This window comes from Micromonospora sp. NPDC048947, from assembly GCF_040649495.1.
GTDB lineage: Bacteria > Actinomycetota > Actinomycetes > Mycobacteriales > Micromonosporaceae > Micromonospora > Micromonospora alfalfae.
Genome location: NZ_JBEZFO010000026.1, coordinates 54,953 through 105,237 on the forward strand (window position 1 = coordinate 54,953; position 50,285 = coordinate 105,237).

General features: G+C 71.9%; 45 protein-coding genes and 1 pseudogene. 28 read left to right on the top strand and 18 right to left on the bottom strand.

Features of this window, described 5'->3' with window-relative positions:
* Positions 1-263 precede the first annotated feature (263 nt).
* From AB0B98_RS29540 to AB0B98_RS29550, 3 genes are all read left to right on the top strand, one after another.
* Positions 264-1,433, top strand: coding sequence for a helix-turn-helix transcriptional regulator (locus AB0B98_RS29540; RefSeq protein ID WP_357366817.1), 1,170 nt, complete (start codon positions 264-266; stop codon positions 1,431-1,433).
* Positions 1,434-1,567: 134 nt separating this feature from the next.
* Positions 1,568-1,735 (top strand): hypothetical protein, encoded by a 168-nt coding sequence (locus AB0B98_RS29545; protein WP_357366819.1) that lies wholly within the window; start codon positions 1,568-1,570, stop codon positions 1,733-1,735.
* A complete protein-coding gene (locus AB0B98_RS29550; RefSeq protein ID WP_357366821.1) occupies positions 1,725-2,897 on the top strand; it encodes a helix-turn-helix domain-containing protein in 1,173 nt (390 codons plus the stop codon). The genes AB0B98_RS29545 and AB0B98_RS29550 overlap by 11 nt, the downstream gene beginning before the upstream one ends.
* A 22-nt stretch (positions 2,898-2,919) precedes the next feature.
* Here the strand turns inward: AB0B98_RS29550 and AB0B98_RS29555 are convergent, their stop codons facing one another.
* From AB0B98_RS29555 to AB0B98_RS29575, 5 genes are all read right to left on the bottom strand, one after another.
* Positions 2,920-3,570 carry a response regulator transcription factor gene (locus AB0B98_RS29555; protein ID WP_357366822.1) on the bottom strand — a complete coding sequence of 217 codons (651 nt, stop codon included), beginning with the start codon at positions 3,568-3,570 and terminating at the stop codon, positions 2,920-2,922.
* The gene (locus AB0B98_RS29560; protein ID WP_357366824.1) at positions 3,558-4,778 is read right to left on the bottom strand and encodes a sensor domain-containing protein; all 1,221 of its coding nucleotides are present in this window, start codon (positions 4,776-4,778) and stop codon (positions 3,558-3,560) included. Before AB0B98_RS29560 ends, AB0B98_RS29555 begins: the two co-directional genes overlap by 13 nt.
* Positions 4,775-6,115 carry an FtsX-like permease family protein gene (locus AB0B98_RS29565; protein WP_357366826.1) on the bottom strand — a complete coding sequence of 447 codons (1,341 nt, stop codon included), beginning with the start codon at positions 6,113-6,115 and terminating at the stop codon, positions 4,775-4,777. The genes AB0B98_RS29560 and AB0B98_RS29565 overlap by 4 nt, the downstream gene beginning before the upstream one ends.
* The gene (locus tag AB0B98_RS29570; RefSeq protein ID WP_357366828.1) at positions 6,112-6,849 is read right to left on the bottom strand and encodes an ABC transporter ATP-binding protein; all 738 of its coding nucleotides are present in this window, start codon (positions 6,847-6,849) and stop codon (positions 6,112-6,114) included. The genes AB0B98_RS29565 and AB0B98_RS29570 overlap by 4 nt, the downstream gene beginning before the upstream one ends.
* A 142-nt stretch (positions 6,850-6,991) precedes the next feature.
* Positions 6,992-7,894: an NADP-dependent oxidoreductase gene (locus AB0B98_RS29575; RefSeq protein ID WP_357366830.1), complete on the bottom strand. Its 903-nt coding sequence runs from the start codon at positions 7,892-7,894 to the stop codon at positions 6,992-6,994.
* A gap of 106 nt (positions 7,895-8,000) precedes the next feature.
* Here AB0B98_RS29575 and AB0B98_RS29580 point away from each other — a divergent pair, with 106 nt between their 5' ends.
* Positions 8,001-8,399 carry a helix-turn-helix domain-containing protein gene (locus AB0B98_RS29580; RefSeq protein WP_357366832.1) on the top strand — a complete coding sequence of 133 codons (399 nt, stop codon included), beginning with the start codon at positions 8,001-8,003 and terminating at the stop codon, positions 8,397-8,399.
* A gap of 260 nt (positions 8,400-8,659) precedes the next feature.
* On the opposite strand, the gene AB0B98_RS29585 is transcribed toward AB0B98_RS29580, so the two are convergent.
* Positions 8,660-10,804, bottom strand: coding sequence for a prolyl oligopeptidase family serine peptidase (locus tag AB0B98_RS29585; protein ID WP_357366833.1), 2,145 nt, complete (start codon positions 10,802-10,804; stop codon positions 8,660-8,662).
* Positions 10,805-10,890: 86 nt separating this feature from the next.
* Here AB0B98_RS29585 and mshB point away from each other — a divergent pair, with 86 nt between their 5' ends.
* The 3 genes from mshB (at position 10,891) to AB0B98_RS29600 (ending at position 12,850) form a co-directional block, all read left to right on the top strand.
* Positions 10,891-11,817, top strand: a complete 927-nt coding sequence (gene mshB, locus AB0B98_RS29590; protein WP_357366835.1) for an N-acetyl-1-D-myo-inositol-2-amino-2-deoxy-alpha-D-glucopyranoside deacetylase — start codon at positions 10,891-10,893, stop codon at positions 11,815-11,817.
* A 17-nt stretch (positions 11,818-11,834) separates the two neighbouring features.
* Complete coding sequence (locus AB0B98_RS29595; protein WP_238668244.1) at positions 11,835-12,272, top strand: hypothetical protein; 438 nt, start codon at positions 11,835-11,837, stop codon at positions 12,270-12,272.
* 113 nt (positions 12,273-12,385) lie between these two features.
* Positions 12,386-12,850: a hypothetical protein gene (locus tag AB0B98_RS29600; RefSeq protein ID WP_357366837.1), complete on the top strand. Its 465-nt coding sequence runs from the start codon at positions 12,386-12,388 to the stop codon at positions 12,848-12,850.
* Positions 12,851-12,934: 84 nt separating this feature from the next.
* Here AB0B98_RS29600 and AB0B98_RS29605 read toward each other — a convergent pair whose 3' ends face one another.
* The gene (locus tag AB0B98_RS29605; RefSeq protein WP_357366839.1) at positions 12,935-13,912 is read right to left on the bottom strand and encodes a GNAT family N-acetyltransferase; all 978 of its coding nucleotides are present in this window, start codon (positions 13,910-13,912) and stop codon (positions 12,935-12,937) included.
* A gap of 79 nt (positions 13,913-13,991) precedes the next feature.
* On the opposite strand from AB0B98_RS29605, the gene fdxA reads away from it, so the two are divergent.
* From fdxA to AB0B98_RS29630, 5 genes are read left to right on the top strand one after another with little or no spacing between them, the layout of a single operon-like run.
* Positions 13,992-14,318 (top strand): ferredoxin, encoded by a 327-nt coding sequence (gene fdxA / locus AB0B98_RS29610; RefSeq protein ID WP_030490464.1) that lies wholly within the window; start codon positions 13,992-13,994, stop codon positions 14,316-14,318.
* On the top strand, positions 14,315-15,418 hold the full coding sequence (dapC, locus tag AB0B98_RS29615; protein ID WP_274525533.1) for a succinyldiaminopimelate transaminase: 1,104 nt from the start codon (positions 14,315-14,317) through the stop codon (positions 15,416-15,418). The genes fdxA and dapC overlap by 4 nt, the downstream gene beginning before the upstream one ends.
* A 22-nt stretch (positions 15,419-15,440) precedes the next feature.
* Complete coding sequence (locus AB0B98_RS29620) at positions 15,441-16,460, top strand: prephenate dehydrogenase/arogenate dehydrogenase family protein (protein ID WP_357366841.1); 1,020 nt, start codon at positions 15,441-15,443, stop codon at positions 16,458-16,460.
* A gap of 10 nt (positions 16,461-16,470) precedes the next feature.
* Positions 16,471-17,121 (top strand): SIMPL domain-containing protein, encoded by a 651-nt coding sequence (locus AB0B98_RS29625; RefSeq protein WP_357366843.1) that lies wholly within the window; start codon positions 16,471-16,473, stop codon positions 17,119-17,121.
* Entirely contained in the window at positions 17,121-17,768 is a 648-nt protein-coding gene (locus AB0B98_RS29630; RefSeq protein WP_357366844.1) for a nucleoside/nucleotide kinase family protein, read from the top strand. Before AB0B98_RS29625 ends, AB0B98_RS29630 begins: the two co-directional genes overlap by 1 nt.
* On the opposite strand, the gene AB0B98_RS29635 is transcribed toward AB0B98_RS29630, so the two are convergent.
* On the bottom strand, positions 17,765-18,322 hold the full coding sequence (locus tag AB0B98_RS29635; RefSeq protein WP_238668238.1) for a sugar O-acetyltransferase: 558 nt from the start codon (positions 18,320-18,322) through the stop codon (positions 17,765-17,767). The genes AB0B98_RS29630 and AB0B98_RS29635 overlap by 4 nt on opposite strands.
* 76 nt (positions 18,323-18,398) lie before the next feature.
* Here AB0B98_RS29635 and AB0B98_RS29640 point away from each other — a divergent pair, with 76 nt between their 5' ends.
* Positions 18,399-21,818 carry a S8 family serine peptidase gene (locus AB0B98_RS29640; protein ID WP_357366846.1) on the top strand — a complete coding sequence of 1,140 codons (3,420 nt, stop codon included), beginning with the start codon at positions 18,399-18,401 and terminating at the stop codon, positions 21,816-21,818.
* A 53-nt stretch (positions 21,819-21,871) separates the two neighbouring features.
* Here the strand turns inward: AB0B98_RS29640 and dapD are convergent, their stop codons facing one another.
* The gene (gene dapD / locus AB0B98_RS29645; protein ID WP_357288158.1) at positions 21,872-22,831 is read right to left on the bottom strand and encodes a 2,3,4,5-tetrahydropyridine-2,6-dicarboxylate N-succinyltransferase; all 960 of its coding nucleotides are present in this window, start codon (positions 22,829-22,831) and stop codon (positions 21,872-21,874) included.
* A 78-nt stretch (positions 22,832-22,909) separates the two neighbouring features.
* Between dapD and dapE the strand changes: the two genes are divergently transcribed.
* Complete coding sequence (gene dapE / locus AB0B98_RS29650) at positions 22,910-23,983, top strand: succinyl-diaminopimelate desuccinylase (protein WP_238668235.1); 1,074 nt, start codon at positions 22,910-22,912, stop codon at positions 23,981-23,983.
* Positions 23,984-24,038: 55 nt separating this feature from the next.
* Here the strand turns inward: dapE and AB0B98_RS29655 are convergent, their stop codons facing one another.
* Positions 24,039-24,206 carry a hypothetical protein gene (locus AB0B98_RS29655; RefSeq protein WP_357366849.1) on the bottom strand — a complete coding sequence of 56 codons (168 nt, stop codon included), beginning with the start codon at positions 24,204-24,206 and terminating at the stop codon, positions 24,039-24,041.
* Positions 24,207-24,360: 154 nt separating this feature from the next.
* On the opposite strand from AB0B98_RS29655, the gene AB0B98_RS29660 reads away from it, so the two are divergent.
* The 7 genes from AB0B98_RS29660 to AB0B98_RS29690 all read left to right on the top strand — a co-directional run bounded on the left by AB0B98_RS29660 (position 24,361) and on the right by AB0B98_RS29690 (position 35,415).
* Positions 24,361-25,215 carry a TIGR00730 family Rossman fold protein gene (locus AB0B98_RS29660; protein ID WP_112681448.1) on the top strand — a complete coding sequence of 285 codons (855 nt, stop codon included), beginning with the start codon at positions 24,361-24,363 and terminating at the stop codon, positions 25,213-25,215.
* Positions 25,215-25,760 (top strand): TIGR00730 family Rossman fold protein, encoded by a 546-nt coding sequence (locus AB0B98_RS29665; protein WP_357366851.1) that lies wholly within the window; start codon positions 25,215-25,217, stop codon positions 25,758-25,760. Before AB0B98_RS29660 ends, AB0B98_RS29665 begins: the two co-directional genes overlap by 1 nt.
* 158 nt (positions 25,761-25,918) lie before the next feature.
* Positions 25,919-29,482, top strand: a complete 3,564-nt coding sequence (locus AB0B98_RS29670) for an ATP-dependent DNA helicase (protein WP_357366853.1) — start codon at positions 25,919-25,921, stop codon at positions 29,480-29,482.
* Between the two features lie 79 nt (positions 29,483-29,561).
* Positions 29,562-33,002 (top strand): UvrD-helicase domain-containing protein, encoded by a 3,441-nt coding sequence (locus AB0B98_RS29675; RefSeq protein ID WP_357366855.1) that lies wholly within the window; start codon positions 29,562-29,564, stop codon positions 33,000-33,002.
* Positions 33,003-33,228: 226 nt separating this feature from the next.
* Positions 33,229-33,432, top strand: coding sequence for a cold-shock protein (locus tag AB0B98_RS29680; protein WP_007464836.1), 204 nt, complete (start codon positions 33,229-33,231; stop codon positions 33,430-33,432).
* 224 nt (positions 33,433-33,656) lie between these two features.
* Positions 33,657-34,970, top strand: a complete 1,314-nt coding sequence (locus AB0B98_RS29685; RefSeq protein ID WP_357366857.1) for a DEAD/DEAH box helicase — start codon at positions 33,657-33,659, stop codon at positions 34,968-34,970.
* A 244-nt stretch (positions 34,971-35,214) separates the two neighbouring features.
* The gene (locus AB0B98_RS29690) at positions 35,215-35,415 is read left to right on the top strand and encodes a hypothetical protein (RefSeq protein WP_238668229.1); all 201 of its coding nucleotides are present in this window, start codon (positions 35,215-35,217) and stop codon (positions 35,413-35,415) included.
* Positions 35,416-35,724: 309 nt separating this feature from the next.
* On the opposite strand, the gene AB0B98_RS29695 is transcribed toward AB0B98_RS29690, so the two are convergent.
* From AB0B98_RS29695 to AB0B98_RS29710, 4 genes are read right to left on the bottom strand one after another with little or no spacing between them, the layout of a single operon-like run.
* Positions 35,725-36,183 carry an Rrf2 family transcriptional regulator gene (locus AB0B98_RS29695; RefSeq protein WP_238668228.1) on the bottom strand — a complete coding sequence of 153 codons (459 nt, stop codon included), beginning with the start codon at positions 36,181-36,183 and terminating at the stop codon, positions 35,725-35,727.
* Position 36,184: 1 nt separating this feature from the next.
* A complete protein-coding gene (locus AB0B98_RS29700; protein ID WP_238668227.1) occupies positions 36,185-37,069 on the bottom strand; it encodes an ABC transporter permease in 885 nt (294 codons plus the stop codon).
* Positions 37,059-37,838 (bottom strand): ABC transporter ATP-binding protein, encoded by a 780-nt coding sequence (locus tag AB0B98_RS29705; RefSeq protein ID WP_238668226.1) that lies wholly within the window; start codon positions 37,836-37,838, stop codon positions 37,059-37,061. The genes AB0B98_RS29700 and AB0B98_RS29705 overlap by 11 nt, the downstream gene beginning before the upstream one ends.
* Positions 37,835-38,899: an ABC transporter substrate-binding protein gene (locus AB0B98_RS29710; protein ID WP_357366860.1), complete on the bottom strand. Its 1,065-nt coding sequence runs from the start codon at positions 38,897-38,899 to the stop codon at positions 37,835-37,837. The genes AB0B98_RS29705 and AB0B98_RS29710 overlap by 4 nt, the downstream gene beginning before the upstream one ends.
* A gap of 421 nt (positions 38,900-39,320) precedes the next feature.
* On the opposite strand from AB0B98_RS29710, the gene AB0B98_RS29715 reads away from it, so the two are divergent.
* The 3 genes from AB0B98_RS29715 (at position 39,321) to nudC (ending at position 43,007) form a co-directional block, all read left to right on the top strand.
* Entirely contained in the window at positions 39,321-40,631 is a 1,311-nt protein-coding gene (locus AB0B98_RS29715) for a pitrilysin family protein (protein WP_357366862.1), read from the top strand.
* Complete coding sequence (locus AB0B98_RS29720; RefSeq protein WP_357366864.1) at positions 40,628-41,971, top strand: pitrilysin family protein; 1,344 nt, start codon at positions 40,628-40,630, stop codon at positions 41,969-41,971. Before AB0B98_RS29715 ends, AB0B98_RS29720 begins: the two co-directional genes overlap by 4 nt.
* Positions 41,972-42,047: 76 nt before the next feature.
* The gene (gene nudC, locus AB0B98_RS29725; protein ID WP_357366865.1) at positions 42,048-43,007 is read left to right on the top strand and encodes an NAD(+) diphosphatase; all 960 of its coding nucleotides are present in this window, start codon (positions 42,048-42,050) and stop codon (positions 43,005-43,007) included.
* A 125-nt stretch (positions 43,008-43,132) separates the two neighbouring features.
* Here the strand turns inward: nudC and AB0B98_RS29730 are convergent, their stop codons facing one another.
* The 3 genes from AB0B98_RS29730 to AB0B98_RS29740 all read right to left on the bottom strand — a co-directional run bounded on the left by AB0B98_RS29730 (position 43,133) and on the right by AB0B98_RS29740 (position 44,940).
* Positions 43,133-43,408: a hypothetical protein gene (locus AB0B98_RS29730; protein ID WP_091406149.1), complete on the bottom strand. Its 276-nt coding sequence runs from the start codon at positions 43,406-43,408 to the stop codon at positions 43,133-43,135.
* A 237-nt stretch (positions 43,409-43,645) separates the two neighbouring features.
* Entirely contained in the window at positions 43,646-43,885 is a 240-nt protein-coding gene (locus AB0B98_RS29735; RefSeq protein WP_112583698.1) for a DUF397 domain-containing protein, read from the bottom strand.
* A gap of 74 nt (positions 43,886-43,959) precedes the next feature.
* On the bottom strand, positions 43,960-44,940 hold the full coding sequence (locus AB0B98_RS29740) for a helix-turn-helix transcriptional regulator (protein ID WP_238668220.1): 981 nt from the start codon (positions 44,938-44,940) through the stop codon (positions 43,960-43,962).
* A gap of 214 nt (positions 44,941-45,154) precedes the next feature.
* Between AB0B98_RS29740 and AB0B98_RS29745 the strand changes: the two are divergent.
* Positions 45,155-46,333: pseudogene (locus tag AB0B98_RS29745) on the top strand (MFS transporter); the annotation flags it as partial.
* 220 nt (positions 46,334-46,553) lie between these two features.
* Here AB0B98_RS29745 and AB0B98_RS29750 read toward each other — a convergent pair.
* Positions 46,554-46,796, bottom strand: coding sequence for a mycoredoxin (locus AB0B98_RS29750; RefSeq protein ID WP_030337579.1), 243 nt, complete (start codon positions 46,794-46,796; stop codon positions 46,554-46,556).
* Positions 46,797-46,888: 92 nt separating this feature from the next.
* Here AB0B98_RS29750 and AB0B98_RS29755 point away from each other — a divergent pair, with 92 nt between their 5' ends.
* The 3 genes from AB0B98_RS29755 to AB0B98_RS29765 all read left to right on the top strand — a co-directional run bounded on the left by AB0B98_RS29755 (position 46,889) and on the right by AB0B98_RS29765 (position 49,920).
* Complete coding sequence (locus tag AB0B98_RS29755) at positions 46,889-49,054, top strand: ATP-dependent DNA helicase UvrD2 (protein ID WP_357366867.1); 2,166 nt, start codon at positions 46,889-46,891, stop codon at positions 49,052-49,054.
* A 121-nt stretch (positions 49,055-49,175) separates the two neighbouring features.
* The gene (locus AB0B98_RS29760; protein ID WP_238668218.1) at positions 49,176-49,424 is read left to right on the top strand and encodes a hypothetical protein; all 249 of its coding nucleotides are present in this window, start codon (positions 49,176-49,178) and stop codon (positions 49,422-49,424) included.
* Between the two features lie 130 nt (positions 49,425-49,554).
* The gene (locus AB0B98_RS29765) at positions 49,555-49,920 is read left to right on the top strand and encodes a WhiB family transcriptional regulator (RefSeq protein ID WP_030490434.1); all 366 of its coding nucleotides are present in this window, start codon (positions 49,555-49,557) and stop codon (positions 49,918-49,920) included.
* Positions 49,921-50,285 lie beyond the last annotated feature (365 nt).

A 50,285-nucleotide genomic window follows, 5' to 3' on the forward strand; every position in this document is an offset into this window, starting at 1 on the left:
CTGCGGATCAGTCGGCGAAACTTCTACTCGGGCGAGGTGTTGTAGTTGTCGAGTGTCGCCTTGGCCGTGGACGCATCCCGAAATGTCAGCTCCAGAAGCTGTCACGCCGGTGCAGTGAGTGATCAGAGGCCACGCAGATGTCCTTGCGGCGACGACAACGGGAGCGTCCAATCAGCATGATGCCGTGTTTGCTCGACGCACTGTCCGTAGCAGTAGTTCGCCGATCCTCTCTGAGCTGTCCTGCCGTCGATTAGGGGCCCCTCGTGTCGCAGGTCGATCCACGCTTCGGTGCCCAACTTCGCGCACTGCGGACCAGCAAAGGACTGTCTCTGCGGGCGCTTGGTCAGCTCGCTCATCGGGGCAAGAGCCACCTGCACGATCTGGAGACCGGGGCGAAGGCCCCCACCCCTGACACGGCTCGGCACCTCGACGAAGTGTTGCGAGCCGACGGGGCGCTCGTCCGTCTGGTGGACCAGCCCGTCGACCACGACGCCGAGGCCGGTGAGCTGCTGGCTCGGGTACGGGCCAGCGATGTCAGCGCCGAGACGCTCGTGCGGATCGAGGCCGGAGTAGACGACCTGGCGAGCGCGTACGCGCTCTCGCGGCCGGTCGAGCTACTTCCGAGGGTGCGTCGGCAGTTGGCATATGTGGAACGGCTGCTCGATGGGCGTGGCACTTTGGCGCAGCGGCGGCGGCTCGTCATTGCCGGTGGCTGGCTGACGGTGCTGAGGGCGACGGTGCACATCGATCTGCTGCAACAGCCCGCCGCAGGCGCTCATCTGCGTACGGCCATGGCTCTTGCCGAGCATGCGGAGCATCCGGAGATCCAGGCGTGGTGTCTGGAGACGCAGGCGTGGGACTGGCTCACCCGGGGTGACTGCCGGCGGGCGATGAACCTCTCGCGGCAGGCGCAGCGGGTCGCGCCTCAGGGTAGTTCCGCGTACATCCAGGCGACCGCCCAGGAAGCGCGGGTGTGGGCGCGCTTGGGTGATGTGCGGCGGACGCGTGATGCGCTGGATCGTCTGGAACTGTTGACAGCGAACTTGCCGGTGCCCGAGCGGGCCGAGCACCACTACCGGTACGACCCGACGAAGGCGTTGGCGTACACGGCGACCACGCTGTCGTGGGTGGGCGACCCGGCCGCCGAGCTGATGGCCCGGACTGCCTTGGCGGAATTGGACCCGCGCGGCGATGGTGGGGAGCGGCCACGGCGCTCCGCTTCCGCCCGTCTGGATCTCGCGATGGCACTGGTGGCCGGCGACCAGCCGGATGAGGCGAGTGTCGTCGCCGCCGATGCGGTCCGCTCGGGGCGAGTGGTGTCCTCGAACTGGTGGCGGGCGCGGGAAGTGCTCCGAAAGGTCGAGGGCACCGGGACGGCGGAAGCGGCCGCGTTCCGTGAGGTCTACGAGGCGTACCGGCCCGTGGCCCGATAGCGGACGGCACGCGCGACCAGCGGACACCCGCTAGCTTTCTGTCACTCACCGTTCACCAGATGCTGAGTGAGGGCGGGATCAGTACGAACAGGTCGCCAAAGCGAGACCACCTGCCCCTGCCAGCGGAGGTGGGAATGAGCGGCAAGGACGACGCCGGCACGTCGTACACGGGCGAGCAGATCGACGCTGCCGAACGGGAAGAAGCCAAACGCCGGTTGCTCGCGCAGGCCGAGGCCGAACGGATACCGGTGCAGCAGACGACTCGGGCGGTGCCGGATCGGCGGTGGCGGGGTGAGCCGTGATCCGGTGCCGATCGGCCGGCGGGTCGCGTACCTGCGGGTGCGGCGGAGGTTGTCGCAGCAGTCGTTCGCGGATCGGTTGGGGAAGTCAAAGAGCTGGGTGGACAAGGTCGAGCGTGGGGTCCGTTCCCTGGAGCGGGTGTCGACCATCCGGGAGATCGCCGCGGTGCTGCGGGTCGATCCCGCAGCCCTGCTTGGCCGTGATGTCCAGCCCGCCGGGGTTGTCGAGCGTCGCGAGGGCGTCGCGCGGATTCGGGCGGCGCTGTCGGCGTACCCAATGGCTTTTGGTCGTCTGGCGGACCGTGACGTGATGTCGCCCGATCGGTTGGCTCGGGAGGTGCGTCATGCATGGATGACCTTCCAGCACGCCCGGTACCCGCGTCTGATCGAGCTGCTGCCCACTGTGGTGACCGAGGTGCATCGCGCCCACGCGCAGGACCCGGAGGCCGGACGGGCGGCGGTGGTCGAGGCGTATCGGGTGACGGCGGCGCTCCTGGTCAAGCTGGACGAGGGGAGCCTCGCCTGGTTGGCGGCTGATCGGGCGATGTCCGCCGCCGCTGGTGACCGGGTCTTGTTGGCCTGCGCGGCGGTGCAGCTTGGCCAGGTGTTGCGGGCATCGGCTCGTGCCGGGCCGGTGATGCTCGCCGCCGCTTCCCAGATCGCTTCGCGCACGCCGGAGGAGATGTCGCTACGGGGATCGCTGCTCGTGCAGGCCGCGCTGATCGCGGCCAGGGCCGGTGATGATCGGATGTTCGGTGAGCTGTTGGACGAGGCCGCCGAGTTGGCCGCTCAGGTGGGCGACGGTCACGACCATTACCGGACGGCGTTCGGGCCGACTGCCGTCGAACTGGTATGGGTCGCTGCCGCCGTGGAACTGGGCGACGGGCCACAGGCGGTCGCCCGCCACGAGAAGGCGATCGGGCGGGACGGGTGGCGGTGGCTGCCGGTCGAGCACCGCGCTGCGCACCTGATCGATGCGGCGCGCGCATACCTCCACACGGATGACCTCGCCAACGCGGCGCGGGTCCTGTTGCGGGCCGAGCGCATGGCGCCCGCTGAGATCCGCGACCGGCCAGCCGTGCGGGACGTGGTCGCCCAGGTCGCCCGCGACCCGGGTGCCCCACCGACGATCACGCAGCTCGCCATCGGCCTCGGGGTGCTGTGAGTCGACAAACCGCTGGAGCGCCTCAGCGCGCCGCGTTCAGGTAGCGCAGCACGGCGAGCACTCGCCGATGGTCGGTCCGCGCCTGGGGTAGGTCCAGCTTGGTGAAGATGGCTGTCACGTGCTTCTCCACGCTGCGCGGGGCGAGGTGCAGCGACTCGCAGATGGCAGCGTTGGACCGGCCCTCGGCCAGCATCCCCAGGACCTCTCGTTCCCGCTCGCTGAGGCGAGCGACGCCCGCGTCCACCGCCGGGGCCGCCAGCAACTGCCGCACCACCTCCGGGTCCAGTGCTGTCCCGCCGTCGGCCACCCTGCGCAGCGCGTCGACGAAGTCGTCGGTGCTGACGATGCGGTCCTTCAACAGGTACCCGACCCGCCCGGGGTGCTCGGCGATCAGTTGTCGCGCGTACCGGGTCTCCACCCACTGTGAGAAGACCAGCACGCTGATCTCCGGGTACGCCGCCCGGATCGCCAGTGCCGCCCGCAGGCCTTCGTCGGTGAAGGTCGGTGGCATCCGCACGTCGACCACCGCCGCGTCCGGCCGATGCTCGCCGATCGCCGCCAGCAGGTCGTCTCCGTTGTCCACGGTCGACACCACGGAGATGCCGTGATCCGTCAGCAACAATCTGATCCCGTCGCGCAGTAACGGGTTGTCCTCGGCGATCACCACTCGCACGGCAACTCCACTGTGATAGTCGTCGGCCCGCCGGGCGGGCTGTCCACCCGCAGCGCGCCGTCCAGCGACTCGGCCCGCCGGGCCAGCCCCGCCAGACCCGTACCCTTGCTCCCCGGCACTGCCCCGCCGCGCCCGTCGTCGGTGACGGTCAGGCGGAGCACGCCACCCAGCGCCCGAAGGTCCAGCCGGATCCGGCTGGATCCGGCGTGCTTCGCCACGTTGGTGAGCAGTTCGGCGGCGCTGAAATAGAGCGCGGACTCCATGTCGGGCGTTGGCCGCCGGGGCAGGTCCACGTGTACGTCGACGGGCACCGCGCTGCGCGCGGCCAGCGTCTCGATAGCGGTGCTCAGGCCGGCGTCCAGCGCGGGCGGGTGAATCCCCCGCACGATGTCCCGCAGCTCGGTAAGCGCCTCCACCACCGCGCCCTGGGCCTGCGCCACCATAGTCCGCAGCTCCGGTTCGCCGGCTCGCCGCTCGATGCGCGACAGCGCCACGCCCAGCGCGACCAGCCGGGCCTGCGTGCCGTCGTGCAGGTCCCGCTCCACCCGCCGCAGCAGCGCCGCCGCGTCCGCCCGCAACGCGGCCCGGCTGGCCTCCAGCGCCGCTATCCGGGCTCGCTCCGGGCCCGGCTCCAACAGCGCCCCCACCAACCGCCGGTCCAGCCACACGATGAGCCGGAAGTACCACGGAAACACCAGCAGCGCCGCCAACCCCTGCGCGGCCAGACCCCAGGGACCACCCCACGGCGGATCCTGCGGAAACCGGTGCATCCAGGCGGGAGAGGTGATCCCTAGCAGCCCACCGACGATGAGGACCCCGCCGAGGTAGCCGGCCGCCGCCATCAGCGGCAGCCGGGCGAAGCAGTACGCGAGGGCCTTCCAACCGCTGGCGTCGGTAAGCACCGCGGCGGCCCAACGCACCGGGCCCGACCCGCCGCGGCGTACGGGCGGCGGGTTCGGCCAACTCCAGCCGAGGAAGAGCCGGGCCGGCCCACGGAAGTACCGGACTGTCAGCCGGGCCAGCACCAGCACACCGGTCAGTAGCGGCAGCCCGATCGTCAGCAGCGACAACGCGGAGAACACCAACCCCAGCAGCGCGAGCGCGAACGTCGGCACGGCCAGTACCGCGCCGGTGACCGCGTACCCGACCTCACGCCAGGTACGGGCGGCCACCGGCGCACGCAGGACCGTGCCGACGACCGATCTCACGGGTCCACCACCAGCGACTCCACTGCCGGGCGGCGCATCGCTACCACCGCCGGCACCACGGTGCCCAACAGGACCAGACCGATCACCGCGGCCAGGCCGACGATCAGCTGCCCGCTCGGCAGGTACGGCATCCACGTGCCCAGCATGCCGTGCAGCATCGGCACCACTGTGACCATCGCGACCACCGTACCCACCGCCATCGCTGTCACCGTCACCGTCAGGGCTTCGCAGACGACCACGGCCAGCGCCCGCATCCTGCTCGCGCCGACCAGCCGGGTCACCGCAAGTTCCCGGCGCCGGGCCAACAACACGGTCACCAGCGTGTTCACAGCGGCTACCGCAGCGAAGGCCACGTAGACGGCAGTGCCGGAGTACTCCGTCCACACCTGCGCCGGTGGGTCGGGCACTGCGCGCACATGTATGGACGTGGTGTGCGTGACCACCTTCACCATGGCGAACGCGATCGCCAGAACCAGCGGCACCAGGGCGCCGGACAGCGCCTTGGATCGCACCGCGAGGTTGTCCGCGGCCAGCGCTCCGGTGCCCCCGAACAGTCGCGCCAGCGGTGCGACCAGCCGCAGCAGGACCGGGCCGAGGAAGCCGGCCCCGACGCACATCGCCAGCATCGTGAAGAAGCTCGACCCGTCGGCCTTGGCCGGGTCGCCCTTCGCGATCAGGATCGACAGCACAACGCCGCCAGCCACCAGTACCACCCCGATCGCGGTACGCACGAAGCTGACCTGACGCCGCGCGACGGCCGTCTCGGTCAGTGCGGCGGCGGGGCGTACTCGCGCCGGGCGCACCGCCGCGACCAGCGCACCAACCAGCGACGCCCCGACGGTGATGCCCAACGCGGCGGGCAACGCCGCGGCCGAACTGTGGAACGTCACGCCGGGCGGAATCACCCCGTGCCCGGTGAGCCCCGCCAACCAGGTGTGGGCGAGCAGGGCGCCGAGCGGCACCCCGAGCACTGTCGCCGGCACTGCCACCGCAGCGGCCTGGACAGCCACCGCGCGGCGCACCAGCGCGGGAGTGGCACCGATCGCCCGCACCAGCGCGATGTCCCGACCCTGCCGGGCGATCGACGACGTCATGGTCAACCCGACGATCAACGCGGTCAGGTACACCGACACCACCACGAACAGCACCGCCATCTCGGGGATCCCGCTCTCGGTCAGCGCCTGCCGCGCGGCCGGGTCCAACCGCGCGTCGGATATCGAGGAACTGGCGCCGAGCGCTCCGGACACCAGCGCGGCGGCCAGGCACTGCGTGACGAACGGTCCAGCGAAGGCCCACGGCTGCTTGCGCAACGCCTGCCTGGTCAGCCCCGCGTTCACCGGGCCACCATCGGGTCAGACACGGTGGCGGCCAGCCGCTGCGCGATGCTCGTCGGATCGGGCGTCGGGCCGTCCGCCACCACCTCGCCGTCGCGCAGCAGGATGAGCCTGTCGCTCCACGCCGCTGCCATCGGGTCGTGGGTGACCATCACCACAGTCACCCCGGCCCGGTCCACCCCGTTGCGAAACAACTGCAGAACCTGCCCACCGGTGGTCGGGTCCAACGCCCCGGTGGGCTCATCCGCGAACACCACGGCGGGACGGCCAGCCAACGCACGGGCAATGGCGACCCGCTGACGCTGGCCACCGGACAACTCACCGACCGACCGGCCAGCAAGCCCGGACAGCCCGACCTCGGCCAGCACCTCGTCGAGCGGACGCGGACGCGGGCCACCCAACCGACGGGGCAGCAGCACGTTCTGCCGCACCGTCAGCTCGGACAGCAGGTTGTACGACTGGAAGACGAAACCCACCCGGTCGCGGCGCAGCCGGGTCAGGGCGCCTTCGCGCATCCGCGTGACGTCCCGGCCAACCAGCCGCACCCGGCCTGACGTCGGCCGGTCCAGCCCGGCCGCGCACTGCAACAGCGTGCTCTTGCCCGATCCGGTAGCGCCCATCACCGCCACGAACGTGCCGGCCGCCACCGTTAGTGAGACGGTGCGAAGAGCGGCGACCGGCCGGCGGCGCGAGCCGTAGCTGCGGGTCACCCCGTCGAGTTCCACCACGTTGTCCATGCGTTCCAGCCTCGGCGCTGGCGGGGGCACGGACATCCGGGTGGCCCGCACGGTACGGGTGCGGTTATCCGTACCGTCCCGTGAGTCTGTCCACGACGCCCACCATGCGATCTCAACCGGCGTGAGATGCGAGAGGCACGGATCAGGGAACGATCACCACGCCGCCGCGCACGCCGCCCTGGGCCAGCCGCTCGTGGGCGCTCGCCGCGTCGGCGAAGGGGTACACGTCGGCGACCCGGAGCGGGATGTCGCCGCTGGTGACGAGTTTGACCAGTTCGCCCAGCCGGGTTCCGTCCGGTAGCACCTCCAGCGCGACGGACCGGATCCCGCGCACCGGCTCCGGGCGAAGCGGGGGTGACGCGGCCACGTAGCCGCCGCCGTCCCGAACGAGGTCCAGCAGCGAGGAGCCGATCACCGCCAGGTCGACGACCGCGTCGAACGTCCCCGTCGGATCGTCGTCGCGCGACAGGAACGCCGCGCCCAGCGACTCGACGAACTCGCTGTCGTCGGTCCCGGCCAGTCCGGTGGCGTGCAGGCCGGCCGCCCGGGCCAGCGCCAGAACGAACCCACCGACCTGCCCGGCGGCGCCGGTGACGAGCACCGTCGAACCTGCCGGGAGCGCGAGCAGGTCGAGTGCCTGGGCGGCGGCGAGGCCATTGGTCGGCAGGGTCGCCGCCTCGATGGCGGGGACGCCGGCGGGCGCGGAGGTCAGCCAGGCGGCGTCGAGGACCACGTACTCGGCGTGGGCGCCGACAGTGGTCTGCAGCCAGGGCGAGAAGCCGATGACCTCGTCGCCGATCGTGAACTCGTCGACCGACGTGCCGACCGCGTCGACGCTGCCGGCAACGTCCCAACCGGGCGTGTACGGCAGACCGGTCGGCAGCGGAGCCGGGAACCGACCGGAGCGGACCATCAGATCAACCGGATGGACAACCGACGCCGCGACCCGCACCCGCACCTGCCCGGGCCCCGGCTCGGGCACCGGCACCTCGGCCACGTGCAGGACCTCCGGCCCTCCGAACTCTGCGTAGCTGACTGCGCGCATCGCCGTCTCCTTCGTGGGATTTCGTGATCACCACGACCGTACGAATCACAGGCACTGTGAGAAAGTAGGTACCTTAAAGTGCCTAGGGCACCAAGGAGGCAAGAGAATGGCGACGTCGACCGCAGCGCAACGCCGCGAACAGGCCAAACGCGACTACGACGCGTTCCTGGAGCAGTGCCCGACACGTGAGCTGCTGAGCAGGCTCACCGACAAGTGGGTCGCCCTGGTGATCCCAGCGCTCGTCAACGGCCCGCAGCGGCACGGCGAACTCGCCCAGCGCATCGCCGGCGTCAGCCAGAAGATGCTCACCCAGACCCTGCGCACCCTGGAGCGCGACGGCCTGGTCACCCGCACTGTCACCGCCTCGGTGCCGGTCCGCGTCGACTACGAGCTCACCCCGCTCGGCCACGAGCTGTTCCCGGTCATGATCGCGATCAAGAACTGGGCGGAGACGCACATGGACCGCGTCTTCGAAGCCCGGACCCACTACGACGTACGCCCCTAAGAACCGGCGACGGCGGTCACCTCGGAGGCCGCGGCGACGTATTCGCCAAGATCACCATCACGTGCCGCTGTGTGCAAGAGGAGATCTTGGACAGTTTCCGTTCCGTGCTGACGGAAAGTGTCCAAGATTCACGGCCCCGGCGTCGCCGGAGGATCAGCCAAGATGCGTGCGCCGTGGAGGATGGGCGTTCGACGCCAGTCCTCGATTGACAAGCTCTGTTGGCAGGTGCTTGGGTGCCGAAAAGCACTTGTCGATGCTGCTCACAGCAGGTGGGTGCGGAGGAAGTCCAGTTCCAGGGGGAGCAGCCGCTCGGCGGTGCCGTTCGCGGCCAGATGGGTGGCCCCGGTCAGCGGCAGCACGGCGTGCGGTCGGCCGGTGCTCAGCAGGGCAGCCGAGAGCCTGAGCGTGTGCGCGGCCACCACGTTGTCGTCGGCCATGCCGTGCACCAGCAGCAACGGGCGGGCCTGGTCCGGGCTGGTGACCGGCTCGGCGGCCAACTCGACGAGCGAGTGGTGCGCGTAGATGTCCTGGCCGTCTTCCGGCAACCCCAGATAACGCTCGGTGTACGCGGTGTCGTACAGCGCCCAGTCGGTCACCGGGGCGCCCGCGATCCCGCAGCGGAACAGCTCCGGGTGGCGCAGCACCGCCAAGCCGGCCAGCCACCCGCCGAACGACCAACCGCGCACCCCGACCCGCCCCAGGTCCAGGTCCGGGTGCTTGCCGGCGAGCGCGGTGAGCGCGTCGATCTGGTCGGTCAGGATCACGTCGGCGACCCGCCGGTGGATCGCCTTCTCGAACGACGGCGCCACTCCCGGCGTACCCCGGTTGTCGATCGTGACCACCGCGAACCCGGCGTCGGCCCACCACTGCCGCTCCAACCACGCGGCCCGCGCCGCCACCACCTCCTGGTGCCCCGGGCCGCCGTAGATGTCCAGCAGCACCGGCAGCCGCCGGCCGGTCACGTGGTTGTCCGGGTAGAGCACCGCTGCCGGCAGCCGCCGATCGGTCACCCGTTCCAGCAGCGGCAGGGGGGAGTACGGCGGGGCGGCGGCGAACGAGCGCAGTTCGGCGATCTCCTGATCGCCGCGGCGGACAGTCCAGCGGACCCCGGCGTGGTCCAGCGACGCGACGCCGACGGCCAGCACGTCCCCACCCACGGCGGCCGTGTACCAGCCGGAGTCGGTGGTGAGGCGGCGGGCGTCCACCCCACCGCCGATGGTGGTGCGGACCCGGAACAGGTGCCGCTCGCTCGGCTCGCCGTCGCTCGCCTCCACCAGCAGGTCGGCCGGGCCGGCGGCGGCCGGCAGCCGACCCACCACCCGTCGTACGTACAGCGACGGCGGGGTGAGCAGGGTGCCGTCCGCGAAGAGGCACCGGGCGTCGTACCCGTCGTGGGCCAACTCCCCACCGACAAGCACCCGGCCGTCCGGCAGGTGCGTGGGGGTGCCGGCGATCGGCTCGACCCAGCGGGGATCGGCCAGCTCGGCGTGCACCTGCGTCTCACCGGTGCGCGGGTCCACCGCCAGCACCAGCCCGTGCTGCTGCGAGCGGCGCAGCACGGTGATCAACGGACTGCCCTCACCCCAGCTGACCCCGGTCAGGTACGGGTAGGTCTCCCGGTCCCAGTGCACGTCGACCCAGCCGTCGTCCAGGTCCAGCAGGTGCAGGCTGACCTCGGCGTTCGGGCCACCGGCCCGGGGGTACGCGACGGCGGTCGGGGGGCTCGCCGGCTCGGCCGGGTCGTGCAGGTGCCACCGCTCCAGGCGGGACTCGTCGACCCGGGCGGCGAGCACCGAGCGACCGTCGGGCGCCCACCAGTACCCCCGGTACCGGCCGAACTCCTCCGCCGCGATGTGCTCGGCCAACCCCCAACTCACCCCGGCGTCCTCGCCGGCCAGCAGGGTGTCGGTGCCGTCCGGGTCGATCACCCGCAGTTCACCCCGGCGCACGCCCTCGGCCGCGTCCGTCACGTACGCCAACCGCTGCCCGGTCGGGTCGGGACGTGGGTCCAGCACCGGGCCGACGGCCGCCACCTCCACCACGTCGCCGTGCACCAGATCGGCTCGGAACAACCGCCCGGCCAGCGCGAACACCGCAACCCGACCGGCCGCGTCCAACGCGTACGAGCCGATGCCGGCGGCGCTGAGCCGCAGTCGCTCGCGTAGCGCGCGTTCGCCGGGGGAGAGGGAGCGGACATCCCCGCCTTCGCCCAGCAGGGTCGCCGGATCGGCGACCAGCCGCTCCTCGCCGGTGCCCACGTCCAGCAACCAGAGCGCATCCGCCGGGTCCTCGGGGCCGGCGGAGCGCAGGAAGATCACCCGGGAACCGTCCTCAGCCACCGAGACAGCGCGTGGCGCGCCGTGGCTGAACCGGCGGGTGCGGGCGGCCAGCTCCGGAAAGTCCACAGCCCAAATCGTAGAGCGGGAGCGGGGGTGATGTGGCCGACCTGGGCGGACGCGTCAGCGTTGGCCGGGCCGAACTGCCAGTTAGAGTGACCGTCGTGACGATGCTGCCCGACCGCCGCCTGCTGCTGGTCCACGCGCACCCCGACGACGAGTCGATCGGCACCGGCTCGACGATGGCCCACTACGCCGCCGACGGCGCGCACGTCACGCTGGTGACCTGCACACTCGGCGAGGAGGGCGAGATCCACGTGCCCGCGCTGGCGCAGCTCGCCGCCGCCGAGGCCGACCAGCTCGGCGGGTACCGCGTGGCCGAGCTGGCCGCCGCGTGCGCCGCGCTCGGCGTCAGCGACCACCGCTTCCTCGGCGGCGCCGGCCGCTACCGTGACTCCGGGATGATGGGGCTCGCGACCAACGAGCACCCCAGGGCTTTCTGGCAGGCCGACCTCGACGAGGCCGCCGGGCACCTCGTGGAGATCATGCGAGAGGTACGCCCGCAGGTGCTCGTCACGTACGACCCGAACGGCTTCTACGGCCACCCGGACCACATCCAGGCGCACCGGGTGGCCATGCGCGCCGTCGAGTTGGCCGCCGCCGAGGGCTGCGCCCCGCTCAAGGTCTACTGGACGGCCATGCCGCTCAGCGTCCTGGAGGCCGGCATGACGCATTTCGCCGAGTCGTCCGACAACCCGTTCGGCGGCATCGAGGACATCGCCGACCTGCCCTTCGGCACCCCGGACGCCCAGATCGCCGCCCGGATCGACGGCACCGACCAGCACACTGCCAAGGAGGCCGCGATGCGGGCGCACGCCACCCAGATCCCGGCCAACTCGTGGCTCTACTCGATCGCCGGCAACTTCGGTGGCGAGTTCATGGGCGTGGAGTTCTTCACCCTCGCGGTCGGTGCGAAGGGTCCGGGCACCGGGCCGTACGGCTGGGAGGACGACCTCTTCGCCGGCCTGCCCGCGGAGACCGCCCCGGACCGGTCCCCGGTCGCGGCGGCGGGTCTCCGGTGACAGTGCCGGCCGCACCGATGACGGTCGTGGAAGACCAGGAAGCCCCGCCCCCGGCGGGGCCGCCGCCGCGACTGCTGGACCTGGGCGTCCGGCTGGTCGGTGGGATCGTCGTGGTCCTCGCCGGTGTGCTGACCGGCGTACTGGAGCTGTTGCTCGCCACGCTCCGCGTCGGCGGGCAACTGGTCGGCGTGTCGGTGCTCCTCGCCATCGGCGCCAACATCCTGCTGAGCTGGTTCGCGTACGAGGCGGTGGGCCGTCGCTGGGCGGTGGCGCTGCCGGCGGTGCCGTGGTTCGCGCTGATGGCGGTCGCCGCCATCCGGACCAACGAGGGGGACCTGTTGCTGGCCGGCGACAACTGGGTCGGGCTGGCCATGATCGTGGCCGGCGCGATGACCTTCGCGGTGATGGGCTTCCGGCAGATTCTCGCCCCGCAGCCGGCCATGCTGGACGGCTGACGCCGGGCTGGTTCTGGTTGCTGCCGGGGTGATGACGGCTCCCAGGTAAGGGTGGTAGATATTCCTGCCAGGGATGCGAGCCCGCGACGGGCGTACGGCAGGAGGGTCCGGCGATGGACAAGCGGTGGCGTGACCTCGGGGTGCTCGTAGCGGCGCTGTTCGCGGTCAACGTGGTCGCCCGACTGATCACCCGGTTCGGTTTCGACGGTGACGACACCGCCGCCGACCGGGTGTCGCTGACGATGTTCACGGTGATCGGCCTGATCCTCGCCGTGGTCGCCTTCCGCTGGGGCCGACGCCGGCCGCTGGCGGGCTGGTCCGCCGACATGGCCCTCGTGGTGCCGGTGGCGCTGCTGCTGACAGTGCTGGTCGGGCCGCTGCTGGTAGGTGACAACCCGTTCGCTGGTGGCGCGGCGACGTTCTTCGCCCAGATCTGGCTCTACCTGCTCGCCACCGGTGCCGGGTTGCTGATCGGCTATCTGGTGCTCACCGCGCTCGGCCGTGACTACCGCTCTCAGCAGCTCAAGCGGTACGCCGAGGTCAAGGCCGCCAAGCCCCGCCGAGTCGTCCGCCGCTGACCACCGCTCTTGATCGACTCGGCTTCCTTGAAGTCGGGGGGTCCCGGGCGTCCGGATGCCGCGACTTCCTGAAAGCCGAGTGGATCAAGCTGTGTTCGGGGCTACCCGGGTCAGGTAGGTGTGGTGGGTGACGAGGCCGAGTCGCTGGTAGAGCGCGACAGCCGCCGCGTTGCGCTGCTCGACCTGGAGGAACGCGTGCGTCGCGCCGCCCGCCACCCCCCAGTTGGCCAGCTCGTGGATCACGCGGCGGGCCAACCCATGGCGACGGGCCGCAGGCAGGACCTCGATCAGGCTGAGGCCCAACCAGCGACCCTGGCCGGTCACAGTGCCACGGCCGATGGCCACCAGGGCGTTGTCGGCGTACACGTGGGCGAAGCGGACCTGGTCCACGGCGGTGAGGACGTGCCGGGCGGCGTCCGGCAGGCCGCCCTTACGGCCGGCGGCGATGGCCAGCCACTCGTCGCTCGGCGCGGTGGCCAGCTCGACGACAGCGCTGCCCCACCCGTCGGCCTGGCCGCTGGCGGGCGTCGACGCCGGTAGGGGCAGCGGCGCGGTCTGCACCAGCGTCGGCGGACGGGTGCCCCAGCCACGGGCGTCCAGCTCGGCGCCGACCGGTGCGGCGAGCGGCAGCGGCGTGTTGATCAACGCGGGTTGCCCCAGGTCCGCGTACCAGCGCTCCACCGCGTCGACAGCGGCGGCCAGTGGTCGGTCCGGGTCGCCGATCGGCAGCGCCGAGTTGGCGCGCCCGGTCCAGCCCTCGGCCGACCGGAGCAGCCAGTCACCGAGTAGGCCCCGGGTCGGCGCCGGCCAGGCCTCATCGGCGGCCCGCTCCAGCGCCACGACCGCCGCGGCGGTCGGCCGCCGGGTCGGCGGAACGCGCTTGGCGCGGTGGACCTGCGCCACCGGGACCCGGAGCGGCCCGTGGGCGGTGGCCAGAGTGAGATGAGTCTCGCTCAGCTCGACCAGCTCGCCGAGGGCATCGGAAAATAGTGGGCGGCCCTCGCGAATCCCCACAATCCGGCGGACCACGATCCGGTGTCCCACATCCTGCTGTCGGAGCACGATCGACCCCCTCCCCGGCGAGATACTAGGCTCTTAGCGTCGCGGGAGATCGCGGCGAGTCTTGCGGAGGAGAAGACCGGTGACCTACATCATCGCCGAGCCGTGCGTAGATGTGCTCGACAAGGCATGCATCGAGGAGTGCCCGGTCGACTGCATTTACGAGGGCAATCGGATGCTCTACATCCACCCCGACGAGTGCGTCGACTGTGGTGCCTGTGAGCCCGTCTGCCCCGTGGAGGCGATCTTCTACGAGGACGACGTCCCGGAGCAGTGGAAGGACTACACCGGCGCGAACTACGAGTTCTTCGAGGACCTGGGCTCGCCCGGTGGCGCCTCGAAGGTCGGCAAGGTGGAGAAGGACGCCACCTTCGTCGCCGCGCAGCCGCCGCGCGGCGAGGGCCACTGAACCGGCCCGCGCCGGTCTCGTCGCGGCTGCCCGAGTTCACCTGGGACACCCTGGACGCCGCGGCCACGTTGGCCGCGGCGCATCCGGAGGGCCTGATCAACCTCTCCATGGGTACGCCGGTCGACCCGGTGCCCGAGGTGATCCGGCGGGCGTTGGCTGACGCGTCCGATGCTCCCGGTTACCCGCTGACCGCCGGCACCCCGGCGTTGCGGGCCGCCATCGCGGCGTGGGTGTCCCGAGCCTGCGGCGCTGGCGTCGACGGTCTCGGTGTGCTGCCGACCATCGGCTCGAAGGAGTTGGTGGCCTGGCTGCCCACGCTGCTCGGCATCGGCCCGGGTGACGTGGTGGTCGTGCCGTCGATCGCGTACCCCACCTACGAGGACGGGGCCCGGCTGGCCGGTGCCACAGTCGTTCGTACCGACTCGCTCACAGCGGTCGGGCCGACCTCGCGGGTCCGGTTGGTCTGGGTCAACTCGCCAGGCAACCCGACCGGCCGGGTGCTGCCCGCGGCGCACCTGCGCAAGGTGGTCGACTGGGCCCGCGAACGTGGCGCGGTGGTCGCCAGTGACGAGTGCTACCTGCCCCTGGGCTGGTCGGCCGACCCGGTTTCGGTGCTGTCTCCGCAGGTCAGCGGGGGTAGCTACGCCGGGGTGCTGGCCGTGCACTCGCTCTCCAAGCGGTCCAACCTCGCCGGCTACCGCGCCGGCTTCGTCGCCGGAGACCCGGCGCTCGTCGCCGAGCTGCTCAAGGTCCGCAAGCATGCCGGCATGATCGTGCCCGCGCCGGTGCAGGCGGCAATGGTGGCCGCGCTGGAAGACGAGCGACACGCCGAGGAGCAGCGGGAGCGTTACCGGGCCCGGCGGGAGGTGCTCACCGCGGCGTTCACCGGTGCCGGGTTCACCGTCGAGCACTCCGAGGCGGGCCTGTACCTCTGGCTGACCAGGGGTGAGGACTGCTGGCAGACCGTCGACTGGCTGGCCCGACGCGGCATCCTGGTCGCCGCCGGCGTCTTCTACGGCCCGACGGCCGGGCAGCATGTCCGGGTCGCGCTGACCGAGTCCGACGAACACATCGCCGGCGTCGCGGCGCGCCTCACCTGATCGCGGATCCGGGCGGTCGAGCATGGTGGACAGGCCAGGTGCGCGGGTACGGGCGGCGATCGTCGGCACCGGTCTGATCGGTGGCTCGGTGCTGCTCCGGATGGCCGCGGCCGGCATCGACGTGGTCGGGTGGGACCCGGACGAGGCCACCCGGCGGGAGACTCGCCGGGTGGGCGTACCCGCTCCGGACCACCTGGTCGAGGCGGTGACCGACCGGGACGTGGTCTTCCTCTGCGGGCCGTTGCCCACCCTGCCGGCGACGCTGGTCGAGGTGGCGGCGATGACCGGCGAGCGTTGTGTGCTCACCGACGTCGGTAGCACCAAGGAGCAGGTGGCGGCGTTCGCCGCCGCGCAGGGGCTGACGCACCGGTTCGTGCCCGGCCACCCGATGGCGGGCACCGACCGGGCCGGCCTGACGGCCGCGCGCCCGGACCTGCTCACCGGCGCGGCCTGGGTGCTCTGTCCGGCACCCGGCCCGGGCACCACCGCGTTCCGTTGGCTGGCCGAGCTGCTGGTGGAGGTCTTCGAGGCCCGGGTGGTGCCGATGTCCGCCACGGAGCACGACTCGGCCGCCGCGCTCGCCTCACACGTGCCGCACCTGCTCGCCGGCGCGCTGGCCGGCGCCGTGCAACGCGCACCGCTGCGCGACGCGATCCTCGCGCTCGCCGCCGGCAGCTTCTCCGACGGCACCCGGGTCGCCGGAACCCCTGCCGACCGTACCGCCAACATGCTGCTCGGCAACCGGGACCGGGTGCTGCGTGAGCTGGCCGAGGTCACCGCGTTCCTGGACGACCTGACCGTCGCGCTGCGCGCCGAAGACGCGCCGGCGCTCACCGCACGCTACGACGAGGCGAGGGCCTCCCGGGTGGCGCTGCGCGACCGGCGGTTCGACGCGGACGACAGGCAGTTCCCGGCCGGTGGTGACCACGTCGCAGAGGTGTCCTGGTTGCGCGAGCTGGGGGTGGCCGGCGGCTACCTGACCGCCCTGCGCGCCGACGCGAACACTGTTTCCTACGCGGCGCGTCGCCCCATCGCTGACTAGGCTGAGGGGCATGGCGGTGGACGGTCCGGTGGTGCAGGTGCGCGGTGAGGCGTACCGGGAGGTGCCTCCCGAGCTGGCCCGGTTCGCGGTCACCGCGACAGCCCGCGACCGGGACCGGGAGGCGACGCTGACCCGGTTGGCCGAGCGGGCCGCGGCGATCCGGGTGCTGCTGGACGGCTCCGGGCCGGTGGTGGCGCGGCGGGAGACCGGCGACCTGCGGGTGCGGCCGGAGACCCGGCGCTCGGGTGAACGGGTGGTCGCCTGGCACGGCAGTGTCACCACCACGGTCACCGTCACCGACTTCACAGCGCTGGGCGAGCTGATGCTCCGGCTCGCCGACCAGGACCAGGTCGAGGTGGCCGGCCCGTGGTGGGAGCTTCGTCCGGACAGCCCCGCCCATCGTGCGGCCCGGCACGCCGCGATCAGCGACGCGCTGCTACGGGCCCGGGAGTACGCGGAGGCGCTGGGCGCCCGGGTCACCTCGTTGATCGAGCTTGCCGACGCGGGCCCCGCCGACCGGCCGATGTTCGCCCGTGCGGCCTTCGCCGGGGCTGGTGGCACGGGCGGTGGTCCGCCGGAGCTCGAGTTGGACCCGCAGCCGCAGACCGTGCAGGCGGCGGTGCAGGCCCGGTTCACCATCAGCGACCCGGTTCTGGGCTGATGCCGCCGGCCCGGGTGCTGTCCACCGACGAGTTGGTGGCGCGGGCGTCGGTGCTCGCCGAGGCCGGTCCGCGACAACTGCTCGGCATCGCCGGTGCACCGGGCGCCGGGAAGTCCACCCTGGCGGAACGGATCGTCGCCGAGATCGGGTCGGCCGCCTGCCTGGTGCCGATGGACGGCTTCCACCTGGCGCAGTCGCAACTGGTTCGCCTGGGCCGCGCCGACCGCAAGGGCGCTGTGGACACCTTCGACGCCAACGGGTACGTCTCGCTGCTGCGCCGGCTGCACCGGTTGGAGCCGACGGCCGTCTATGCGCCGGAGTTCCGCCGCGAGTTGGAGGAGCCGGTGGCCGGGGCGATCGAGGTGCTGCCGTCGGTCCGGTTGGTGGTGACCGAGGGCAACTACCTGCTGTTGCCGGATTTCCCCTGGCAGGAGATCCGACCGCTGCTGCACGAGGCGTGGTTTCTCGACCTGGACGCCGAGGTGCGCCACCGCCGGCTGACCGCCCGGCACGAGGCGTTCGGTCGATCTCCGGAGCAGGCGCGGGCGTGGGCGCTGGGCAGCGACGAGTCGAACGCCGCGCTCATCACCCCCACCGCCGACCGGGCTGACCTGGTGGTCCGCCTGGCGGAGCCCCCGCCGGTCTAGCCGATTTCGCGGACCGGCCGGGCCGGGTTGCCGACCGCCACGACGTTGGCGGGCAGGTCCCGGGTGACCACAGCGCCCGCGCCGACGACTGTGTTCGCGCCGATCGTCACGCCGGCCAACACGATGGCGCCGCCGCCGAGCCACACGTTGTCGCCGATGGTGATCGGCTTGGCCGCCTCCCACTTGTCCCGTCGCGGGCCGGGCTCGACCGGGTGCGTCGGGGTGAGCAGCTGCACGTTCGGGCCGACCTGGACGTCCGCGCCGAGGGTGATCCGAGCGACGTCGAGGAAGACCGCGTTGTAGTTGACGAAGCTGCGCGGGCCGATGCGGATCTGCCAGCCGTAGTCGCAGTAGAACGGTGGGCGGATCCAGGTGTCCTCGCCCAGTTCGCCGAGGAGTTCCCGCAGTGCCGTGATCCGGGCCTGCGGATCGGCCGCCGGACTGGTGTTGAAGCGCTCCATCAGCCGGGCGGCCCGGTCCAGATCGGCGATGATTTCGGGATCGTCGGCGATGTATGGCTCGCCGGCGAGCATCTTGTCCTTCGTGGAGGTCACCGCCCGATCATGCCGGCCCGGTTCGTCGGCTCGTGGCGGGTCCGTCATTTTTTGGCCTTCATTATGCATACCCAGTATGCAATTCTGGGTTGTCAATGTGACTCCATCCATCAAGACGCTTGACGAGGAGGATCCGTTGCACCAGGGAAGAAGATTGGCCGCCCTCGGCCTCGTGTTCGCGCTGGCGCTCTCCGCGCCGGCTCCCGCCTCAGCCGCTGCCACAGTGCCCGCCACACCGGGCGGCACCGGCCCACAGTCCACTTCGAGTGGACCCGTCGCCAACCGCTCGGCCACCGTCACGCTGATCACCGGTGACCGGGTCACCATCACCGCCTCCGGCGCCTCGGCCCGGCCCGGCGTCGGCCGCGAGGACGTGCAGTTCCTGGTTCAGCGCGAGCGCGGACGCCTCACCGTGACGCCGACTGACGCGCTGCCGTTGCTGCGCTCCGGCAGGGTGGACCGGCGACTCTTCGACGTCACCGGGCTGATCGAGGCAGGTTACGACGACGCCCACCGCAACACCCTGCCGCTGCTGGTGTCGTACGGCTCGACGGGGTCCGCCCGGCGTACGTCGGCCGCACTGCCCGGCACGCGGGTGACCCGTGACCTGCCGCTGATCCGCGGTGCCGCCCTGAGTAGCGACAAGTCCTCCCTCGGCGCGGTGTGGGCGGCGGTCGCCACCGGTCCCGCTGGGGCCCGGCTCGACGCGGCGGGGGGCGTCGAGCGGATCTGGCTGGACGGCCGTCGACGGGTGACCCTCGACCACAGCGTGCCGCAGATCGGCGCGCCCGCCGCCTGGGCGGCCGGGTTCACCGGCGCGGGGGTGTCCGTCGCGGTGCTGGACACCGGCGTCGACGCCACCCACCCGGACCTGGCCGGCAAGGTGGCCGAGGCGCGCAACTTCACCGAGGTCGCCGACGCTCGGGACACTGTCGGCCACGGCACCCACGTGGCGTCGACCATCGCGGGCACCGGCGCCGCCTCCGGTGGTAAGTACCGAGGTGTGGCGCCGGACGCGACGCTGCTGGACGGCAAGGTCTGTGAGGACGCGGGCTGCACCGACTCGGCGATCCTCGCCGGCATGCAGTGGGCGGCTGTGGAGAAGAAGGCCGCCGTGGTCAACATGAGCCTCAGCGGCTGGGACACCCCGGAGGTCGACCCGATCGAGGAGGCCGTGCAGACCCTCACCGCCCAGACCGGCACGCTGTTCGTCCTCGCCGCCGGCAACGACGGTGCTGACGGTTCGGTCGGCTCCCCGGCCAGCGCCGACGCCGGGCTCGCCGTGGGCGCGGTGGACCGCGACGACGAACTGGCCGACTTCTCCAGCCGGGGCCCGCGAGTCGGCGACGATGCGCTGAAGCCGGACATCACAGCGCCCGGCGTCGACATCGTCGCCGCACGGTCCGCCAACGGCGTCATCGGCGACCCGGTGGGGGACCGCTACGTCGCCCTCTCCGGCACCTCGATGGCCACCCCGCACGTCGCCGGATCGGCCGCGCTGCTGGCCCAGCAGCACCCCGGATGGCGGGCCGACCGGCTCAAGGCCACCCTGATGGCCGCCGCCAAGCCGCACCCGGACCAGACCGCCTACCAGCAGGGCGCCGGGCGGGTCGACGTCGCACACGCGATCACCCAGCAGCTCACCACCGACCCGGTGAGCGTCTCGTTCGGGCGTACGCTCTGGCCGCACGGCGACGACGCCCCGATCACCCGTACGGTGACCTGGCGTAACGACGGGCCGGCCCCGGTCACAGTGGACCTGAGCGTCGAGGGCGCTGGCCCCGGCGGTCGGGCGCTACCGGCCGGCCTGTTCGTCCTGGGTGCCAACCAACTCACAGTGCCGGCTGGCGGCACGGCCGCCACGACCGTCACCACTGACACCCGCCTCGGCGACGCCGACGGTTACTGGACCGGGCGGATCGTGGCCCGGTCCGGTGCTGCGGTCGCTGTCACCCCGCTGGCGGTGAACCGGGAGGTGGAGAGCTACACGCTCACCGTGGAGCACCTGAACCGCGCCGGCGCGCGCACCGCTGACCACTGGACCTTCCTGCTTGGGATGGACACCTATGGCTCCTGGGACCTCGTCAGTTCCGACGGGGTGGCGACCGTGCGGGTGCCCAAGGGGCACTACGGCCTGAGCAGTCTCGTCTTCCAGCCCGGTCCGGAGGATGAGCAGCGCGGGATGTCCCTGTTGGCGCAGCCCGAAGTGACAATCGAGCGGGACACCCGGATCGTCGTGGACGCCCGCCGGGCCAAGCCGGTGCGGACTACCGTTCCGGACCGGACCGCCGTCCCGCAACTGATCGACGTCAGCGGCAACTTCACCGCCGACGACGGCAGTGCGTACGGCGTCGGGCTCTGGGCGGAGACGTTCACCGGCCTGACCAGCGGTCAGCTCGGCAAGCCGATCTCCGCCGACAAGTTCGTCGGCACCGTCAGCAGCCAGTGGACCAGTCCGGACCCGGCCAACAGCCCGTACCTGTACGCGCTGGCCGAGGCGGTACCTGGCCGGATGCCCACCGGGTTCGTCCGCGACTACACCCGGCGGGACCTGGCCACCGTCGTGCATCGGTTCCGGGGTGGCTACCCGGGCATGGCGGCCGAGCGGGTCGTGATCCCCGAGTTGGAGTACAACGTCGGCTACTCCGCGCTGATCCTGCCCACCGTCGTGCCCGGCCAGCGGGTGGAGCACTACAACACCAAGAACGTGAAGTGGGAATCCGAGGTCTATTTCGGAACTGTGGACGACGAAGGCTGGTTGAACCCGAAGGCGGCGCTCTTCTCCACCCCCACCGCGTACCGGGCCGGGCGGACGGTCCAGGAGATCTGGAACCAGGCGCCGTACGCGCCGTCCTTCCCGAACCCGCGCTGGCCGTACCAGAGCGTCAGCCGGGTCGGCGACACCATCCTCGTCGACGTGCCGATGTTCAGCGACGAGGCCGGGCACCCGGGCGCCTCGCTGAGCGACAGTGAGCACACCAAGCTCTGGCGCAACGGCAAGCTGGTCGGCGAGAGCGAGTACGCCGGCTACGGCGAGTTCGCAGTTCCACCGGGTGCGGCGGACTACCGGCTCGTCATGTCGTCGAAGCGAAGCTTCACCGACCTGAGCACCGCCGTGGAGTCGAGCTGGACCTTCCGGTCGAGGCACGTCGCCGGTGAGACGCCGGCCCGACTGCCCCTGTCGGCGGTGCGCTTCGCGCCGCCGCTGCGGGTCGACAACAGCGCTCCGGCCGGTCAGGGCTTCGTCGTACCGGTACGGGTGCAGCGGCAGCCCGGCTCACCGGCCACCGGGGTGGAGAAGCTCGCCGTCGACGTCTCGTACGACGGCGGGAAGACCTGGGGCAGGGCGAAGCTGGTCCGCACCTCGGCCGACGGCTGGTCGGCAGTGTTGCGGCATCCGGCCGGCCCCGGCCACGTGTCGCTGCGGGCCACCGCCCGGGACACCGCCGGCAACACGGTGACCCAACGGATCATCCAGGCGTACCGGTTGCGCTGAGGCGTACCCCGTCCGGGTCCGCGGCCGAACGCCGCGGACCCGGACCGGGGCCGTCAGTCGTTGGCGTGCAGGGCGGCGTTCAGCTCGATGCCCCGGCCGGTGCGCGGTCGGGCCTCCAGCCCGCCGGTGACCGAGTTGCGCCAGAACAGCAGGCCGTCGACGCCGGACAGCTCCCGGGCCTTGACCACCCGGCCGTCAGGGAGCGTGATCTTCGACGCGGCGGTGATGTAGCAGCCGGCCTCGACCACACAGTCGTCGCCGAGGGAGATCCCGACGCCGGCGTTCGCGCCCACCAGGCTCCGCTCACCGATGCTGATCTTGTCGGTGCCGCCGCCGGAGAGGGTGCCCATGATGGAAGCCCCGCCGCCGATGTCGGAGCTGTCGCCGACCAGCACGCCCTGCACGATCCGCCCCTCGACCATGGAGGTGCCGACGGTGCCGGCGTTGAAGTTCACGAAGCCCTCGTGCATCACAGTGGTGCCGGCGGCCAGGTGCGCACCGAGACGGACCCGGTCGGCGTCGGCGATCCGCACACCGGAGGGCACCACGTAGTCGGTCATCCGGGGGAACTTGTCGACCCCGTACACCGCCAGGTGCCGACCGGCGGCTCGCTCGATCACCCGCAGCTCGTCCACCCGCTCCGGGGGGCACGGCCCGGCGGACGTCCAGGCCACGTTGGCCAGCTTGCCGAAGATGCCGTCCAGGTTGAGCTGGTTGGGTCGGACCAGGCGGTGCGAGAGCAGGTGCAACCGGAGGTACGCGTCGGACGCGTCCTTGATCGGGTCGTCCAACGAGCCGATCACGGTCACCACCTGCACGGTACGCAGACCGGGCAGGGACCGGTCACCGAGCGCGGCGGGCGGCAGGTCGAGCACGTCCGCCTTGTCCTCGCCGGCGACCAACGGCAGCTCGCCCAGGCCCAGCTTGCCGGTCGGGTACCAGGTATCGAGCACCTGCTCGTCTGCGGTGACCGTAGCCAGGCCGATGCCCCAGGCGGAATCTGCGGACGTCACTGTTACACCTCTCGGTCACGGCCAAGCTGACCTCGGCTCGCTCCTCGCGCTGACAGACCTGAAGGTACCGTGCGAACCATGGAGAACCCGCTGACCCCCGAGGTCCTCGCCGATCCGGTGCAGCTGACCCGCGCTCTGGTCGACATAGAGTCCGTGTCCCTCAACGAGAAGGCGATCGCCGACTGTGTCGAAGAGGTGCTGCGGGGCGTACCGCACCTGACCACCCACCGGCACGGCAACACGGTGATGGCCCGTACCGACCTCGGTCGGTCGCAGCGTGTCGTGCTGGCCGGGCACCTCGACACGGTGCCGTTGAACAACAACTTCCCGTCGACCATGCGCGGCGACCTGATGTACGGCTGCGGCACCTCCGACATGAAGTCGGGCACCGCGTACGCGCTGCACCTGGCGGTGACGCTGCCCGAGCCGCGCTACGACGTAACGTACTTCTTCTACGAGGCCGAGGAGATCGAGTCGCGGTACAACGGGCTCAACCTCGTCGCCCAGGCGTTCCCGGAGTGGTTGCAGGCGGACTTCGCGGTGCTGCTGGAGCCGACGTACGGCATCGTCGAGGCGGGCTGCCAGGGCACCATGCGCTCGGTGGTCACCACGACCGGCGTACGCGCCCACTCGGCGCGCTCCTGGCACGGGGTCAACGCCATCCACGCCGCCGGCGAGGTGCTGCGACGTCTCCAGACGTACGAGGCGCGCCGGGTCACCATCGACGGCTGCGACTACCGCGAGGGCATGAACGCGGTGCGGATCAACGGTGGGGTGGCCGGCAACGTGGTTCCCGACCTCTGTGAGGTCGAGGTCAACTACCGGTTCGCCCCGGACCGCACCCCGGCCGAGGCGGAGGCGCACCTGCGTGAGGTGTTCACCGGCTTCGAGGTGACAGTCACCGACACGGCTGCCGGTGCCGCGCCCGGGCTCGACGCGGCCCCCGCGAAGGAGTTCCTGGCGGCGGTCGGCGCCGCACCGATCGGCAAGCTGGGCTGGACGGACGTGGCCCGGTTCGCGGCAATGGGCATTCCCGCGCTGAACTTCGGCCCGGGCGACCCGAACCTCGCCCACCACCCCGACGAGCACGTCGAGATCAGCAAGATCCGTGACGGCGCGGCAACCCTGCACCGCTGGCTGGCCCCGGTCTGACCCGGCCCCGGCTCCGGTCCAGCGCCGGAGCCCACCGGTGATCAAGAGGTTTGCGTCAGCCTGGCCCGTTGTCGGCGACGCAAACCTCTTGATCGGTTCCGGAGGGTGCGGGGGAGGTGGGGGTTGGGTTCTGCTGGCGGGTGCGGCGGCGTTCGGCCACCACGTCTCGGATCCGTCGCTGCATCTGGCGACGGATCCGGATCATCTCGCTGTTACTGATCACGCTGTCTCCTCCCCCGAAGGCGCGCGCCGGGGCATACCCGGTATGTGAATAGTAAGACGTACGGGAGCGCCGAATAGTTGCCCATGATCCCGAACAATTTCTCGGCGTCCCCGCCCCGCGCACCCGGCCGGTGCTGCTCCACTACGGTTGCCCCATGAGCCAGAGCAACGGGCGGGAGGCCGGTCGCGGTCCGGGACAGGAGCGGCATCGCGGTGCGGTCACCCTGCGCAGAGGGGCGATCCCGAGCAGCACCGCCGACCAGCGGCTGCTGGATTCACGGGGGCGCGGCGACTGGAAGACCAAGGACGCCTGGCGCGCGCTACGCATCCTCGCCGAGTTCGTCGAGGGTTTCGACACCCTCGCCGACGTGCCGTCAGCGGTCAGCGTCTTCGGCTCCGCGCGCAGCGCGCCGGACAGCGCCGAGTGCCAGTTGGCCGAGCAGTTGGGCGGCGCGCTGGCCCGAGCCGGCTACGCGGTGATCACCGGAGGTGGGCCCGGCGTGATGGAGGCCGCCAACCGGGGCGCCAGCGAGGCCGGTGGGCTCTCCGTGGGTCTCGGCATCGAGCTTCCGTTCGAGCAGGGCATCAACGACTGGGTCGACCTGGCCATCGACTTCCGCTACTTCTTCGCCCGCAAGACGATGTTCGTCAAGTACGCCCAGGCGTTCGTCGTGCTGCCCGGCGGGTTCGGCACCATGGACGAGTTGTTCGAGGCGCTCACCCTGGTGCAGACCGGCAAGGTCACCCGGTTCCCGGTGGTGCTCATGGGAGTCGCCTACTGGCAGGGCCTGCTTGACTGGCTGCGCGACACGATGGCCGCCACCGGCAAGATCGGGCCGGTCGACCTGGACCTGATCTGCCTCACCGACGACGTCAACGAGGCGGTCCGGTACATCGTCGCGTCGGAGGCCGCGCTCTCCGCCGAGCAGGAGGCGGTCCGCGAGGAGGCCGTCGCGCGCACCGGCGCAGACCAGCAGGCCGCCGCCGAGCAGGCGCGGGACCACGACTGATGGCGGCGATCTGCGTCTTCTGCGCCTCCTCTCGTACCCTTGATCAGCGCTGGTTGGACCTGGCCGCCGAGACCGGCGCGGAGCTGGCCCGGCGAGGGCACACGCTGGTCAGCGGTGGTGGCTGCGTCGGCATGATGGGCGCGCTGGCGGACGGCGCCCGATCCGCCGGTGGCCGCACCGTCGGCGTGATCCCGCAGTCGCTGGTCGACCTGGAGGTCGCCGACCTGGCCTCGGACGAGCTGCTGGTGACCGACTCGATGGCCAGCCGCAAGACCCTGATGATCGACAAGTCGGATGCCTTCCTCACCCTGCCCGGCGGGCTGGGCACCCTGGACGAGTTGTTCGAGGTCTGGACCACCGCCACCCTCGCCCTGCACACCAAGCCGATGGTGCTGATCGACACCGACGGGTTCTACAGTCCCCTGCTGGACTGGCTCGACGCGCTGGCCGAGCAGACGTTCCTCAAGCCCGCCGGCCGCGACCTTCTGACGGTCACCACCACCGTCACCGAGGCCCTCGACGTTCTGGAATCCCACCTGACCTGACCGCCCCAACCCCACCCAGGCCGCGGTGTTCATGAAGTTGTCGACGTCGCCGTCGGCGTGTCGCGCAGCTAACCTCATGATCGACGAGGCTGGATGGGGTGCGGTGTGGAGTGGGGTTTGGGTGGGTGGGTGTCGTATGGGTCTGATGGGATGAGCTGATGCAGGCGTACCGGTTGGTGCGGCGGCCCGGAGGGCCGGCGCGGGGGGACGGGACGGCGCCTGACGGCGCTTCCGTGCTCGCCAGCGGCGGCACGTCAGTGGGCGGTGTCGGCACGTCGGAAGGGCCCGATCGCGTGGCCGGGCCCGAGCTGGCCTCCGGCGGCGGCTGGCGGGCCGATCCGGTGCAGGCCGAGGTGGTCGGGCACACCGACGGGCCGATGCTCGTGCTCGGCGGCCCGGGCACAGGCAAGACCAGCACGCTGGTCGAGGCGGTCGCCGCCCGGGTGGCAGAGGGGGCCGACCCCGAACGGATCCTGGTGCTGACCTTCGGCCGCCGAGGCGCCACCGCGCTGCGACAGCGCATCGAGGCCCGGATCGCGCAGGACGGCCACCGGGTGCTGCGCGAGCCGTTGGTGCGCACCTTCCCGGCGTACGCCTTCGGGCTGCTCCGCCGCGCCGCCGCCGAGCGGGGCGAACCGTCGCCCCGGCTGCTCACCGGCCCCGAGCAGGATCTGATCATCCGTGAGCTGCTGGACGTGGTGGGCGAGGAGCCCGAGGACGACCCCGTCGGCTGGCCCACAGACCTGCGCCCCGCCCTGCGCACCCGGGCGTTCGCCGGCCAACTGCGCGACCTGCTCATGCGCGCCGCCGAGCGCGGTGTGGGCCCGATCGACCTGGCCCGGCTGGGTGAGAAGCTCGGCCGCGCCGACTGGCCGGCCGCCGCCCGCTTCCTGCGGGAGTACGTCGCAGTGCTCGCGTTGCGCGACGTCAGCAACCGGGGCTCCATCGCGTACGACCCGGCGGAGCTGGTCCGGGCGGCCACCGGGCTGCTGCGCGACGACGAGGAGTTGCTGGCCGCCGAGCGCCGTCGCCTCGCCCACGTCTACCTCGACGAGCTGGCCGACACCGACCCCGCCCAACTGGAGCTGCTCTCGGTGATCGCCGGCGGTGGCAAGTCGCTTGTCGCGTTCGCCGACCCGGATTCCTCCACGTACGCCTTCCGGGGCGCCGACCCGGCCGGGGTGGCGACGTTCCCGCACCGGTTCCGGACGGCATCCGGTGCGCCGGCCGCGCAGGTGCTGCTGACCACGTCGTACCGGGCCGGGCCGGGTCTGCTCGCGGCGATCGCCCGGCTGGGCCGCCGGCTGCGGGGTCCGGCCGCGCACCGCCGGCTGCACCCGGTGCCGGGCGCGCCGCCCGGCGTGGTCGAGGTGCACACCTTCCGCTCGGCGACCAGCGAGGCCGCCTGGCTGGCCCACGCGCTGCGCTCGGCTCACCTGCTCGACGGCGTCCCGTGGTCACGGATGGCGGTGCTGGTGCGGTCCACCGCGTTGCAACTGCCCACCCTGCGACGGGCGCTGCACGCCGCCGGGGTGCCCACAGTGGTGCACGGTGAGGATCTGCCCCTGCACCTGCAACCGGCGGTCGCGCCGCTGCTGCTCCTGCTGCGCTGCGCGCTGGAGCCGGATCGACTCGATGAGGAGGCGGCCGTCGCGCTGCTGCACTCGCCGCTCGGCGGGGCCGACCCGCTGGCCGAGCGGCGGCTGCGGCAGGGCCTGCGTGCGCTCGCGTTGGCCGGCGGCGACCGACGTCCCTCCGGGGAGCTGATCGTCGAGGCGTTGCAGGACCCGGAGGAGCTGGCCGGCATCGAGCGGCTCTGGGCGGAGCCGGCGCAGGCGGTGGCCGGGCTGCTTGCCATCGCACGCGAGGCCGCCGCCCGCCCGGGTGCGACCGCCGAGGACGTGCTCTGGGCCGTCTGGCACGCCAGTGGTCTCGCCGAGCGGTGGGCCGGCGCGATCAACCAGGGTCGTCCGGAGGCTGGCGAGGGCGACCTGGCCCGGCGTCGGCGGGCCGAGGCTGCCGACCGTGACCTGGACGCCGTGCTGGTCCTCTTCGACGCGGCGGCCCGGTTCACCGACCGGCTGCCCGGTGCCCGCACCGAGGTCTTCCTCGACCACGTGCTCGCCCAGGACCTGCCGGCCGACACCATCGCGCCGACCGCCGACCGGGGTGCGGCGGTACGCCTGCTCACCGCGCACGCCGCGAAGGGCCTGGAATGGGATCTGGTGGCGGTGGCCGGCGTGCAGGAGGGCATCTGGCCGGACCTGCGGCTGCGCGGCAGCCTGCTCGGCTCCGAGCGACTGGTCGACGTGCTGGCCGGCCGGTCGGTCGACGGGGCGACCGCGGCGAACGTGGTGGGTCAGACCTCGGCGCTGCTGGACGAGGAGCGTCGGCTCTTCCACGTCGCCATCAGTCGGGCCCGGCACCGGCTGCTGGTCAGCGCCGTGGCGTCGGCCGCCGTCGGCGGCGACGACCACGAGGAGCAACCCAGCCGGTTCCTGCACGAGCTGGGCCCGAGCACACCGCCACCGACCCCGCCGGGCACACCGCCACCGACCCCGCCGGGCACACCGCCACCGACCCCGCCGACGGCGCCCGGCCCGCCGCCCGGTCCCCGCACCGAGCCGTCCTCCGGCAGCGACACCGGGGGCGCTGCGGTGGGCGAAACCGGCGACGAGGAGCCGGACCGCCCCGGGGCGTTGCCGGTGACCCGCCCACCCCGGGCGCTGACCCTGCCGGCGTTGGTAGCTGAACTGCGTACCGCCATCACCGACCCGGCCGCCCCGGCGGCCCGGCGGCGCGCCGCGGCGGCCGAACTGGCCCGGCTCGCCGCCGCCGGGGTGCCCGGCGCGCACCCCGACGACTGGTGGGGGTTGCGGGTGCTCTCCGACGACCGGCCGCTCGTCGACGACGGCGACCCGGTGCGGGTCACCCCGTCGGCCATGGAGAGCGCGCTGCGGTGCAGCCTGCGCTGGCTGCTGGAACGGCACGGCGGTAGCGGCCCGACCAGCACCGCGCAGGGAGTGGGCAACCTGGTCCACGCCGCCGCGATGCTCGCCGAGGACGCCAGCGCCGACCGGGGCGCGCTGCTCGACTACGTGGCCGCCCGGTTCGACGCGATCGAGCTGGCGGCCCGGTGGATGGCCGGGCCGGAGCGGGAACGCGCCGAGGCGATGGTCGACAAACTGCTGCGCTGGCTGGCCACCAATCCGCGCCGGTTGCTCGCCATCGAGCACGAGTTCGCCGTCCGCCTGGACGACCCGAACCGGCCCATCGACCTGGCCGGCCGGGTCGACCGGCTGGAGGTCGACGAGGCCGGGCGGCTCGTGGTGATCGACCTGAAGACCGGCAAGTCCACAGCTGTCACCGGCACCGACCTCGCCGAGCACCCGCAGCTCGGCGCCTACCAGGCGGCGGTGGAGGCCGGAGCGTTCGCCGAGTTCGGTGACGAGTCCGGAGGTGCCGCGCTGGTGCAGCTCGGGACCTCCGCCAAGGACGCCAGGGAGCAGAATCAGCCGGCCGCCAGCGAGGGGCCGGCCGCCGGCTGGGCGACAGCGCTGGTCCGGCGGACCGCCGATACGATGGCAGCCGCCACGTTCGCCGCGGTGGCCAACTCGAAGTGCCGGGTCTGCCCGGTGCGCACCAGCTGCCCGGTCTCCGGGCAGGGTCGCCAGGTCGTCGAGCCGCCCACCGTGCGACGCACAGGTGAGGGCGAGGAATGAGCGTGCGAGCCCGGTCACGACCTGGGACGGCACCCGTGAGGGCGAGGAGCGCGCCGGTGTTGGGAACCGAGACGGCACGGTGAGTCAGCCCACCCTGTTCGGCGCGGGCCCCGCGCCGACGCCCCGACTCGCGGACTCCGGCCCCCGCTACACACCGGTGGAGCTGGCCAAGCTGCTGCGGTTGCCGGCACCCACCCGGGAACAGGCCGCGATCATCGCCGCCCCGGTGGAGCCGCTGCTGGTGGTAGCGGGCGCCGGGTCGGGCAAGACCGAGACGATGGCCGCCCGGGTGGTCTGGCTGGTGGCCAACTCGTACGTGCGGCCGGAGCAGATCCTCGGCCTGACCTTCACCCGCAAGGCGGCCGGCGAGCTGGCCCATCGGGTACGCACCCGGCTCGACCAGCTGATCCGCCGACTCGGCCGGCAGGGACGGGACCCGCTGGACGACCCGCTCGCGGGTGAGCCCACCGTCTCCACCTACCACTCGTACGCGGGGCGGATCGTCACCGAGCACGGGCTGCGGGCCGGCTACGAGCCGTCCACCAGACTGCTCACCGAGGCGTCCCGCTGGCAGTTGGTCGACCTGCTGGTGCGCAACTACGACGGCGACATGTCCGAGGTGGACCGGATGCCGAGCACCATCACCGACGCGGTGCTGGCGCTCGCCGGGGAGCTGGACGAGCATCTGGTCGCACCGGACGACCTGGCGGCCTGGACCGGTCGGTTCTTCGCCGAGGTGCAATCCCGGCCGGGTCGGGTGTACGCCGACGTGCGCAAGGCGCTCACCCTCCAGCAGACCCGGTTGCGCCTGTTGCCGCTGGTGCGGGCGTACGCCCGGCGTAAGGAGGACTTCGAGGCGATGGACTTCGCCGACCAGCTCGCCCGGGCGGCCCGGGTGGCCCGGGACCACCCGGGGGTCGGCGTGATCGAGCGGGACCGCTTCCGGGTGGTGCTGCTCGACGAGTACCAGGACACCAGCCACGCCCAGGTGGTGTTGCTAAACGCGCTGTTCGGTGGCGGGCACCCGGTGACCGCTGTGGGCGACCCGTGCCAGTCGATCTACGGCTGGCGGGGGGCCAGCGCGGGCACCCTGGACCGGTTCCCCACCGAGTTCGCCCGCGCCAACGGTGAGCCGGCCCCGGCGCTGGGGCTCACCACGAGTTGGCGCAACCGCCCGGAGATCCTCCGGGTGGCGAACGCCCTCTCCACCCCGCTGCGGGCGGCGGGTGCCCGGGTGCCGGAGCTGCGCTCCGCGCTGACCGTCCGGGACCCGATTCCGCACCGCAGCCCGGGCGGCGCGGCCGGCGGCACTGTGCACTGCGCGATGCTGCCCACGTACGCCGACGAGGCCGACTGGATCGCCGACAGCGTGCTCGCCGCCTGGCGTGGGGCGGCCGGGATGCCGGGCGCGGCCCCGGAACACATCCCGGTGGAGCGCCGTCCGACGACCGCCGTGCTGGTCCGGGTGCGCAGCCAGATCCCGGCGATCGAGTCGGCTCTGCGGGAGCGGGGCCTACCGGTCGAGGTGGTCGGGCTGGGCGGCCTGCTGGACACCCCAGAGGTACGCGACGTGGTCTGCACGCTGCGGGTCCTTGCCGACCCGACCGATGGCGCCGCGCTGCTGCGGTTGCTCACCGGCGCCCGTTGGCGGATCGGGCCACGTGACCTGGTGGCATTGCACCGGCGGGCCCGGGCCATCGCGAACGCCCGGCGACAGGTGGCCGCCGACGAGGCCGCGGAGATCAGCCCCGACCTGTTGGACGAGGCGACTCTGGTGGAGGCGTTGGCCGACCTCGGGCCGGCGCAGGCGTACTCGGCTGAGGGGTTCGCACGGCTGCGCGCGTACGGCCGGGAACTGGCGCTGCTGCGCTACCGGCTGGACCAGGCGCTGCCGGATCTCATCGCGGACATCGAGCGGACCATCGGCCTGGACGTGGAGGTCGCGGTGCGGGCCGGCCGGGACGGCGCCGGCGACGCGGGCCTGGCCCGGGGGCATCTGGACGCGCTCGGTGACGTGGCGGCCCGGTTCAGCGGGGAGACGCCCGGCGCGACCCTGTCCGGGTTCCTGTCCTACCTGGCCGCCGCCGAGGACGAGGAGCGCGGTTTGGCGCCGGGCGAGGTCGAGGTGGTGGAGGGCGCGGTGCAGGTGGTCACCGCGCACGCCGCCAAGGGCCTGGAGTGGGACGTCGTTGCGGTGGCCGGGCTCAGTCGTGGCCTGTGGCCGGGGCCGGTCCGCAACTCCGACCACTGGCTGGGTGGGCTGGGCGTGCTGCCGTTCCCGCTGCGCGGCGATGCCGACGGCCTGCCCGAGTTGGCACTCGACGAGGCGGGGGACCAGCGGGCCGTGGCGCGGGCGGTGACCGACTTCACCGACGCGTGGCGGGCCCACGACGAGCGGGAGGAACGCCGGCTGACGTACGTCGCTGTCACCCGGCCGCGCCGGCTGCTGCTCTGCTCCGGTTACTGGTGGGGGGAGGGCACGAAGCGACCGCGAGGTCCGTCGGTCTTCCTGCGTGAGGTGTACGACGCCTGCCTCGACGGCGGGCCCGGGCATGTGATCGACGCGTGGGCGCCGGAGCCGACTCCCGACGCGACGAACCCCACGGCCGAGGTGGTGCTCCGCGCGGAGTGGCCGGCGGACCCGCTGGGCGGTCGCCGGCCGGCGTTGGCCGAGGCGGCCGGGCTGGTGCGTCGCCTGATGGCCGACGGTCCGGCGGCGGCGCTCCCCGGGCCGGTCGGGCCGGTGCTCGCCGGGCCGGTCGGGCCGATTGGATCGCCGGTCGAGCCGGTGCTCGCCGGGCCGGTCGAGCCGGAGGTGGATCCGGAGGTGGCGCGCTGGCAGCGCGAGGCGGACCTGCTGTTGGCGGAGCGCGCCGAGCTGACCCGGCTCTCCGGTGCGGTCGAGGTGGCGCTACCCGCCGCGTTGAGCGTCACCCAGCTGGTCGCGCTGCGGCGCGATCCGGCGGCCCTGGCCCGTACGCTGCGTCGCCCGGTGCCGTCCGAACCCAACCCGTACGCCCGTCGAGGCACCGCCTTCCACGCCTGGTTGGAGCAGCGCTTCGGCGCCGACCGCCTGTTGGATCTGGACGAGCTGCCCGGCGCGGCCGACGCCGATGCCGCGCCCGACGAGGCGCTGGTCGAGCTTCAGGAGCGGTTCCTGGCCAGCGAGTGGGCCGACAGGTCACCGGTGGAGGTGGAGGTACCCTTCGCCACTGTGATCGCCGGGGTGGTGGTGCGGGGCCGGATGGACGCTGTCTTCGCCCGGCCGGGTGGCCGGTTCGACGTGGTCGACTGGAAGACCGGCGCGCAGCCCACCGGGCCGGCGGCCGACGTGGCCGCCGTGCAACTGGCCGTTTACCGGCTGGCCTGGGCGGAGTTGGCCGGCGTGCCGGTCGACACTGTGGGCGCGGCGTTCCATTACGTCCGGCACGGGGTGACCGTCCGGCCCGCCGACCTGCTGGATGTGACCGGCCTCACGGCCATGATCGCGCAGCTGCCCGAGGATTCTGCCCAAGGTTGACCATGGCGGGGGAAACCGTGGTAGGTTGACCGGGTTGCAGTTTTGGTTACCAGAGACTCTGTGTGCGCCTGGCGGGATTGTGGCCCCAGGCGCTCTTTGTTGTGTCCGGAGTTCTCCGGGCGGGGCGACCAGAAGCGACAGGCGATTCGCGCATCCCCGCGCGGAGCGCTCCTCTTCGGGCACGCAACAAGTGCGTGTCCGACGTTCCGTCAAGGAGACGAAACACATGGCTATTGGCACCGTGAAGTGGTTCAACGCTGACAAGGGCTTCGGCTTCATCACCCCGGACGGCGGCGGCGCCGACGTCTTCGCCCACTTCTCGGCGATCCAGTCCTCCGGCTACCGGAGCCTGGACGAGAACCAGCGGGTCGAGTTCGAGGTGACCCAGGGCCAGAAGGGCCCGCAGGCGGAGAACATCCGCCCGCTCTGATCTTCGGATCGGTCAGCATTACCTGTCGCGCCCTCCGGGTGTGACGGTGACGGGACCGGCCCGCCCCGCTGCCGCCTGCCGACGCAGGTGGCGGCCCGGCGGCGGGCCGGCCTGTACTCCCTTTCGGTTCGTGCTTGTGAGTCCTGGCTGCCTTGCGCCGCCGGTTGACAGCGCCGACTTCGGCGCCCTCCCTCGACACGTGCCGCGTCGAGGAAGGCTTCCGCATGACCACAGTTATTCCTTCGTTCGCTCATACCGGTCTGGCACCGGCGCTGCTCACCGCGCTGACCGCGCAGGGCATCAACGAGCCGTTCCCCATCCAGTCGGCGACGCTCCCCGACTCGCTCGCCGGCCGGGACGTCCTGGGCCGGGGTCGTACCGGCTCCGGCAAGACCCTCGCCTTCGGGCTTCCGCTGCTGTCCCGCACCGCCGGCCGTAAGGCGCGGCCGGGCCGCCCGCTGGCCCTGGTGCTGGTGCCGACCCGCGAGCTGGCTCAGCAGGTCACCACCGCCCTGGCCCCGTACGCCCGCGCCGTCGGGCTGCGCTGCGCCACAGTGGTCGGCGGCCTGTCGTTGCAGCGGCAGGCGGACGCCCTGCGCGCCGGCACCGAGGTGGTCGTCGCCACCCCCGGCCGGCTGCACGACCTGATCAACCGTGGTGACGCCCGGCTCGACCAGGTCGAGATCACAGTGCTCGACGAGGCCGACCAGATGGCCGACATGGGCTTCCTGCCGCAGGTCACCAAGCTGCTGGAGCAGGTAGCGCCGCAGGGGCAGCGGATGCTCTTCTCCGCGACCCTGGACGGCGGCGTGGACCGGCTGGTCCGCCGATTCCTGAGCAACCCGGTCACCCACTCGGTCGACCCGGGCACCGCGACGGTCACCGCGATGACCCACCACGTGCTGCACGTCGACGCCGCGGACAAGCCCGACGCGTTGACCCGGATCGCCGCCCGTGAGGGCCGCACCATCCTGTTCATGGGCACCAAGCACCGCGCCGACCGGCTGGCCCGCCAACTGCTCTCCAAGGGCGTACGCGCGGCCGCGCTGCACGGTGGCAAGTCCCAGCCGCAGCGCACCCGGATCCTTGAGCAGTTCCGCAACGGTCAGGTGACCGCTTTGGTCGCCACCGACGTGGCGGCCCGTGGCATCCACGTGGACGGCCTGGACATGGTGGTCAACGTGGACCCGCCGACCGAGGCGAAGGACTACCTGCACCGGGGCGGCCGTACCGCCCGGGCCGGCGAGTCCGGTTCCGTGGTCACCCTGGTCCTGCCGGAGCAGCGCCGGGACGTGTCCCGGCTGATGGCCACCGCCGGTATCCGGCCCGAGTCGGTCCAGGTGCGCGCGGGTGACGGAGCGCTGGCCCGGGTGACCGGTGCCCGCGAGCCGTCCGGTGTGCCGGTGACCATCGTCGCTCCGCCGGCGCCCGCAACTCGGGCCCGTACCTCCGGGGGCTCGGCCGCCGACGGGGGTGCCCGTCCGGCGCACCGCGCGTCGGGCCGGTCCCGTCGGCCGCGTCGTCCCCGTACCGTCTGATCTTCTGCGCGTAGACCGACCCGTCCCGCTTCGGCGAGGCGGGTCGGTTTTGTCTGCGCGGTGTTCCGGCCGGTCGGCTGTCAGCGCGGGCTGACCGGTCAGCCGGCCGCGCCGGGCGGCCCCCTCCGCTGAGTCGGTAATCAGCCTCCGCTGGGTCGGCTGGCCGACTGCGCCCCGGCCGCTGGTGGTCGAGGCTGACCGACGGGGGAAGCCGGGCGGGGGGCCCGGCACGGGAGGGGTGACCATGGCGGGCGAAGCCGGCTCGGGCGCACTGCGTGAACTGATCCTGGTGGTCGCGGTCGCGCTCGCCGGGTTGCTGCTCGCCATGGTTGCGGCCTTCGCGCCCTGGCATGCCACCCCGGCGGGTAACGCTCCCGCCAGTCTGGTGGAGCTGCACAGTCCTGGCGATCCGGGCGTCAGCCCGGCGACCGCACACGTGGGCTGAGCAGCGACCGGCCTACCGGTGCCGGCGGAGGGGCAGGCCCGGTCAGGATCGGTACGAGATGTGGTCGGGTCGGCGGGGCACCGACCCGGCCACATCGCCTCCACGTCCTCCCGGCTCGCGCCGAGGGGCCGCTGGCCGAGGGCGTCGCTGCCCGAGGGGGCCGCTGCCCGACGGGGCCGCTGCCCGAGGGTGTCGCTGCCCGAGGGCGTCGCTGCCCGAGGGGGCCGTGAACGCGCATGATCGCGCTCGATCCAGGAAATAGGCCCCTCGCCACGGCGGCGAGGCCACTACATCAATGATCGAGCGCGATCATGCGAGCGGTGCGTCGGTGCTGACCGCCGGAGCGTGGGTGAGCAGGTCGGTCAGAGTGGTGCTGTCGACCACAGTGGCGATCGCCCCGTGCACCGCCAGCCAGACGTCGGTGAGCCCGGCGGCCACTCCGTGATAGCCGGCCCGCTCGGCCGGCAGACCGCGCACCGTGGTGAGCGAGCCGCCGACCGCGCGCAGTACGTCGCCGACGGTGATCTCGTCGGCTGGGCGGGTCAGCGCGTACCCGCCGTCGGCACCGCGATGGCTGTGCAGCAGACCGGCCCGGCGCAGGTCGAGCAGGATGCCCTGTAGGAAGCTGAGCGGGATGTCCTGCACCTCGGCCAGGCTGGCCGCCTTCACCAACTCGCCGACCCGGTCGCCGTCGCCACCACCATCACCACCGGCGGCGACGGCGAGCATCGCCCGGAGCGCGTAGTCGCTGCGCGCGGAGACGAACACGTCACTGACCAGCCTGGTCCAGTACGCCCCAGCGCCGCCGGATCGCCTTGTCCGCGGCGCCGAACGCGGCGTCCACGACGAGGCCGACGACGAGGATGACGATCATCGTGGAGAGCAGCCAGGGTGAGTCGGACAACTCACGGGAGTAGGTGAGCTGGGCGCCGAGCGAGGTCTGCGAGATGCCGACCACGAGCAGCTCACCTGCCATCAGGCTGCGCCAGGAGAAGGCCCAGCCCTGTTTGAGCCCGGCGACGATCGCCGGGAGGGCGGCCGGCGCTATGACGTACCGGTAGAGGTTGAGCCCTCGGGCGCCGAGGTTACGGCCGGCGCGTATCAGCAGCGGCGGCACGTAGTCCACCCCGGAGATCACCCCGTTGGCGATGGACGGCGCCGCACCGAGCACCACCACGAAGAAGATCGCCTTCTCGCTCAGCTCGAAGAGCAGGATGGCCAGCGGGAACCAGGCGATCGACGGCATCGTCTGCAACGCGGTGATCATCGAGCCGATGGCGGCGCGCAGCACAGTGGACCGGGCCACCGCGAGGCCCAGGAGCAGGCCGACGGCGACCGAGAAGACGTACCCGACGGCGGCCCGGCGCAACGTGGTGAGCAGGCCGTCCCACAACTGCGGCCCCTGGGCCTGGGTCATCAGCTCACGGCCGACCTCCAGCGGACCCGGCAGCGAGTACGGGGGCTTCCAACCCGAAAGGACCACGAGTTGCCAGGCGGCGATGGCGATGGCCAGCGCGGCGAGCTTGGGCCAGGTGGCCGCCCAGATCCGGGCGCCCCGGGAGACCTCCTTGTCCCGACCGGCGATCTCCAGCGCGTCGAGGCCGGTGATCTCCGCGTCGGTACGCGCCGAACTGGTGAGGGTGTCACTGGCCATGGCGGCCCACCTCCGTACGGAGCCGCTCGGTGACCTCGGCGGCGATGGCGGCGACCTCGGGGGAGTCGATCCGGCGAGGGCGCGGAATGGTCACCTCGGTGGAGTAGATGATCCGGCCGGGTCGGCTGGAGAGCAGGATGATCCGGTCGGCCAGGCGGGCCGCCTCACGGACGTTGTGCGTCACGAAGAGCACCGAGAGTTTGCGCTCTGACCAGATCCGTTCCAGCTCGTCGTGCAGGATGTCCCGGGTCATCGCGTCCAGCGCGCCGAACGGCTCGTCCATCAGCAGCACCGGAGTGTCCAGGGCAAGCGTCCGGGCGAGCGCGACCCGCTGCCGCATTCCGCCGGAGAGCTCGTGCGGGCGCTTACGGCCGAAGTCGGCGAGGTGCACAGTTCGCAGCAGTTCGGCGACCCGCTCGCGACGCTGGGCCCGGGGCAGTCGGCGCAGCTTGAGGGGCACCTCCACGTTCCCGTCGACGGTCAGCCACGGAAGGAGCGCCGGCTCCTGGAACATCAGGCCCGGGTTGGCGTCGCCGGCCAGTGTGATCTGTCCACCGCTGACCCGGTCCAGCCCGGCGACCAGGTTGAGCAGTGTGCTCTTGCCGCAGCCAGACGCGCCGACCAGGCAGACGAACTCGCCGGGTGCGACGTCCAGCGACACACCGTCCAGGGCCAGGACGGCGTTCGCCCCGCGCCCGTACACCTTTGTCACGCCGGAGAGCGCCACGGCTGTGGTCGCGCTCCGCGGCGTCGTCGTTGTCGACGTCATGGCTGGACGACCTCGGGCTCGCCCTGCGCCTTGAGCGCGTTGTTGAGGTACTTGAGGTCGTACAGGCCCTTGAGGTCGACCGGCTCGGTCAGGCCGACGTCGACGGCGTGGTCGAGCCCGGCCTTCAGGGAGGACGAGATCGGGTCGTTGGTGAACTCCAACGTCGGCCACGCCTGCTTGATGAGCTTCAAGTCGAGCGGCTTTCCGGTGATCTTGCCGATAGCGTCGGAGATGGCCTGCTGCGCCTCGTCCGGCTTGGTGTTGACGAACTCGTTGGCGGCCACCTGACCGTCGACAAGCCTCTGCACCACGTCCGGGTGCGCCTTGAGGAACTTGGTGCTCACCAGCAGGTTGGTGATGACGAACTTCTTGTCCGGCCACAGGTCGCGCTCGTCGACGAGCACCTTGCCGCCGGCGTTGACCAGGCGGGAGACGAACGGCTCGGGAACCCAGGCGCCGTCGATCGCGCCGCTGTTGAACGTCTCGATGGTCTGGGCGTTCTCCTGCGGCACGATCTTGACGTCACCACCGCCCTCCTTGGTGGTGGTCAGGCCCTGCTGCTTGAGCCAGTACCGGATCGCCACGTCCTGGGTGTTGCCCAGCTGTGGGGTGGCGATCTTCTTGCCCTTCAGGTCCGGCGCGCCGGTGATGGTGGGCTTGACCACGAGGGCCACGCCGCCGGAGGCCGCGCCGGAGATGACCCGGACGGCCTCACCCTTGGATTTCGAGAAGGCGTTCACCGTCGGGTTCGGACCGATGTAGGTGGCGTCCAGCGCGCCGGAGAAGACCGCCTCGATGGCGGCAGGGCCGGCGTTGAAGGTCTTCGGGTCCAGCTTGACGTTGGTGCCGAGCTTCTCCGCGAAGATGCCCTTCTCCACCCCGACGACTGCCGGCGCGTGGGTGATGTTGGGGAAGTAGCCGAGGCGCAGCGTCACCGGGCCGGAGCTGCCGCCCGCGCCCTCGCTGTCGTCGCCGCACGCGGCGGTGCTGCCCAGGGTCGCCGCGCCCAGGGCGGCGAGGGTGGCCAGGGTGACCAACCGGCGCAGGGGAAGCCGTCTCATCGTCCATCCAATCCGCAGTATTCCTACTTAGTTGGTAGGAAGAGTGGGCCGGGCCGCGGCCAGCGTCAAGGCCCATCCACATGGCGGGATGGCGCGTCTCGGTCATGTCGGTAATTCCTACCAGCTTTATAGGGGGTGAGTGGCGTCGTGCTGATCGCGGTCCGGGCCGGGTTCGCGCCAGTGCGGTGTCGCCGGCAACATCGTGACCGGGGCGACCCGGCCGGGCAGCGGGCGTACCGCGACCTGCTCGGGCACGACCACGGCTGGAGCGCACCGGCGAGTTCAGCCTCTCCGGCTGGCCGCACCGTGCCGAGGCAGTAGCAGGTCGGCACCGACGTGCCGCCCCTGGTGACGGCCCCGGTCGCGGCGGCTCCGGGAAGGTCGCGGGTGGCGGAGGTGTCGACGCGCTAGGGTCGACTCCGTGGCGGCGCGGAGATCCAGAATTCCAGCGACGAAGTATCCGGTCGAGCGGTTCACCCTCGACAACGGCCTGCGGGTGGTGCTCACCCCCGATCGCAGTGCCCCGGTGATCGGGGTGGCTGTGGTCTACGACGTCGGCATCCGCTCGGAGCCGGAGGGGCGTACCGGCTTCGCCCACCTCTTCGAGCACCTGATGTTCCAGGGCTCGGAGAACCTGGAGAAGCTGGCCCACTTCCGGCACGTGCAGGGCGCGGGTGGCACCTTCAACGGCTCCACCCACCTGGACTACACCGACTACTTCGAGACGCTGCCGAGCAACGCGCTGGAGCGCGCGCTGTTCCTGGAAGCGGACCGGATGCGTGGACCCCGGCTGACCGAGGAGAACCTGCGCAACCAGGTCGACGTGGTCAAGGAGGAGATCCGGGTCAACGTCCTCAACCGGCCGTACGGTGGCTTCCCCTGGCTCACTCTGCCGCCGGTCATGTTCGACACCTTCCCGAACGCCCACGACGGCTACGGCTCCTTCGACGACCTGGAGTCGGCGACCGTCGCCGACGCCGCGGACTTCTTCCGCCGCTACTACGCCAGCGGCAACGCCGTGCTGGCCGTCAGCGGGGACATCGACGTGGCCGAGGCGATCGAGCTGGTCACCCGGCACTTCGGCGACGTGCCGGCCCGGCCGGCACCGCAACGGCCCGACTTCACCGAGCCTGACCTGAGCGCCGAGCGGCGTACCTCGTACACCGATGCCCTGGCGCCGCTGCCGGCGGTGGCCGGCGCCTGGCGCGTGCCCGACCCGGTCACCGACTTCGCCGGCTACCTGCCGTACGTGGTGCTGGCCGAGGTGCTCACCGACGGCGACGCGTCGCGGCTGGTGGAACGGCTGGTGCAGCGGGACCGCACTGTGACCAGCCTCGGCGGATACCTCGGTTTCATGGGCGACCCGTTCGACGTCCGCGACCCCACCGCGCTGCTGTTGCAGGCGCACCTGCCGCCCGGCGGCGACGTCGACAAGGTGCTGCGCACCATCGACGAAGAGTTGGACCGGCTGGCCACCGACGGCCTGACCGACGGTGAGCTGGCCCGCACCCAGGCCCGCATGGCGACCCACCTGCTGCGGGACACCGACGCGGTGCTCGGTCGGGCGCTGCGGATGGCCGTGCTGGAACAGCAACGCGGTGAACCGGGGCTGCTCAACGAACTGCCCCGGCTGGTCGGCGAGGTCACCGAGGAGCAGGTCCGGTCCGCCGCGGCCACCCTGCGCCCGGAGCGCCGGGCCGCCATCGAGGTCATCGCCGGAGGCGCCCGATGAGTGTCACCACCGCTCCCGCCGGCCCGCGTACGCTGCCGCCGCTCGGGCCGACCCGCAAGCTCAAGGTGCCCAAGCAGGCCGAGCGCACACTGCGCAACGGGCTCACCGTGATCGCCGTACGCCGGCCCGCCGTACCCCTTGTCGAGCTGCGGCTCTGGGTGCCGTTCGGCCGGGTCCACCTGGCCCGCGGCGCGATGCTCTCGCAGACCATGCTCTCCGGCACCGAGTCGATGACCAGCGTGCAGATCGCCGCCGAGTTGCAGAAGGTGGGCGGCGGGCTGTCCGCGGGCGTCGACCCGGACCGGCTGATGCTCTCCGGCGCCGGCCTGGTCACCGGTCTGGACCGGATGCTGGAGCTGCTGGCCGAGGTGCTGACCGGCGCCAGCTACCCCAGTGACGAGGTGGCCACCGAACGGGACCGGCTGGTCGACCGGATCCAGGTGGCGCAGAGCCAGCCTTCGCACCTGGCCCGGGAGGCGCTGCTCAAGCGGATGTACGGCCGGCACCCGTACGCGACGCAGACGCCGGAGCCCGGCCAGATCCGTGCCGTCCGACCGGCGGCGCTGCGCACCCTGCACGCGGAGCGGGTCCACCCGACCGGCGCGCAGTTGGTGCTGGTCGGTGACGTGCAGCCGGAGAAGGCACTGGACGCGGCCGAGCGGGCGCTCGGTGGCTGGTCGGGTGCCGGTCGGGTGGCCGAACTGCCGGCGACCCCGCCGCTGGAGCCGGGGCCACTGCTGCTTGTCGACCGGCCGGGCTCGGTGCAGTCCTCGCTGCGGATCGCGCTGCCGGCGGTGTCGCGCACCGACCCGGACCACGCCCCGCTGCAACTGGCCAACCTGATCTTCGGCGGCTACTTCTCGTCCCGGTGGGTGGAGAACATCCGTGAGGACAAGGGCTACACGTACGGCCCGCACTCAGTGATCGAGCATTCCGTCGCGGGGTCGGTGCTGGTCGCCGCCGCCGACGTGGCCACAGAGGTCACCGGGCCGGCGCTGCTGGAGACGACGTACGAGCTGGGTCGGTTGGCGTCGTTGCCGCCGAAGCCCGAGGAGTTGGAGCAGGCCCGGCAGTACGCCCTGGGCACCCTCCAGCTCGGCATGTCCACCCAGGCCGGGTTGGCGGCGTTGACCAGCGCGTACGCCGGCAATGGTCTGCGCCTGGACTTCCTCGCCGAGTACGCGGCGAGGTTGGCGAAGGCGAGCACCGACGACGTCGCGCAGGCGGCGGCCCGCTACCTGGCCCCGGCTCGGGCGGCGATCGTGGTGCTCGGCGACGCGGAGCGGGTCACCCCGGGGCTGGCCGCGCTGACCGCAGTGCAGACCGAGCAACAGGCGTGAGCGAGCGGAGCGAGCGAGCCGTGGGGTTCAGCAGCGGGCCGCCTCGCGGCGGCGTGCGGCGAAGCGGAGCGCCGGCGTGAGTGGGGAGGCGGCACCGCCGTTGGCGCGGTCCACGCTGGATCGGGCCGCGCACCGGCGGGGCGACTCGCAGTGGTTGACCGAGGCGTGGTTGCGTGCCCGGGTACTGCTGCTCGACTCGACCGACGAGGGTCGGACGCTGGCCCGCACCGAGACGTCGCCTCCGACCTTGGTGCTGTTCGGGGCGGCTGACGTGCCCGCCGGGTCGGAGTCGATGGCGATGTTCCTCGGTGTCGAGCCGGACGGGGTGCCGGTCTTCGCTGTCGACGCGCCGCTTCCAACGATCCCGGGGACCAGGGCGGTCCATCTCCGGGAGGTGGGTCACCTGCTCGCCGACCGGGAGGCCGGCATCTTCACCACCGCGTTGGCGCTGGTCAACTGGCACACCCGACACGGCTATTCGACGAGCACCGGCGCGCCGACCGCCATGGACGAGGCGGGTTGGTCCCGGGTGGACCGCAATGGCGGGCGGATCTGGCCTCGTACCGACCCGGCGATGATCGTGCTCGTTCACGACGGCGTGGACGGCCCGGACGGCCGCTGCCTGCTCGGCAACAATGCCGGCTGGCAGGGCACCCCGGGTGGTCGCCGCTACTCCTGTCTGGCCGGCTACGTGGAGCCAGGGGAGTCGGCGGAGGCGGCCGTGCTGCGCGAGGTCCGCGAGGAGGTGGGCATCGGGGTCGAGCGCATCGGGTACGTGGGCAGCCAGGCATGGCCGTTCCCCGGCTCGCTGATGTTGGGCTTCCTGGCCACCGCGAACCCGACCGAGCCGGTGCGGGTCGACCCGTCCGAGATCGCGTACGCCCGGTGGTTCTCTCGCCGGGAGATCGGGGCGGCGCTGGCCGGGCAGACGGTGGACGTGGGTGACGGGGCCCGGCTGATCCTGCCGCCTCCGTCGTCGATCGCGCTGTTCCTCATCCACCGGTGGCTGGACGGCTGGACCGACGCCGACCACTGAGCACGGTCCCGACCCGTGGCCGCCGTTGCCGCGGCGGTCACGGGCCGGGAACACGGGCCGTCGTGGTCAGCGGGTGCGTAACGCGGCGGGGGAGCCGGTCCGACCACGACGGACGTCCTGTGGAATCAGGTGCCGGTGCGGCCCGGTCTGTGTCGGAAGGCGGGCCGCGACTCGATCAGCGGGAGGACCTTGACCCGTTGCTTGCCGGCGCGGACCGCGCCGACGGTGGCCAGGGCGCGGGCCAGTAGCAGCGCGGCGTCCCGGTCCTCGGCGTGCACGATCTGCCGGCGCGGCTCGGGCGTCGTCGTCTCGTCGCGAAGTCGGTGGCCGTCCGCCCAGGCGGCGGCGATGTCCCCGTCAGCGACGGCGCGGATGTCGGTGCGAACGATCAGGAACCGCATGAGGGTCTCCGGATGAACCGCGACGGATGAGCCAGTGTGGAAGTTCCACGTACTCGAGGGCCATGTTACGCCCCGTGTTCGTCTCAGCAACTGAAACGCGCCTATCGGTTTCGAGCCTCGTCCGATCGGCGGATGGCTGCTCAGCGGGGTTGCCGGGCCGCCGAACTACCGAGCCGGCCGGGTACGACGCGACGGGGCCGCCGGCAGTGCGCCGACGGCCCCGTAACAGTCACCGGATCAGTTCAGATCGAACTGGCCCTTCTTCGCCCCGGTGATGAAACCGAGCCATCCCGCGCGGTTGAACAGCAGCACCGGGCCGCCCCGGTCCTTGCTGTCGCGCAGGGCGACGGCCGACGGGCCGGTGGCCAGTGGGGCGACCTCCACGCAGTTGGAGGTCTGGCTGCGTGTGCTGGTACGCCACGGGGCGTCCGCCAACGAGTGGGCGGAGACGGACGGCGTGTTGCGGATTTCGTTCATGGTTCTGCTCCTGATGTGCAGCGATCCGATGGGACGAGTGGTGCCGCACGTCCCGACGGAGGGTCCCCCGTGGATCACCGGTCCGTCAGTCGCCCCGATTCCCGGCGGCGTTGGGTCGGCGCCGTTGCCGGCCCGAACGCCACTGTGGATGGGGGCGTCGCCTCGGTCAGCCGTCCCGTCGCCTCGATCAGCCAGGAGAGGGTGTCCGAGGCGTTAAGTGCCGCCGTGCATAGCCACTCGAACACCACTTTATAGCGATTTAGCGTGATTGCCTCGGTCGACATGACGTCGGTGAAGCCACCTTCGATGGCCAATGTCTCCGGATCGAGGGGATCGGCGAACCGATAGACCGAGAAGGCGGTCGGCGGAAGGAACCAATTGCCGATCTGGGTGTCCCGGGGCAGCACGTGCAGGGCCACATTGGGCAGCAGCGCCAACTCGCAGAGCTGGAGCAGTTGTTCGTGCAGCACCTCCGGCGGCCCGGCCCGGCGGCCGAGAGCCGCCTCCTCCAACACCGCCGTGTAGCGGGGAGCGTGCGGCTCCCGGGTCAGCAGCGACTGGCGGGCCAGCCGCGCCTGCACCTCGGTCTCCGGCTCGTCGCCGGGCTCCGGCTCGCCAGCGCCCGCGTTCACCTGCCGGGCCGACACGATCCGGAGCTGGGCGTACCCGGGGGTCTGCAGCAGGCCCGGCACCAGCACCGGGTTGTACTCGGAGATCTCCGCGCAGCCCGCCTCCAACTCGGCCCAACCGCGCTGTTGCTGTGTCATCACCGGGAAGTTCTTCAACCAGCCGCGCATGTCGCCGGCCTCGTTGGTGATGCCCAGCAGTTCGTCGTGCAGCGCCTGGTCGGCGCCGTAGAGGTCGAGCAGGTCGCCGACGTCCTGCGGGTCCGGTCGGCTGCGGCCGTTCTCCAAGCGGGACAGTTTGGACGCGGAGGCCCAACCGATACGCTCGATGACCTGATCGCCGGTGAGGCCGGCGGCCTCACGTAGGCGGCGCAGCTCGATGCCCAACCGGCGACGACGCAGGATCGGGCTGGGTGCGGCAGGAGGCACAGTGTCCTCTTTCCCGTCGACCGCCGCAGACGCGACGGTAACTGTATGAAATTCGCCCCCCACGGTCAGTATGGACGGCGCGACCGGTGTCGGAGGTTCCGGCGAGGGCGTGTCTTGCAAAAATCGCACCACGGGAATGCCGGATGACGACGGACCCGCGGTCGCGGCCCGTCGACCTCGCCCACCCGGGCATGCCATCCCGCCGGAGGGACCCATGCGCACGATCCTGCGCCGACCCGACTTCCGCCTGCTCTTCGGCGGTCTGCTGGCCAGCATGACCGCCGAGTCGATCCTGCTGCTCGCACTCGCCATCTGGGTCAAGGATCTGACTGGCTCGAACGGGTTGGCCGGTGCCACGATCTTCGCGGTCATCGCGCCGATGACGCTTGCGCCGCTGGTCGGCTGGGTCGTCGACCGCTACCCGCGCCGACCGTTCTTCGTGGCCGCGAACGTGCTGACCGCAGCCCTGCTCGCCCCGTTGTTCACCGTTCACGACGCGGGCGACGTGTGGGTCGTCTATCTGGTGGCCGCCCTGTACGGACTCTCGTCCATCACGCTCGGCGCGGCGCTCAGTGGGCTCATCCGCGAGATGGTGCCGATCGAGTTGCTGGCCGACGCGAACGGCGTGCTCCAGACCGTACGTCAGGGGATTCGACTGGTCGGCCCGCTGGTGGGCGCGGCGCTCTACGCGGCGCTCGGCGGGTGGGCGCTGACCGGAATCGGCATGGTCGGATTTCTGACCGCGGCGGCGGTGGTCACCGCGCTGCCCACCCCCCAACAGTTGCCGCCCGCCGTACGGCTGCGATGGCCGGCCGAACTGGGCGCCGGCCTGCGGCACCTGGCCGGCGAGCCGGCCCTGCGGCGGGCCCTGCTCGGCTACGGACTCGGGTCACTGGTGATGGGCTTCAGCGAGTCGCTCATCTTCGCCTACGTCGACCAGGGGCTGAACCGGGATGCCGCGTTCGTGGGGGTGCTCGTCACAGTGCAGGGCATCGGTGGGTTGCTCGGTGGACTCTGCTCACCGACGCTGGTTCGCCGGCTCGGAGAGGTCGGCACGCTGGCCGCCGGTGTCGCCTTCTTCTCTCCGGCCGCGCTCGCGCTCGCCTTTCCCGATCTGTGGCTCGGGTTCGCGGCGGTGCTGCTGGCCGGGGTCTCACTCCCGCTGACGATGGTGGGTCTGCACACGCTGATCCAGCGCCGCACGCCGCCTTCGCTTGTCGGCCGGGTCGCCGCAGCCACTCAGGCGGTGGTCAGCGGGCCGCAGGCGATCTCCATCGGGGCGGGTGCCCTGCTGGTCGGGTTCCTGGACTACCGGCTGCTGTTCGCGCTGGTCGGGGTGGCCACCCTGGCCGCCGGTGGCTACCTGTGGCGGGGCCGGCACCTGAGCGCGCCGGCCGGGGCCGGCCCGCCGACGCCGCCCACCCGCCCAACGCTTCCGGCACCCCGCTGTCCGGCGGAGGACGCCGACCGGCCAGTGCTTCCGGCGCCCCGCCGTCCGGCCGAGGACGCCGACCGACCAGTGCTTCCGGCGCCCACCGACCGTGGCCCGTTCCCGAACACGACGAGCGGCCGCCCCGGACGGGGCGGCCGCGCACCGAGAATGAACCGGCAGATCAGGCGTTGAGCGTCTCCAGGTGCTGCTTCACCTGGGTGATCGAGGGATTCGTCAGGGCACTGCCGTCGGCGAAGCGCAGCGTCGGCACCGTCTGGTTGCCGCCGTTGACGCTCATCACGAACTCCGCGGCCTTCGGGTCCTGCTCGATGTCGACCACCTCGTACCCGATGCCCTCCCGGTCGAGCTGCGACTTCAGGCGGTGGCAGTAGCCGCACCAGGGGGTGGAATACATCGTCAGCATCCTCGGATCCTCCAACTCCTCCGGCCGCGGCTTGCGGATCAAGCCGAGGCTGTTCGCTGCAACGCTGGGAGGAGCTGAGATGATTCCTGGTTGTGGTGGTTCACTCAGCGTCGGAACAGGTGCTCGCCGGGCTGGACCCGGAGCAACGCTCCGCCGTGACCGCACCTGCCGGCCCCGTCTGCATCCTGGCCGGCGCCGGCACCGGCAAGACCCGGGCGATCACCTCCCGAATCGCCCACCGGGCGCTCTCCGGGGAGATCTCCCCGCGGCACGTGCTCGCTGTCACCTTCACCGCCCGCGCCGCCGCCGAGATGCGACACCGTCTCACTCTGCTTGGTGCGCACGGTGTCCAGGCGCGGACATTTCACGCTGCCGCGCTGCGCCAGGTGCGGTACTTCGCGCCCCGGCTGCTGTCCGGCCGTGCCATGCCCGAACTACTGGACAGCAAGGTACGACTGGTCACCCTCGCCGCGGCCCGGGTCGGCCTGCGTACCGACCGGGCCGCCGCCCGCGACCTGGCCGGCGAGATCGAGTGGGCGAAGTCGTCGCTGGTCGAGCCGACGGACTACGTGGTGGCCGCGGCGCGGGCGCTGCGCGACACACCGCACGAGCCGACGAAGGTCGCCGACGTGTTCACCGCGTACGAGCAGCTCAAGCGGTCGAACGGCGTGATCGACTTCGAGGACATGCTGCGGGCGGCGGTGTGGGGCATCGAGGAGCACCCGGACGTCGGCGAGCAGATCCGCGGCCAGTACCGGCACTTCGTGGTCGACGAGTACCAGGACGTCAACCCACTCCAGCAGCGGTTGCTGGACGCCTGGCTGGCCGGCCGCAACGACCTGACAGTGGTCGGCGACGCCAGCCAGACGATCTACTCGTTCACCGGTGCGACCTCGGCGTACCTCGTCGACTTTCCCCGGCGGCACCGCAACGCCACTGTGGTACGACTGGTCCGTGACTACCGCTCCACTCCGCAGGTGGTCGGGCTGGCCAATGCGGTGATCTCCCAGGCCCGGGGCACCGAGGCGCGCCTGCGGCTGGAGTTGAGCGGGCAACGCCCACCCGGCCCCGAGCCGGACCTGCGGATCTTCACCGACGAGCCGGCCGAGGCGAACGCGGTGGCCGCGCGCTGCCGGTCGCTGATCGACGCGGGCACGCCGGCGAAGGAGATCGCCGTGCTGTTCCGCGTCAACGCGCAGTCCGAGGCGTACGAGAAGGCGCTCACCGAGGCCGCGGTGCCGTACGTGGTGCAGGGCGCGGAGCGGTTCTTCGAGCGAACCGAGGTGCGTCAGGCGATGGTCGCGCTGCGTGCCGCGACCCGCTCGATCCCGGGCGAGACACCGCTGCCGGCCGCCGTCGTCGAGGCGCTCACCGCCGTCGGCTGGGCCCCGGACGCGCCCCCGGCCGGCGGCGCCGCCCGCGAGCGATGGGAGGCGCTGTCCGCGCTGGTCCAGCTCGCCGAGGAGTACGCGGCCACCCCCGAGGTCGTGCCGATCGGCGAGGCCGCCTCGGTGGAGCGCCCGGTCACCCTCACCGACTTCACCGAGGAGTTGGCGCGCCGGGCCGCCCAGCAGCACGTGCCGACCGTGGACGGCGTGACGCTGGCGTCCCTGCACTCGGCCAAGGGGTTGGAGTGGGACGCGGTCTTCCTGGTCGGCCTCGCCGAGGGCACCCTGCCCACCACGTACGCCAAGACCGTCGAGCAGGTCGAGGAGGAGCGCCGACTGCTCTACGTCGGCATCACCCGCGCCCGGGAGTGGCTCTGGCTGTCGTACGCCACCGCGCGCTCGCCGGGCGGACGGGCCCGGCGGCCGTCGCGCTTCCTGCCCCAACTGGATCGCTCCGGCGGCACCGAACGGGCGGCCGGCGGCACCGGTCCGGCCCGCAGTCCCGAACGACGGCGAACCCAGATCGTCTCCTGCCGGATCTGCGGCGCCACCCTGCTCGCCGGTCCGGACCGCAAGCTCGGCCGCTGCCCGACCTGCCCGTCCGACATAGACGATGAGCTGCACGAACGGCTGCGCGAGTGGCGGCAGCGGGTGGCCGGTGCGCAGAAGGTCCCGGCGTACGTGGTCTTCACCGACGCGACGCTTGTCGCGTTGGCCGAGCGGCGACCGGGCCGGTCGGAGGAGTTGATCGCCATCGCCGGTATCGGCCCTCGCAAGCTGGGTCTCTACGGGGAGTCCGTGCTGGCCCTCGTGGCCGGCGCCGGGGTGGACGACGTCTGCCCGGAGAAAACTTTCGAAATCTCGTCGTAAATTCGTTTGCCCTCGCCCCGGCGCGAGGAATAGCCTCAGAACACACCACGCGAGCGGCGCCATTCCGGCTGCTCACGAGGTCGGTCCAGTCGATTCGAGGAACGTGAGGGAGGTGGCACCCGTGAAGATCTTCACCTATGAGCGTCTGGCGGCGATGCCGTCTGTCTGCGCTCCGATGTCGGCTGTCCGGGTGGCCCTCGCGGCTGCACGACCGTCGGTTCCACAGGTGCACCAGGTTCAGGCCGAGCTGACCCTGACCGTCGCGCCCGCTGGAGTCGAGGGGACCAGTGGCTTCACGGGCAATGGCATCCAGGTCGCCAAGAAGCGCACGGATGTCCGCGGCGTTCCACCTCGAGGTAAACCGGTCTGACCATCAGACTCCGGCTCACCTCGAGGCCGCGGAACCCGCTTACCGGGATCCGCGGCCTCAGTTTTTTGCCCGCCGTAAGTACGTCGGAATGCGATCCACGAGATCGAAGTGAGAGAGAGGTGACCGGGAGATGAGTCTGGCGTTGGCCCCCCTCGACATGAGCGTCGAGATGGAGGCGAACCTGCCCTGCCGGAAGTTCGACCCCGACCTGTGGTTCTCCGACTCGCCCACCGAGCTCGAGCTGGCCAAGTCACTCTGCGGGGACTGCCCGCTGCGTGTCGAGTGCCTGGCCGGAGCCGTTGAGCGAGCGGAGCCGTGGGGCGTCTGGGGCGGCGAGATCTTCGAGCGTGGCGCGGTTGTCCCGCGTAAGCGGCCCCGTGGCCGTCCGCGTAAGGAGGACGTCGCCCGTGACGCCGAGCTTCGGGTCGAGGCCGAGGCGCGCCTGGCAGCCAGTGGGCTGTCCGAGGTGCGTGGTGCGGTCCGGCTGGCAGCCTGACATGTTCCCGACCCGTTCCAACTACGCCGGTGTCACACCGGCAGTGAGTGAGAAAACGATGTTGAACGTTCCGAGTGGAGCCTTCGAGATGCAACTACTCCACGAAGCGTTGACCCGGGCTCGAATGCGCCGGCCTCAGGCCGGTCGTACCACCACGAGCACTGAGGCAACCCGATCCGCCCGTACCGTCGCCATGACCAGCCGCAATCAGGCGGCTCGCGACCTGGGCGTTCTCTAGTACCACCTCACACAGAAGGGCGGGTGCCGACCGGCCCCCCCCCATACCCCAGTCGTCAGGCGACCGGGGCGCAGCCGGGCCCCCCGCGCACCCGGATGCTCCGGGAGGGGGGCGTCGCCACCCACAG

What these genes read in the sequence shown, in the direction of transcription:
- AB0B98_RS29545 (WP_357366819.1), top strand. Translation starts at nt 1,568, where the DNA reads ATGAGCGGCAAGGACGACGCCGGCACGTCGTACACGGGCGAGCAGATC.
- AB0B98_RS29570 (WP_357366828.1), bottom strand. Translation starts at nt 6,849, where the DNA reads ATGGACAACGTGGTGGAACTCGACGGGGTGACCCGCAGCTACGGCTCG.
- AB0B98_RS29575 (WP_357366830.1), bottom strand. Translation starts at nt 7,894, where the DNA reads ATGCGCGCAGTCAGCTACGCAGAGTTCGGAGGGCCGGAGGTCCTGCAC.
- AB0B98_RS29580 (WP_357366832.1), top strand. Translation starts at nt 8,001, where the DNA reads ATGGCGACGTCGACCGCAGCGCAACGCCGCGAACAGGCCAAACGCGAC.
- AB0B98_RS29595 (WP_238668244.1), top strand. Translation starts at nt 11,835, where the DNA reads ATGACGGTCGTGGAAGACCAGGAAGCCCCGCCCCCGGCGGGGCCGCCG.
- AB0B98_RS29600 (WP_357366837.1), top strand. Translation starts at nt 12,386, where the DNA reads ATGGACAAGCGGTGGCGTGACCTCGGGGTGCTCGTAGCGGCGCTGTTC.
- AB0B98_RS29620 (WP_357366841.1), top strand. Translation starts at nt 15,441, where the DNA reads ATGGTGGACAGGCCAGGTGCGCGGGTACGGGCGGCGATCGTCGGCACC.
- AB0B98_RS29625 (WP_357366843.1), top strand. Translation starts at nt 16,471, where the DNA reads ATGGCGGTGGACGGTCCGGTGGTGCAGGTGCGCGGTGAGGCGTACCGG.
- AB0B98_RS29630 (WP_357366844.1), top strand. Translation starts at nt 17,121, where the DNA reads ATGCCGCCGGCCCGGGTGCTGTCCACCGACGAGTTGGTGGCGCGGGCG.
- AB0B98_RS29640 (WP_357366846.1), top strand. Translation starts at nt 18,399, where the DNA reads ATGCAATTCTGGGTTGTCAATGTGACTCCATCCATCAAGACGCTTGAC.
- dapE (WP_238668235.1), top strand. Translation starts at nt 22,910, where the DNA reads ATGGAGAACCCGCTGACCCCCGAGGTCCTCGCCGATCCGGTGCAGCTG.
- AB0B98_RS29660 (WP_112681448.1), top strand. Translation starts at nt 24,361, where the DNA reads ATGAGCCAGAGCAACGGGCGGGAGGCCGGTCGCGGTCCGGGACAGGAG.
- AB0B98_RS29665 (WP_357366851.1), top strand. Translation starts at nt 25,215, where the DNA reads ATGGCGGCGATCTGCGTCTTCTGCGCCTCCTCTCGTACCCTTGATCAG.
- AB0B98_RS29670 (WP_357366853.1), top strand. Translation starts at nt 25,919, where the DNA reads ATGCAGGCGTACCGGTTGGTGCGGCGGCCCGGAGGGCCGGCGCGGGGG.
- AB0B98_RS29680 (WP_007464836.1), top strand. Translation starts at nt 33,229, where the DNA reads ATGGCTATTGGCACCGTGAAGTGGTTCAACGCTGACAAGGGCTTCGGC.
- AB0B98_RS29685 (WP_357366857.1), top strand. Translation starts at nt 33,657, where the DNA reads ATGACCACAGTTATTCCTTCGTTCGCTCATACCGGTCTGGCACCGGCG.
- AB0B98_RS29690 (WP_238668229.1), top strand. Translation starts at nt 35,215, where the DNA reads ATGGCGGGCGAAGCCGGCTCGGGCGCACTGCGTGAACTGATCCTGGTG.
- AB0B98_RS29700 (WP_238668227.1), bottom strand. Translation starts at nt 37,069, where the DNA reads ATGGCCAGTGACACCCTCACCAGTTCGGCGCGTACCGACGCGGAGATC.
- AB0B98_RS29705 (WP_238668226.1), bottom strand. Translation starts at nt 37,838, where the DNA reads ATGACGTCGACAACGACGACGCCGCGGAGCGCGACCACAGCCGTGGCG.
- AB0B98_RS29710 (WP_357366860.1), bottom strand. Translation starts at nt 38,899, where the DNA reads ATGAGACGGCTTCCCCTGCGCCGGTTGGTCACCCTGGCCACCCTCGCC.
- AB0B98_RS29720 (WP_357366864.1), top strand. Translation starts at nt 40,628, where the DNA reads ATGAGTGTCACCACCGCTCCCGCCGGCCCGCGTACGCTGCCGCCGCTC.
- AB0B98_RS29730 (WP_091406149.1), bottom strand. Translation starts at nt 43,408, where the DNA reads ATGCGGTTCCTGATCGTTCGCACCGACATCCGCGCCGTCGCTGACGGG.
- AB0B98_RS29735 (WP_112583698.1), bottom strand. Translation starts at nt 43,885, where the DNA reads ATGAACGAAATCCGCAACACGCCGTCCGTCTCCGCCCACTCGTTGGCG.
- AB0B98_RS29750 (WP_030337579.1), bottom strand. Translation starts at nt 46,796, where the DNA reads ATGCTGACGATGTATTCCACCCCCTGGTGCGGCTACTGCCACCGCCTG.
- AB0B98_RS29765 (WP_030490434.1), top strand. Translation starts at nt 49,555, where the DNA reads ATGAGTCTGGCGTTGGCCCCCCTCGACATGAGCGTCGAGATGGAGGCG.